Source organism: Kitasatospora sp. NPDC057595 (assembly GCF_042800875.1).
Lineage (GTDB): Bacteria > Actinomycetota > Actinomycetes > Streptomycetales > Streptomycetaceae > Kitasatospora.
Genome location: NZ_JBHVGL010000032.1, coordinates 1 through 56,210, shown reverse-complemented (window position 1 = coordinate 56,210; position 56,210 = coordinate 1). Strand labels below are relative to the sequence as shown.

The 56,210-nt window shown below is 74.8% G+C and carries 50 protein-coding genes (1 of these 50 running past the window's edge); 28 read left to right on the top strand and 22 right to left on the bottom strand.

The features are described 5' to 3' along the window. From ACFU9E_RS32860 to ACFU9E_RS32845, 4 genes are all read left to right on the top strand, one after another. Positions 1–382: the 3' portion of a thiol:disulfide interchange protein DsbA/DsbL gene (locus tag ACFU9E_RS32860; protein WP_380715565.1), read on the top strand. 302 nt of this gene lie to the left of the window's left edge; the window shows 382 of its 684 coding nt (coding positions 303–684); its start codon lies off the left edge, out of view; it ends in the stop codon at positions 380–382. Between the two features lie 239 nt (positions 383–621). Further along, positions 622–1,533 carry an ABC transporter permease gene (locus ACFU9E_RS32855; protein ID WP_380715563.1) on the top strand — a complete coding sequence of 304 codons (912 nt, stop codon included), beginning with the start codon at positions 622–624 and terminating at the stop codon, positions 1,531–1,533. Next, positions 1,523–2,722: a polysaccharide ABC transporter ATP-binding protein gene (locus ACFU9E_RS32850; protein ID WP_380684068.1), complete on the top strand. Its 1,200-nt coding sequence runs from the start codon at positions 1,523–1,525 to the stop codon at positions 2,720–2,722. The genes ACFU9E_RS32855 and ACFU9E_RS32850 overlap by 11 nt, the downstream gene beginning before the upstream one ends. Positions 2,723–2,725: 3 nt before the next feature. Further along, a complete protein-coding gene (locus tag ACFU9E_RS32845; protein WP_380684069.1) occupies positions 2,726–3,925 on the top strand; it encodes a glycosyltransferase family 4 protein in 1,200 nt (399 codons plus the stop codon). A gap of 64 nt (positions 3,926–3,989) precedes the next feature. Here the strand turns inward: ACFU9E_RS32845 and ACFU9E_RS32840 are convergent, their stop codons facing one another. Next, positions 3,990–5,120 carry a glycosyltransferase gene (locus tag ACFU9E_RS32840; RefSeq protein WP_380684082.1) on the bottom strand — a complete coding sequence of 377 codons (1,131 nt, stop codon included), beginning with the start codon at positions 5,118–5,120 and terminating at the stop codon, positions 3,990–3,992. 66 nt (positions 5,121–5,186) lie between these two features. Between ACFU9E_RS32840 and ACFU9E_RS32835 the strand changes: the two genes are divergently transcribed. Further along, on the top strand, positions 5,187–5,957 hold the full coding sequence (locus ACFU9E_RS32835) for a glutamate racemase (RefSeq protein WP_380684070.1): 771 nt from the start codon (positions 5,187–5,189) through the stop codon (positions 5,955–5,957). Between the two features lie 622 nt (positions 5,958–6,579). Here the strand turns inward: ACFU9E_RS32835 and ACFU9E_RS32830 are convergent. Next, complete coding sequence (locus tag ACFU9E_RS32830; RefSeq protein WP_380684071.1) at positions 6,580–7,776, bottom strand: polysaccharide deacetylase family protein; 1,197 nt, start codon at positions 7,774–7,776, stop codon at positions 6,580–6,582. 428 nt (positions 7,777–8,204) lie between these two features. Here ACFU9E_RS32830 and ACFU9E_RS32825 point away from each other — a divergent pair, with 428 nt between their 5' ends. From ACFU9E_RS32825 to ACFU9E_RS32800, 6 genes are all read left to right on the top strand, one after another. Beyond that, positions 8,205–8,474: a hypothetical protein gene (locus ACFU9E_RS32825; RefSeq protein WP_380684073.1), complete on the top strand. Its 270-nt coding sequence runs from the start codon at positions 8,205–8,207 to the stop codon at positions 8,472–8,474. 248 nt (positions 8,475–8,722) lie between these two features. After that, the gene (locus ACFU9E_RS32820; RefSeq protein ID WP_380684074.1) at positions 8,723–9,565 is read left to right on the top strand and encodes a polysaccharide deacetylase family protein; all 843 of its coding nucleotides are present in this window, start codon (positions 8,723–8,725) and stop codon (positions 9,563–9,565) included. Beyond that, positions 9,558–10,742, top strand: a complete 1,185-nt coding sequence (locus ACFU9E_RS32815; protein ID WP_380684075.1) for a glycosyltransferase family 4 protein — start codon at positions 9,558–9,560, stop codon at positions 10,740–10,742. The genes ACFU9E_RS32820 and ACFU9E_RS32815 overlap by 8 nt, the downstream gene beginning before the upstream one ends. A 42-nt stretch (positions 10,743–10,784) precedes the next feature. Then, complete coding sequence (locus ACFU9E_RS32810) at positions 10,785–11,579, top strand: sugar transferase (RefSeq protein WP_380684076.1); 795 nt, start codon at positions 10,785–10,787, stop codon at positions 11,577–11,579. Between the two features lie 26 nt (positions 11,580–11,605). Further along, a complete protein-coding gene (locus tag ACFU9E_RS32805) occupies positions 11,606–12,232 on the top strand; it encodes an acetyltransferase (protein WP_380684077.1) in 627 nt (208 codons plus the stop codon). Positions 12,233–12,261: 29 nt separating this feature from the next. Then, the gene (locus tag ACFU9E_RS32800; protein WP_380684078.1) at positions 12,262–12,750 is read left to right on the top strand and encodes an NUDIX domain-containing protein; all 489 of its coding nucleotides are present in this window, start codon (positions 12,262–12,264) and stop codon (positions 12,748–12,750) included. 26 nt (positions 12,751–12,776) lie between these two features. On the opposite strand, the gene ACFU9E_RS32795 is transcribed toward ACFU9E_RS32800, so the two are convergent. Beyond that, a complete protein-coding gene (locus ACFU9E_RS32795; protein ID WP_380684079.1) occupies positions 12,777–13,706 on the bottom strand; it encodes an NAD-dependent epimerase/dehydratase family protein in 930 nt (309 codons plus the stop codon). A gap of 145 nt (positions 13,707–13,851) precedes the next feature. After that, a complete protein-coding gene (locus ACFU9E_RS32790; RefSeq protein WP_380684081.1) occupies positions 13,852–14,391 on the bottom strand; it encodes a PTS-dependent dihydroxyacetone kinase phosphotransferase subunit DhaM in 540 nt (179 codons plus the stop codon). Between the two features lie 296 nt (positions 14,392–14,687). Here ACFU9E_RS32790 and ACFU9E_RS32785 point away from each other — a divergent pair, with 296 nt between their 5' ends. The 3 genes from ACFU9E_RS32785 to ACFU9E_RS32775 all read left to right on the top strand — a co-directional run bounded on the left by ACFU9E_RS32785 (position 14,688) and on the right by ACFU9E_RS32775 (position 17,848). Beyond that, the gene (locus ACFU9E_RS32785) at positions 14,688–14,945 is read left to right on the top strand and encodes a DUF397 domain-containing protein (RefSeq protein WP_380715569.1); all 258 of its coding nucleotides are present in this window, start codon (positions 14,688–14,690) and stop codon (positions 14,943–14,945) included. Positions 14,946–15,682: 737 nt separating this feature from the next. Continuing rightward, positions 15,683–16,177 carry a hypothetical protein gene (locus tag ACFU9E_RS32780; protein WP_355369788.1) on the top strand — a complete coding sequence of 165 codons (495 nt, stop codon included), beginning with the start codon at positions 15,683–15,685 and terminating at the stop codon, positions 16,175–16,177. A gap of 414 nt (positions 16,178–16,591) precedes the next feature. Next, positions 16,592–17,848 (top strand): acyl-CoA dehydrogenase family protein, encoded by a 1,257-nt coding sequence (locus ACFU9E_RS32775; RefSeq protein ID WP_380689030.1) that lies wholly within the window; start codon positions 16,592–16,594, stop codon positions 17,846–17,848. A gap of 24 nt (positions 17,849–17,872) precedes the next feature. Here ACFU9E_RS32775 and ACFU9E_RS32770 read toward each other — a convergent pair whose 3' ends face one another. Beyond that, positions 17,873–19,111, bottom strand: a complete 1,239-nt coding sequence (locus ACFU9E_RS32770; protein ID WP_380689032.1) for a phosphotransferase — start codon at positions 19,109–19,111, stop codon at positions 17,873–17,875. Between the two features lie 476 nt (positions 19,112–19,587). On the opposite strand from ACFU9E_RS32770, the gene ACFU9E_RS32765 reads away from it, so the two are divergent. After that, a complete protein-coding gene (locus ACFU9E_RS32765) occupies positions 19,588–21,072 on the top strand; it encodes a hypothetical protein (RefSeq protein WP_380689264.1) in 1,485 nt (494 codons plus the stop codon). A gap of 57 nt (positions 21,073–21,129) precedes the next feature. On the opposite strand, the gene ACFU9E_RS32760 is transcribed toward ACFU9E_RS32765, so the two are convergent. Beyond that, positions 21,130–21,477 carry a PAS domain-containing protein gene (locus ACFU9E_RS32760; RefSeq protein ID WP_380689262.1) on the bottom strand — a complete coding sequence of 116 codons (348 nt, stop codon included), beginning with the start codon at positions 21,475–21,477 and terminating at the stop codon, positions 21,130–21,132. A 286-nt stretch (positions 21,478–21,763) separates the two neighbouring features. Between ACFU9E_RS32760 and ACFU9E_RS32755 the strand changes: the two genes are divergently transcribed. After that, positions 21,764–23,278 (top strand): HEAT repeat domain-containing protein, encoded by a 1,515-nt coding sequence (locus tag ACFU9E_RS32755; RefSeq protein ID WP_380689261.1) that lies wholly within the window; start codon positions 21,764–21,766, stop codon positions 23,276–23,278. Positions 23,279–23,377: 99 nt separating this feature from the next. Here the strand turns inward: ACFU9E_RS32755 and ACFU9E_RS32750 are convergent, their stop codons facing one another. Together ACFU9E_RS32750 and ACFU9E_RS32745 are read right to left on the bottom strand one after the other, a co-directional pair. Further along, a complete protein-coding gene (locus tag ACFU9E_RS32750; RefSeq protein ID WP_380689928.1) occupies positions 23,378–24,223 on the bottom strand; it encodes an undecaprenyl-diphosphate phosphatase in 846 nt (281 codons plus the stop codon). Between the two features lie 255 nt (positions 24,224–24,478). Beyond that, the gene (locus ACFU9E_RS32745; protein ID WP_380689926.1) at positions 24,479–25,192 is read right to left on the bottom strand and encodes a class I SAM-dependent methyltransferase; all 714 of its coding nucleotides are present in this window, start codon (positions 25,190–25,192) and stop codon (positions 24,479–24,481) included. 137 nt (positions 25,193–25,329) lie between these two features. Between ACFU9E_RS32745 and ACFU9E_RS32740 the strand changes: the two genes are divergently transcribed. Next, on the top strand, positions 25,330–25,905 hold the full coding sequence (locus tag ACFU9E_RS32740; protein WP_380689924.1) for a DUF4396 domain-containing protein: 576 nt from the start codon (positions 25,330–25,332) through the stop codon (positions 25,903–25,905). A 91-nt stretch (positions 25,906–25,996) separates the two neighbouring features. On the opposite strand, the gene ACFU9E_RS32735 is transcribed toward ACFU9E_RS32740, so the two are convergent. Further along, positions 25,997–26,530, bottom strand: a complete 534-nt coding sequence (locus ACFU9E_RS32735) for a PadR family transcriptional regulator (protein ID WP_380683459.1) — start codon at positions 26,528–26,530, stop codon at positions 25,997–25,999. Positions 26,531–26,658: 128 nt separating this feature from the next. Between ACFU9E_RS32735 and ACFU9E_RS32730 the strand changes: the two genes are divergently transcribed. Then, positions 26,659–27,420 carry an alpha/beta fold hydrolase gene (locus tag ACFU9E_RS32730; protein WP_380683458.1) on the top strand — a complete coding sequence of 254 codons (762 nt, stop codon included), beginning with the start codon at positions 26,659–26,661 and terminating at the stop codon, positions 27,418–27,420. Between the two features lie 42 nt (positions 27,421–27,462). Further along, the gene (locus ACFU9E_RS32725) at positions 27,463–28,392 is read left to right on the top strand and encodes an aminoglycoside phosphotransferase family protein (protein WP_380683457.1); all 930 of its coding nucleotides are present in this window, start codon (positions 27,463–27,465) and stop codon (positions 28,390–28,392) included. Here ACFU9E_RS32725 and ACFU9E_RS32720 read toward each other — a convergent pair. The 4 genes from ACFU9E_RS32720 to ACFU9E_RS32705 form a co-directional block, all read right to left on the bottom strand. Continuing rightward, the gene (locus ACFU9E_RS32720) at positions 28,364–29,248 is read right to left on the bottom strand and encodes a biotin-dependent carboxyltransferase family protein (protein ID WP_380683462.1); all 885 of its coding nucleotides are present in this window, start codon (positions 29,246–29,248) and stop codon (positions 28,364–28,366) included. The genes ACFU9E_RS32725 and ACFU9E_RS32720 overlap by 29 nt on opposite strands. A gap of 373 nt (positions 29,249–29,621) precedes the next feature. Then, positions 29,622–30,263, bottom strand: a complete 642-nt coding sequence (gene pxpB, locus ACFU9E_RS32715) for a 5-oxoprolinase subunit PxpB (protein WP_380683461.1) — start codon at positions 30,261–30,263, stop codon at positions 29,622–29,624. 59 nt (positions 30,264–30,322) lie between these two features. Continuing rightward, positions 30,323–31,099: a LamB/YcsF family protein gene (locus ACFU9E_RS32710; protein WP_380683456.1), complete on the bottom strand. Its 777-nt coding sequence runs from the start codon at positions 31,097–31,099 to the stop codon at positions 30,323–30,325. Positions 31,100–31,205: 106 nt separating this feature from the next. Further along, positions 31,206–31,496: a hypothetical protein gene (locus tag ACFU9E_RS32705; RefSeq protein WP_380683455.1), complete on the bottom strand. Its 291-nt coding sequence runs from the start codon at positions 31,494–31,496 to the stop codon at positions 31,206–31,208. 148 nt (positions 31,497–31,644) lie between these two features. Between ACFU9E_RS32705 and ACFU9E_RS32700 the strand changes: the two genes are divergently transcribed. The 4 genes from ACFU9E_RS32700 to ACFU9E_RS32685 all read left to right on the top strand — a co-directional run bounded on the left by ACFU9E_RS32700 (position 31,645) and on the right by ACFU9E_RS32685 (position 39,597). After that, on the top strand, positions 31,645–33,180 hold the full coding sequence (locus tag ACFU9E_RS32700) for a hypothetical protein (protein ID WP_380683460.1): 1,536 nt from the start codon (positions 31,645–31,647) through the stop codon (positions 33,178–33,180). A 79-nt stretch (positions 33,181–33,259) separates the two neighbouring features. Continuing rightward, a complete protein-coding gene (locus ACFU9E_RS32695) occupies positions 33,260–34,135 on the top strand; it encodes a hypothetical protein (protein ID WP_350791373.1) in 876 nt (291 codons plus the stop codon). Between the two features lie 115 nt (positions 34,136–34,250). Continuing rightward, positions 34,251–38,813 carry a hypothetical protein gene (locus ACFU9E_RS32690; protein ID WP_380683454.1) on the top strand — a complete coding sequence of 1,521 codons (4,563 nt, stop codon included), beginning with the start codon at positions 34,251–34,253 and terminating at the stop codon, positions 38,811–38,813. Between the two features lie 19 nt (positions 38,814–38,832). Then, positions 38,833–39,597 carry a metallophosphoesterase gene (locus tag ACFU9E_RS32685; protein ID WP_380683453.1) on the top strand — a complete coding sequence of 255 codons (765 nt, stop codon included), beginning with the start codon at positions 38,833–38,835 and terminating at the stop codon, positions 39,595–39,597. Here ACFU9E_RS32685 and ACFU9E_RS32680 read toward each other — a convergent pair. Next, entirely contained in the window at positions 39,573–40,034 is a 462-nt protein-coding gene (locus ACFU9E_RS32680; protein WP_380683452.1) for a hypothetical protein, read from the bottom strand. The genes ACFU9E_RS32685 and ACFU9E_RS32680 overlap by 25 nt on opposite strands. Before the next feature lie 204 nt (positions 40,035–40,238). After that, positions 40,239–40,934: a FadR/GntR family transcriptional regulator gene (locus ACFU9E_RS32675; RefSeq protein WP_380683451.1), complete on the bottom strand. Its 696-nt coding sequence runs from the start codon at positions 40,932–40,934 to the stop codon at positions 40,239–40,241. 155 nt (positions 40,935–41,089) lie between these two features. Between ACFU9E_RS32675 and ACFU9E_RS32670 the strand changes: the two genes are divergently transcribed. Both ACFU9E_RS32670 and ACFU9E_RS32665 read left to right on the top strand, forming a co-directional pair. Next, the gene (locus tag ACFU9E_RS32670; protein WP_380683450.1) at positions 41,090–41,644 is read left to right on the top strand and encodes a gluconokinase; all 555 of its coding nucleotides are present in this window, start codon (positions 41,090–41,092) and stop codon (positions 41,642–41,644) included. Beyond that, positions 41,641–43,041: a GntP family permease gene (locus tag ACFU9E_RS32665; RefSeq protein ID WP_380683449.1), complete on the top strand. Its 1,401-nt coding sequence runs from the start codon at positions 41,641–41,643 to the stop codon at positions 43,039–43,041. The genes ACFU9E_RS32670 and ACFU9E_RS32665 overlap by 4 nt, the downstream gene beginning before the upstream one ends. Before the next feature lie 133 nt (positions 43,042–43,174). Here ACFU9E_RS32665 and ACFU9E_RS32660 read toward each other — a convergent pair whose 3' ends face one another. From ACFU9E_RS32660 to mmuM, 5 genes are all read right to left on the bottom strand, one after another. Beyond that, complete coding sequence (locus tag ACFU9E_RS32660) at positions 43,175–44,770, bottom strand: glycerol-3-phosphate dehydrogenase/oxidase (protein ID WP_355369745.1); 1,596 nt, start codon at positions 44,768–44,770, stop codon at positions 43,175–43,177. Between the two features lie 149 nt (positions 44,771–44,919). Next, positions 44,920–46,440, bottom strand: a complete 1,521-nt coding sequence (glpK, locus tag ACFU9E_RS32655) for a glycerol kinase GlpK (RefSeq protein WP_380689008.1) — start codon at positions 46,438–46,440, stop codon at positions 44,920–44,922. Positions 46,441–46,532: 92 nt separating this feature from the next. Beyond that, positions 46,533–47,270: an MIP/aquaporin family protein gene (locus ACFU9E_RS32650; protein ID WP_380689006.1), complete on the bottom strand. Its 738-nt coding sequence runs from the start codon at positions 47,268–47,270 to the stop codon at positions 46,533–46,535. 308 nt (positions 47,271–47,578) lie between these two features. Continuing rightward, positions 47,579–48,343, bottom strand: a complete 765-nt coding sequence (locus tag ACFU9E_RS32645; protein ID WP_380690414.1) for an IclR family transcriptional regulator — start codon at positions 48,341–48,343, stop codon at positions 47,579–47,581. 139 nt (positions 48,344–48,482) lie between these two features. Further along, positions 48,483–49,490 carry a homocysteine S-methyltransferase gene (gene mmuM / locus ACFU9E_RS32640; protein WP_380686871.1) on the bottom strand — a complete coding sequence of 336 codons (1,008 nt, stop codon included), beginning with the start codon at positions 49,488–49,490 and terminating at the stop codon, positions 48,483–48,485. Positions 49,491–49,657: 167 nt separating this feature from the next. Between mmuM and ACFU9E_RS32635 the strand changes: the two genes are divergently transcribed. The 3 genes from ACFU9E_RS32635 (at position 49,658) to ACFU9E_RS32625 (ending at position 53,372) form a co-directional block, all read left to right on the top strand. Then, complete coding sequence (locus tag ACFU9E_RS32635; RefSeq protein ID WP_380686869.1) at positions 49,658–50,581, top strand: NUDIX domain-containing protein; 924 nt, start codon at positions 49,658–49,660, stop codon at positions 50,579–50,581. 66 nt (positions 50,582–50,647) lie between these two features. Beyond that, positions 50,648–51,196: an NUDIX domain-containing protein gene (locus tag ACFU9E_RS32630; RefSeq protein WP_380686867.1), complete on the top strand. Its 549-nt coding sequence runs from the start codon at positions 50,648–50,650 to the stop codon at positions 51,194–51,196. Positions 51,197–51,254: 58 nt separating this feature from the next. After that, a complete protein-coding gene (locus ACFU9E_RS32625) occupies positions 51,255–53,372 on the top strand; it encodes an acetoacetate--CoA ligase (RefSeq protein WP_380686865.1) in 2,118 nt (705 codons plus the stop codon). A gap of 113 nt (positions 53,373–53,485) precedes the next feature. Here ACFU9E_RS32625 and ptsP read toward each other — a convergent pair whose 3' ends face one another. Both ptsP and ACFU9E_RS32615 read right to left on the bottom strand, forming a co-directional pair. Further along, entirely contained in the window at positions 53,486–55,156 is a 1,671-nt protein-coding gene (ptsP, locus tag ACFU9E_RS32620; protein ID WP_380686863.1) for a phosphoenolpyruvate--protein phosphotransferase, read from the bottom strand. Between the two features lie 105 nt (positions 55,157–55,261). Continuing rightward, entirely contained in the window at positions 55,262–55,711 is a 450-nt protein-coding gene (locus ACFU9E_RS32615) for a PTS glucose transporter subunit IIA (protein WP_380686861.1), read from the bottom strand. Between the last annotated feature and the right edge of the window lie 499 nt (positions 55,712–56,210).

Genomic DNA, 56,210 nt, shown 5'->3' with positions numbered 1-56,210 from the left:
CCAGCGCGGCCACGCCCGGCTGTACTACACGCTGGAGCGCCTCGGCGAGGTCGACCGCCTGCAGACCGCCACCTTCCGGGCCGTCCACACCGAACGGCGGGACCTCACCAGCGAGGACACCGCCGCCGCCTGGGCGCAGGGCCAGGGCGTCGACCAGCAGCGCTTCCGCGCCGCCTACCGCTCGACCGAGGTGGACCGCGCGGTCGACGAGGCCGCCCGGCTGTTCGTCCGCCACGGCATCAACGAGCTGCCCACCGTGATCGTGCAGGGCGAGTACCGCACCTCGCCGACCAACGCCGGCGGTGTCGAGGCGATGCCCGAGGTGATGGACCACCTCGTCGCCCAGGACCAGCAGCGCCACCCGGCCCACACCCTGCACTGACCCTCCGTCACCACCCCTGACCGCCCCGGCGGGCCGGCCGCACCACGGCCGGCCCGCCTTCTCGCTGCCGGCCGGCCGCTTCGTCGCCCTTCCTCGGCCGGCGGGGCGGATCACCTTCACCGAACCGCCCCCCGGCGGCCACACTCTGTGCCAGAGTGGGGCCGGGCCGCGCCGCCGACGGCGTCAGGAGCCGCCGTGACGGGCCCACTTCTCGATACCGCCGGTACCGGAGAGGGCAGGTGTCCGTGGGGGGACAACGCGCGCCGCTCGTCGACGAGCGCGACAGCAAGACAACGCGGGCCCCGGGGCGCCCGCCGGCCGCCGAGGGGCCGCCGCCGGAGCTGATCTTCAAACGCCGGCTCCGCCCGGGCCGGGTGGCCCGCGAGCTGTGGGGAGCCCGCGAACTCGTCCGCGCGCTCGCCGAACGCGATCTGCGCGCCCGCTACAAGCAGGCCGTGCTCGGCTTCGCCTGGGCGGTGCTCACCCCGCTCGCGCTGTGCGCCATCTTCACCCTGGTGTTCCGCCGGGCCGTGCACGTCGACACCGCGGGCGCCGCGTATCCGCTGTTCGCCTACGTCGGCCTGATCGTCTGGCAGTTCTTCAGCAACACCATGAACCAGGGCGCGCTGAGCCTGGCCAACAACCTCAGCCTGCTCAACAAGGTGTACTGCCCGCGCGAGGTCTTCCCGCTCGCCACCATGCTGGTCGCCACCGTCGACATGCTGATCGGCACCGCCGTGCTCGGTCTGCTGTTCCTGGTCTTCTGGACGGCCCCCGCCGCGACCTTCCTGTGGGTGGTGCCGCTGCTGGGCATCCAGTTCGCCTTCACCTACGGCATCGCCCTGGTCCTGTCGGTGGCCGTGGTGTACCTGCGCGACGTGCGCCACCTGCTGCCGATCATCACCCAGATGGGCGTGTTCGCCACCCCCGTCGCCTATCCGCTGGCCCAGATCCCGGAGCGCCTCCAGGAGGTCTACGTCGGCCTCAACCCGCTCGGCGCCGTGATCGAGGGCTACCGCAACGCCCTGCTGTACGGCCAGGCGCCCGACGCCACGCTCACCACGATCGCCGCGGTCTCCTCGGTGGTGTTCCTGGTCGGCGGTTACCTGCTGTTCAAGAAGCTGGAGACGGGGATCGCCGATGTCGCCTAGCCGGACCCTCCCGCTCGGGACCATCCGCACCGACCAGGTGTGGAAGCGCTTCAAGGCCGACCAGCAGCGGATGCTGCTGCGCGACAAGGTCGAGTCCATGGCCCGCCGGCTGCGCGGCGAGAAGGGCGAGGACTGGCGCTGGGCGCTGCGCGACATCTCGATGCACATCGAGCCGGGCGAGTCGGTCGGCCTGATCGGCTCCAACGGCTCCGGCAAGTCCACCCTGCTCAAGATGCTGACCCGGGTGATGTACCCGTACGGCGGGGTGATCGACGTGCGCGGCCGGATCGGCGCGCTGATCGAGATCCGGGCCGGCATCCACCCCGACCTGACCGGCCGGGAGAACATCTACCTGTTCGGCGCGCTGCTCGGCCTGCGGCGGCGCGAGGTGGCCACCCGCTTCGACGACATCGTGGAGTTCGCCCGGCTCGGCGGGGCCATCGACCGGCAGGTGAAGTTCTACTCCTCGGGCATGCAGATGCGCCTGGGCTTCGCCGTCGCCGCCTACCTGGAGCCGCACGTCCTGCTGGTCGACGAGGTGCTGGCGGTCGGCGACGCGGTGTTCCAGCAGCGCTGCCTGGACCGCATGCGCGAGGTCGCCGAGCAGGGCACCACCATCGTCTTCGTCTCGCACGACCTGCCCGCCGTGGAGTCCATCTGCCGGCGCGGCATCTGGCTGGAGCAGGGCTCGATCCGGGTGGACGCCGGGATCAAGGACGCGATGGCCGGCTACCGCGACTCGATCGAGGCACAGTCCGAGGCCGGCGGCCGCACCGGCGAGCCGGTCCAGCTGCTCAAGCACGAGGTGCGCGGCGCGGACCGGGAGAGCCTCACCACCGACGAGCCGATGACCGTCGAGCTCACCCTCGGCGGCGACTACCGCGGCGACGCGACCCTGCACCTGGGCGTCAGTGAGGGCACCTCCAGCCCGATCTTCCAGATCAGCCACGAGATCCGGCTGGCCGGCGGGGACCACGAGGTGACCTGCGTGATCCCCCGGCTGCCGCTGCCGCGCGGCCGGTACACGCTGTGGACCGGCGTCTACAGCATCGGCAGGACCGACGGCGGCACGCTGATGAGCTGGCACTCGGCCGGCCAGTTCGACGTCTTCGGCCCGATGCTGGACTCCCCGCCGCGCGCCGTCGTGCTGGCCGCGCCGGTCTTCGTCCCGCACCACTGGGAGGAGTGAGGCGTGCGACCGGTCCGGCTGCTCGTCCATCTCAACAACCTGGCCCTGGGCGGCGCCCAGCTCAACGCGGTCGACATCGCCCGCACCCTGCGCGACCGCGGCCACGACCCGGTGCTGTTCGCCCAGGGCGTCGCCGGCCCGGCGCCGCTGGTCGACGTCGCCGCCGGGCACGGCCTGGACGTGGTGGTGGCGGGCGGTCCCGACACCCCGCACGCCGACGTCCGGCGCCGGCTGGGCCGGCTGGCCGCCGAGCACGGCAGCCAACTGCTGCACGCCTGGGAGGTCCGGGCGGCCCGCAACTCCTACTTCGGGCCCGGGCGTTACGGCCGGCTGCCGGTGGTCACCACCTTCTACGGCATCCGGATGCTGCGCGGCCTGCCCCGGCACCAGCCGCTGGTGCTGGGCCTGGGCGCGCTGATGGGCGACGGCCGGGCCTTCGGCCACCGGGACGTCAGCCTCATCGAGCCGCCGGTGAACACCGCCACGGACGCCCCCGGGCTGGTCGACGGGGCGGCGTTCCGGCGCGAACACGGCATCGGCGACGAGGAGTTGCTGCTGGTCATCGTCACCCGGCTGGTCCCCGCGCTGGAGAAGGACGCCGGCGCGGAGCTCACCGTGGACGCCGTCCGGCAGCTGGACGACCCGCGCGTGCGGCTGGTGATCGTCGGCGCCGGGCCCAGCCTGGAGCCGCTGCGCGCCCGGGCGGCCGCCGTCAACGCGGCACTCGGCCGCCGGGCGGTGCTGGTCCCCGGGCAGCTGGCCGACCCGCGCCCGGCCTACCAGGCCGCCGACGTCGTCCTCGGCATGGGCGGGTCGGCGCTGCGCGGCCTCGCCTTCGGCAAGCCGGTGGTGGTGCACGGCGCGGCCGGCTACACCGCGGTGCACGAGCCGGGCCAGCGGGTCGAGCCGCACGCCTCGCGCTGCATGTACGGCTTCGGCGACGGCTCGCGCGACCCCGGGGCACTGGCCGGACAGCTGCGCGGGCTGCTGGACGACCCGGCGCGCCGGGCCGAACTGGGCGACTGGGGGCGGCAGTGGGTGGTCGGCCGGTTCTCGCTGGAGAGCGTGACCAGTTCCTTCGAGGACCTCTACGCCCGGGTGCTGGCCCGGCCGGGCCGGGCGGTGGGCTGGCTGAAAGACCTGGAGCAGATGACCCGGTACGAGTTCACCAAGCCGGCCGCGCTGCGGCTGCTGGGGCGGTGACGCGGGCGACGTCGCGCGACCGGCGGGTGCCCGGGCCTCCTCGTCCGGCGCGGCCCGCCCCGGTTCAGTACGTCCGGCCTTTCCAGGCCGCGCCCCGGCCCCGCCAGTGCTGCACCGCCGAGTCGACCGTCATCAGCAGGTAGAGCGAGGCGGTGAACGGCAGCAGCAGCGCGGCCACCGGCGGCTGCCCGTAGTAGCGCAGCATCGGTACGAAGGTCCCCGCCATCAGGGCCCAGGCCGCCGCGCCCGCCGCCGCCACCGGCCACGCGCCCCCCGCGAGCCCCGCCACCGTCGCCACCGGCGGCACCAGGTAGACCAGCGCCAGCCCCAGCACCGTCCCCAGCAGCAGCACCGGCGAGTGCCGCAGCTGGGCGTACGCGCTGCGCGACACCATCCGCCACAGCAGGGCGAGGCGCGGGTACGGCCGCACGCTGTCCACCTGCTCCGCGAGCCCCAGCCAGGTCCGGCCCCCGGTGGCCTTCACCGCCCGGGCCAGCGACACGTCGTCGATCACCGCGCCCCGGATCGCCGCCACCCCGCCCGCCCGCTCCAGGGCCTCCCGCCGCACCAGCGAGCAGCCGCCCGCCGCCGCGGCCGTCCGTCCACCGGGCCGGTTGCTCCACCGGAACGGGTACAGCTGGGCGAAGAAGTACACGAAGGCCGGTACGATCAGCCGCTCCCAGCCGGTCTCCACCCGCAGCCGGGCCATCTGCGACACCAGGTCCAGCCGGTTCTCCTGCGCGGCGGCCACCAGCTCGGCCAGCGAGTCCGGTCCGTGCGCGATGTCCGCGTCCGTCAGCAGCAGGTACTCGGCGTCCGGACCGGCCAGCTCCACCCCGTGCCGCAGCGCCCACAGCTTGCCCGTCCACCCCGGCGGCAGCGGGGGAGGTGTGGTCACCGTCAGCTCCAGGCCGCCGGGGGCGGCGAGCGAACGCGCCAGCGCGCCCGTCCCGTCCGTGCTGTGGTCGTCCACCAGCACCACCCGGGCCCGTCCCGGGTACTTCTGAGCCAGCAGGCCCGGCAGCGACAGCGGTAGCACCTCGGCCTCGTCCCGGGCCGGCACCACCACCGCCACCTGCGGCCAGCGCTCCGGCGGCCGGCGCGGCGGCAATCGGACATCGGTGCGCCAGAACAACCCGTGGCAGCCCGCCAGCCAGAGCCAGACCAGCAGGGAGAGCGCGGCGATCCACAGCAGGACGGTCACCCGGGCAGTCTGCCGCACGCGGGGCCCGGCGCGGGCCATCGACTAAAGTCTTGACCCGTGAAGATCGCACTGATGGACTCGGGAATCGGCCTGCTGGCCGCCGCCGCCGCACTCCGGGCGCTGCGTCCGGACGTCGATCTGGTGCTCTCCTCCAACCCCGCCTCGATGCCCTGGGGGCCGCGCACGCCCGAGGAGGTCACCGAGCTCGCCCTCGGCTGCGCCCGGGCCGCCGCCGCGCACCGGCCGGACGCGCTGATCGTCGCCTGCAACACCGCCTCGGTGCACGCGCTCGCCGCCCTGCGCGCCGAACTGGAGCCCGCGCTGCCGGTCATCGGCACCGTCCCGGCGATCAAGCCGGCCGCCGCCCTCGGCGGCCCGGTCGCCATCTGGGCCACCCCCGCCACCACCGGCAGCGCCTACCAGCGCGGGCTGATCCGCGACTTCGCCGGAACGGCCGACGTCACCGAGGTCGCCTGCCCCGGGCTCGCCGACGCCGTCGAGCACGGCGACGACGCGGCCATCGAGGCGGCCATCGCCGCCGCGGCCGCCCGCACCCCGGCCGGCACGGCGGCCGTCGTCCTCGGCTGCACCCACTACGAACTGGTCGCCGACCGCATCCGCGCCGCCGTCGCCCCGACCTCCCTGCCCTCGCTCACCCTGCACGGCTCCGCCGACCCGGTCGCCGCCCAGGCCCTGCGCCGCGTCCTCGACCCCACCCGCGAGGGCACCGGCACCCTCACCGTCCTCCACGCCGGCACCCCCGCCACCCTCCCCCCGGCCGCCCTCGCCTACCCCCAGACCCTCCCCCTCACCGCCCCCACCGCCTGACCCACCCGCCCGGCGCCCCCGGCCCGCGCCGCCGCGGCCGACTTCGTCGAGCCGGCAGGCGCTGCGCGTTCGGGCCCGTCGCGCCGCAGAGGCTTCCCCACCTCTGCCGATGAGGCCGCTTCACGTCGCCCGATGAGGGCTCCCGGCCGGAGCCGGAGCATGCCGGCACACCCACGCCATGCCGCCGGGACCCCCATGGGGAGCCGTCGGGCCGCGCCGACTTTTGCTGCGGTGGCTGGCGAGTGCTTGGTGGGTCTGGTGGGTGGCGGCCTTCCCCCGACGGCGGATGCGCCGCCGTGCGGGGTGGGTAGCCGGGTGACCTGAGGGGGCGGGCAGCAGCAGCTGCCCATGGCCGCTTGGTGGCGCGCGCCGACCCGGGCTGGCTGTGGTGGTGTGGAAAGTCGGCGGGGTCGACTTTCTGTGCGGCGGAGTTGGCCGGCCTGACTTCTGGCGGTGGTCGTGGTGTTGCCGGTGGCAGCCGCCTGCGCCGGTTCGCCGGCGGGGGAAGTCGACGGGGCCGACTTCTGGTGCGGTGGCGGGCGAGAGCCCTGGTGGGGCCGACTTCTCCGGGTGGGCGCAGGAAGTCGGTGGGGCGACTTCCTGCGCGGGGTGAGGGGGAGGGTCAGGCGGCGTGGCCGCGCCAGCGGCGGTAGGCGGGTTCGAGGCCCGAGAGGATGGTGTCGAACCGGCGGGTGCTGGTGGTGGAGTCCACCTGGAGGCGGCTGATCTGGAGGGGGTGGGTGGGGAGCCGGGGGCCGAGGCGGTGGTCGGAGAGGAAGCCCAGCCGGTAGCCGAGTTCCTGCAGGACGGTCTCGGCCCGGACGTCGTGGCCGCCGTCGGGGTAGGCGAAGGCGATCGGGGGTTCGCCGAGCCAGCGGGTGAGGGCCTCGTGGGCGCCGGTGATCTCCGTCCGGACGGTGGCGTCGTCGCAGCGGCCCAGGCACGGGTGCCCCTGGGTGTGGTTGCCGATGGCGACGCCGCCCTCGCGCAGGGCGAGCAGGTCGGCGGGGGTGAGCTGTTCCTGGCCGGGCGGGCGCCGGTCGGCGCTGACCCGTAGCTCGTGGAGGCTGCGCCGGCGGTCCGGGTCGGGCATCGCCTTGAGCCGGCGGAGCAGCTGCGAGGGGTGGCCGCAGTCGAGTGAGCGGGCGCGGCCGCCGTGCCGGGCGAGGAAGTCGGCCTCGTGCCACCAGAACGGTTTTTCGGTGCCGATCAGTTCGGAGATGACGAAGGCGGCGGCCGGGATGCCGCGTTCGATCAGTGCGGGCAGCGCGTGGGTGAGGACGCTGCGGTCGGCGTCGTCGAAGGTCACCAGCACGCTGCGGGCGGGCAGCGGGCGCCGTTCGGCGACGGCCTGCTGCACGGCGGCCAGCGAGACGGGGGTCGCGAGTCTTCGCAGCCGGTCCAGCTGGGCGCCGAACGAGCGGGGGTCGGTCACCCCGTGGTAGGCGAGGACGGCGAGCCGCTGCGCCGCCCGGGCGCGGAACAGCGGCTGGACGGGGGCGAACCGCAGCCACTCGCCGCGCGCGTCGGCCGAGTGGCCGGCCGGATGGTCGACCCGCTCGGGCTCGGCCGGCCGGTGGGCGGGCGGGGCGCAGGTGCGGGTGGCGGTGGAGCGCAGGGCCCGGCCGCCCGGCGGGAGGACGGCGGGCGGCCGCGCGGCCGGCGGTGTGGCGATCGGCTGCCCGTCGATCGTCACGGTGTCGGGTCCGGGCGGTGCTGCGGTGGTCGGCGGGGGCCGCAGATCCGACAGGGCGGTCACCACGGCCCTGGTGCGGGCCGTGGGGCCGGAGGTCGACGTCGTGGAATGGGACTGCGGCACGGTTCCCCCTCGGTCGCCGATGCGGCGTGGCGGTACCGCCGGAGGACGGAGCCCGGCCTCCGACTCCAGGGCACGGCGGCTCCGCCCCCTGGGTATGTCCGGTCCACGGCGGGGACTCCCAACCCGCACCGCGGACGGCTCCTGGATCGCTCAATGTAAGGGAGACAGCTACGCCCCGTTGATGGTTGTACCGGACGGGCAAGGTTTTTTCGCACACCGGGAACCATTCCGGGACCAGCTCGAGACGAGCCCGGGACACCTCCCGGGCACCTCCGGAAGTCCTTCAAAAGTCCTCCGGAACTCCTCCGGAAGGCCTTCGCAACACCTCCTCGAACACCCGCCTCTCCGTCCGCGATCGTCACTCGGGGTGTCCGCCCGATCGCGCCCAGCATGCTGCCGGTGCGGCGGTGCCGGGGTACCTTGGGCTCATGGCAGATGCGGAACGTGATCACTTCCCGCCGCACGGCGCGACCCGGATGGCCCGGTACTGTCACGGTGGCCCGCTGGTCACCCACCAGGTGCCGCTCGCGCTGGTGGGCCTGGCCTGCCTCGCGCTGGGGATCGTGGTGGCGGTCGTGGTTCCGGACAGTGACGGTCCGGCGTGGGCGATGGCGGTGGCGGGCTGCCTGGCGGCCGGGGTGCTGCTGCTCGGCCGGATCGGTTTCGCGCTGTTCCGCCGCCGCCGCGCGGCGGCCTGAGAGCGGAGCGCCGACCGGCCGGATCCGGGCCCGCGTTCGGAATCACTCGAACATCGCTCACCCGATCGAGTTCAACCGGTCAGATCGGCAGGTTTTCAGCCCATCTGCCAACTCCTTCTCGCTTCTTTCACAATTCCAGGGCACCAGCCCCACAGTTCCCCCTACTGTGATGTCCGTCCGGGGCGCCAACCGCCCCGGATGCGAGGCCACTTGCCGGCGCCGGGGAGGGTGCCGCAGAGGGGGGAACGATGAGCGGCACCGCCGCGCCCGGAACGGCCCCGGTCGGCGGGGGCATCCGGGCCCAGGTGAAACGCCAGCTGGCACGCCGGGCCGGAACCAGCCCCGGCGAGGGCGCCACGGTGCTGATCTACCACCGGGTGGGCGGCGGCAGCCCGGACGAGCTGGACGTGTCCGCCGCCGACTTCGCCGCCCAGGCCGACCTGCTCGCCGCGCTGCCGCCCGGGCGGGTGGTCTCCCTCGACGAGGCCACCGACCGGATCGAGGCCGGCCGCAGCACCCCGAGCGTCGTCCTCACCTTCGACGACGGCTTCGCGGACGTCTACGACAACGCCTGGCCGCTGCTGCGCGAGCGCGGCCTGCCGTTCACCGTCTACCTGGCCAGCGGCCACGTCGGCGGCGAGATGCGCTGGGAGGGCTCCACCGCCAAGGCGACCGGCGCCCCCGCGCTCAGCTGGGCGCAGCTGCGCGAGATGACCGCCTCCGGCCTGTGCACGGTCGCCAACCACACCCGCACCCACGCCCGCCCCGAACTGCTCTCCACCGCCGAGCTGGACGCCTGCGGCGACGACGTCGAGGAGCACCTGGGCGTGCGCCCCAGCCACTACGCCTACACCTGGGGCGTGCCGGTCCCGCACATGGAACCGGCCCTGCGGGCCCGCTTCCGGACGGCCGCGACCGGCGAGGTCGGCCGCAACACCCCCGGCATGGACCCGGTCCGGCTGCGCCGGGTGCCGGTGCGCCGCACCGACCCGATCGACTTCTTCCGCGCCAAGCTCCACGGCCGCCTGCTCCCCGAGCTCGCCTACGCCCGGATCGTCGCCACCGCGAAGGCGGTGGGCGCCCGTGCCTGAGAGCCGGATCCCGCCGCGGCTGCGCGGCCCCGGCGGCCGCCCGCTGCGGGTCGCCCACCTCACCACCGTCGACATGAGCCTGCAACTGCTGCTCGCCACCGAGCTGAAGGTCGACCTGGAGGCCGGTTTCCAGACCTACGGGATCAGCGCGCCCGGCCCGTACGTCCCCGAGCTGGAGGCGATCGGGGTGCGTCACGAGCCGCTGCACGCGCTGACCCGGGCCTGGGAGCCGCGCGCCGACGCCGCCGCCGCCCGCGAACTGCTCGCCGTGCTCGACCGGATCCGCCCGGACGTGCTGCACACCCACAACCCGAAGACCGGCGTGCTCGGCCGGGTGCTCGGCCGGCTCGCCCGCGTGCCGGTCGTCGTCAACACCTGCCACGGTCTCTGGGCGCAGGCCCACGACCCGCTCGCCAAACGGGCGTTCGTGCTGGGCGCGGAGGCCTTCGCCGCCCGCTTCTCGCACGCCGAGCTGTACCAGAACGGCGAGGACCGCCGCACCCTGGCCCGCGCCGTCCCGGCCCGCCGCTCGCGGGTGGTCGGCAACGGCGTGGACCTCACCCGCTTCGCCACCGACCCGGGCGAACACGCCCGCATCCGCGCCGGGCTGCGTGCCGAACTCGGCGTCGGGCCGGACGAGCTGCTGGTCGGCGGGGTCGGCCGGCGGGTCGCCGAGAAGGGCATCCGGGAGTACGCGCAGGCGGCCCGGGCGCTGGCCGGCAAGGCCCGGTTCGTCTGGATCGGCCCGGAGGACCCGGACAAGCCGGATGCCCACGGGGCCGAGTCGGGCGTCTCCTTCCTCGGCCCGCGCGGCGACATGCCCGCCGTCTACGCGGCCCTCGACGTCTTCGTGCTCCCCTCCTACCGGGAGGGGTTCTCCCGCTCCGCCATGGAGGCCGCCGCCGGCGGCCTGCCGATGGTGCTCAGCGACATCCGCGGCTGCCGCGAGATCGGCACCCACGACGAGCACCTGCTCCTCGCCCCGCCCGGCGACGCCCGGGCCCTCACCACCGCGCTGGACCGGCTTCTCACCGAGCCCGGTCTGCGCGAGCGCCTCGGTACGGCGGCCCGCCGCCGCGCCACGGCGCAGTTCGACCAGCGGGCGGTCGCCGCCGTCTCGCTGGCGACCTACGCGGCCGTCGCCCGCGCCAAGGGACTGCCCTGGACGGTCGGCTGAGCCCATCCACGACCCACACCACCGCATCAGGGGGGAAGGACCATGAAGCGAGGGGGGGACCTCGTGATCACCGTCCTGGCCGGGATCGTCGCGATTCCGCTGGGACTGCTGATCGCCCTGCTGATCCGCTGCACGATGGGCGGACCGGTGCTCTTCCGGCAGACCCGGACGGGGCTGCACGGCAAGGAGTTCGAGATCCTCAAGTTCCGCACCATGCGGGACAGGCGTTTCCCCGAGGAGCCGGACGCTCCCCGGATCACCCGGCTCGGTGAGCTGCTGCGCCGCACCAGCCTGGACGAGCTGCCGCAGCTGTGGAACGTCGCGCGCGGCGAGATGGGCGTGATCGGGCCCCGGCCCACCCTGCCCGAGCAGGTCGTCCACTACTCCACCCGGCAGCGCGGGCGGCTCGACGTCCGGCCCGGCCTGACCGGCTGGGCGCAGGTGCGCGGCCGCAACTCCATCACCTGGCCCGAGCGGATCGAGCTCGACCTCTGGTACGTGGGCAACCGTTCGCTCGGGCTCGACCTGCGGATCCTGCTGCTGACCGTCAAGGTGCTGCTGCGCCCGGCCGGGATCACCGCGGCCGGCGGCGTCAACCCGGGCTTCCCGGCGCCCACCGAGCCCGCCGACACCGGCGCCCCGGCACCGACGGCCCCGGACCACCGGGCGCCCGCCCTCGAACGGGCACCCGCCTTCGAACGTGCCGCCGCCGTCGAACGCGCTCCCGCCGTGATCGGCCTGCCCCGGCAGAGCACGGCGCCCCGGCCGGTCGCGCCGGCGCGCACGGTCCCGTCCCGGCCGTCGCCCCTGCACGCGGCCGTCGAGGAGGCGTCCTGACCACCGGAACGGGCAGGATGGCCCCCGTGCTCCCCGAAACCGCCCCCGACGGGCTCTGGATCGCCGGCGCCGGGGGCGTCGGCCGCGAGGCGCTGGACACCGCGCTCGCGGCCGGCGTCCCGGTCGCGGGCTTCCTCGACGACCACCGGCACGGCGCCACCGTCCGCGGCCTGCCGGTCCGCAGGCCCGCCGAACTCGCACCCGGCGACCGCTACCTGGTCGGGATCGCCGACCCGGCCGTCCGGCGGCGACTCACCGCCCTGCTGGACGGCCTCGGCGCCGCACCGGTCACCCTGGTCCACCCCCGGGCGCTGATCGCCCCGGACACCGTGCTCGGCCCGGGCTGCCTGGTGATGGGCGGCGCGTACGTGTCCAGCAGCGTGCGGCTCGGTGCGCACAGCCAGGTCCACTACAACGCGACGGTCGGGCACGACGCCGTGCTCGGCGAGCGGGTGACGGTCTACCCGGGGGGGAACGTCTCGGGCGCCGTGCTGCTGGCGGACGGCGCCACCGTCGGCTCCAACGCCGTGGTCCTGCAGGGCCGCAAGGTCGGCGAGGACGCCTTCGTGGGCGCGGCGGCCGTGGTCACCAGGGACGTGCCGCCCGGTGAGGTGGTGGTGGGCTCCCCGGCCCGCCCGTTGCGCCGGGACTGACCCGGCGGCGCCCGGATAGGGTGCGGACCATGGCCATTCCCGAGTTCCTCGCCGACCTCCGCGCCGTGGTCGGCCCCCGCATGCTCTGGCTCAGCGCCGTCGTCGCGGTCGTCCTGGACGACGACGGCCGGGTGCTGCTCGTCCAGCGCGCCGACGACGGCAGCTGGACGCCGCCCGGCGGCATCCTCGACCCGGGCGAGCAGCCCGCCGACGGCGCGGTCCGCGAGTGCCTGGAGGAGAGCGGGGTGATCGCCGCTCCGGAGCGGCTGGTGGCGGTCACCGTCTCGCCGGAGATCACCTATCCCAACGGTGACATGACGCGGTACCTGGAGCTCGTCTTCCACTGCCGCCCGACGGGCGGCGAGGTCCGGCTGGACGAGGACGAGACCCTGGCGGTCGGCTGGTACGCCCTGGACGCGCTGCCGCCGATGGGCGAGAAGGAACTCGCCTGGATCCACCGGGCGGTGGCCGGCCACGCCGAGGCGGGCTTCGAGTGGAACGGCCTGCCGCGCCCCTGACCGGAGGCTCGCGGCCCGGACACGCCCTACAGCCCGCGGAACCAGTCCGCCGTCCGCTCCAGCCCCTCGCGCAGCGGCACCGGCCGGACGTCCGGGAACAGCTCGCGCAGCCGCGCGTTGTCGGCCTGCGAGTCCCGGACGTCGCCGGGCCGCGGGTCGACGTGCGCCACCTCGACGGGGTGGCCGAGCACCGACTCCAGCTCGCCGATCAGCTCCAGCAGCGAGGTGCGGGTGCCGAAGGCCAGGTTGACCGGGTCGGCGTGCACCACCCGGCGCAGCACCGCCTCGGTGATCACCTGGGTGACGGTGCCGACGAAGGTGAAGTCCCGGCTCTGCCCGCCGTCCCCGTGCACGGTCAGCGGCCGCCCGGCCAGCGCGGCGTCCAGGAAGGCCGGGACGACGGCGGCGTAGGCGTGCCCGGCGGGCTGCAGCGGGCCGAAGACGTTGAAGAACCGCAGCGGGAGCACCCCGAGCCCGTAGCAGTGGTGGTAGGCCGCCAGGTAGGACTCGGTCGCGAGCTTGCTGACCGCGTACGGGCTCATCGGCGCGGTGCGCATGGTCTCCCGCTTGGGCAGCTCGCGGTTGGCGCCGTAGACGGAGGAGGAGGACGCGGCGGCCACGTAGAGGCCCCCGGCGCGGCGGGCCGCCTCCAGCACCTCCAGGGTGCCGGTGGCGTTGGCGTGGTGGCTGGCCAGCGGGTCGGCCACCGAGCGGGGCACGGACGGCAGCGCGGCGAGGTGGACGACGGCGTCGGCGCCGGCGAAGGCCTCGTCCAGCAGCGCCGGGTCGAGGACGGAGCCCTCGTGGAGCACGGCGCCGGTGCCGTCCAGGTTGGTCTTGTGCCCGGTGGAGAGGTCGTCCACGACGCGGACCTGGTCCACCTCGGGCCGGGCCAGCAGCGCCCGGACCAGGTTGGCCCCGATGAATCCGGCTCCGCCGGTGACGACCACGCGCATGGCTGAGGTTCCCCCCTCACGACCGGCCGGCCCCGCGGCCGGTCCTGCGCCGATGGTAGCCGCGCGGTCACCCGCCGTGGGCCGGATCCCGGAGAACGGCCGGAAGCGGACACGGCGGGCCCGGGGCGCGGCGGGGCGGGGGGTTTCAGCCCTTGGGCTGGCGGTAGGCCTCCTCGGCGGCGTCCAGCACCGCCGCGAGGTCGCCGCCGGCCGTGGCGGTGGCCACCGCGGCCACCGCGCCCTCGACGAACGGGGCGTTGGCGAACCGGACCGGGAACGGCAGGCCGTGCTCGTCGGCGTCGGCGAGCAGCCTGCGGACGGTGGTCACCGCGCCGCCGAGATCGGCCAGCACGACCACGCCGTGGCCCTGGTCGACCCGGCGGGTGGCGGCGGCGACCAGGACGGCGCTGATGCCGGGGCCGGCCACCAGGTCCCCGCCGCTCGCGGCCACCGGGGCGGGGGAGCCGTCGTCGGTCAGGGCGAGGGCGAGGGTGCGCACGGCGTCGGCGAGTTCCTGGCTGTGCGAGACGAGGACGACGCCGACCCGGCCGTGCGTGGGGGGCCGACCCGGGGCCGGCCGGGGCTGCGGGGCCGGGGCGGGCGGGGTGCGGGGCGCCGGAGGGTGGGCCGAGGGGGCGTCGGAGATGGGGATGACATCGGCGCGGGTGCCGTCCCGGCGGCTCATCGGCTGCTCCTCGGGCGCTCGGTGGGGGCTGGGTGGGGGCTGGGCGGTGGGGTGCCCGGGCGGGGCGCTCGGGCGGTGGGGCTCGGTGGGGGCTCCCCACACTCTGGCAGTTCGCCCGCCGCCCGCCCGCGCGGGACACGCCTCCGGCGGCGGGCAGGGCCCGCTGACGGTCCGTCGGCCCCGGCCGGGGGAGTCCTGCCGATCCCGCTGACCGGGGGCCGCGCGGATGACTAGGCTGGGGCCGTTCAGGCCGTCGGGAGGAGAGACCAGCAGTGGCAGCCAACAGCGGGACCGGGGTGGAGTCGGCCGGGGTCGGAACGGAGTCGGCCGGAGCGGCGGAGCTCGGCGCGAACGGGAAGCCGAAGGTGGACTTCACCGGGGCGACCTGGCTGTGCAGCAGCCAGGGCGTGGGCGACGTCCAGATCGCCTTCGTGGACGGCTACATCGGCATGCGGGACGGCCGTCAGGAGGACGGTCCGGTCCTGGTGTTCACGCCCGGGGAGTGGCGGGCCTTCGTGCTCGGCGCGCGGGACGGCGAGTTCGACCTCACCTGACCGGATCCGGCCGGACGCCCCCGCGGGCGCGTCCGGCCGGGCCGGACGCGGTGTGTCGAAGGTCTCGGTGCCGAAGATCGCCCCGAAGGTCTCCGGGGCTCATCGTTCCGATCACATTTGAGCGTGCCCCGTCATAATTTCTGTTGACTGCTGGACAAACGCAGCTCAGAGTATGAGCACAGGCAGACGCCGTGCCCACCGCCCCCACGCGGCCAGACACGGCGCCTGCTGTGCAACCCGACAGCGCTGCCGGGTTTCCTCCCAGTCATCCCCTGCGCACCGGGGTGCGTCGGCCGTTCCCGGCCCACGAGGGGCCGGCAGTCGCCGGGAGGATGGCGCCGGATCCGAGAGCGACTCGGAGGCCGGTGCCGGTGCCCGGGACCCGCACGCCCCCACGCGGCGGCGTCCCGAGCAGATCCGCGGGAGCGACGGGCCGGGGCCCCGCGGACCTTGCTTGTGGTGCATGGAACTGTTGGCTTGTGTGCTGTGCTGTGTGCCACCTCGAAGCTGGGTGCTCGGCGGATCGACACGACGGTGTGCACAGTGAGGGAAACGCGGGTAGGGCCGCGTTGCGACAGGCCGTCCCCCCGAAGGGTGAAACCCAGAACGGCTGTCGTGCTGAACCGAACGTAGCCCGGACGGTTGCTCAGAGTCAACATTGGTCTCTGAGCGTGGATCTCCGTCCAGCGTCCCACCCACCCCGCGAGCGTGGTGTGCCGGGCACGTACGATGTTCCCATGTCTTTTCTCCGCCGTCGCTCCGGTCAGCCCACCGGCCCGGACTTCGACGTGCTCGCCATGGACCCGGGCGACTGGCCCGGCGACTTCGGTGCGGCCATGATGACCGGCCCGGACGGCTCCTGCCAGGGGATTTTCCTGCGCTACGACCTGTTCGGCGGCAGAGGCCCGGCGATGTTCATCGGCAACCTCCCCGAGGGTTCGCCGGCCCGGGACACCGGCGACAGCGTGCCCTTCGAGGTGCGCCAGCTGCTCGCCGCCCTCGGTGACGAGGAACCGGTCGACTTCGTCTCGGCGGAGGACTTCCCGGTCATGCTCGGGGACGACCTGCTGATCGTGAAGAAGGTCAAGGTCAGCGAGGGCCGGGTCTTCTGTGCCCAGTTCGGCCGGAGTGACGGCGTGCAGGTCACCATCGCCTCCTGGGACCGACCGATTTCGGACGACCTCTACCAGTTGCTCAAGCCGCTGCCCGCGGACATGTTCCAGCAGGGCTGACGGGGTACCGGAACCGTGCCCCGGAGGGCAGGGTTCCGGCGCCCGGTCCGGCACTCGTCGCACTCCCGTCACCCCGCTCGTTCCGGGCCTCGGGCGCTGCTTGACGGCCTCGATCACGGCTTCGTAAAGTCGCGGACATGTCGTGCCGTCCCCTGCTGCTGACCCGTCGCAGCTACCTCGACCTGCGGCGCACCGCCAGCGCGGCGTGTCCGGGCCACTGAGGGGGATTCGTCCCCGAGGCGGCGGGCGGCCGGCCGAACGGCCGGCGCCGGTCCGGGGGCGGGTGTTCCGCCGAGCCCGGGTTCCGGGGGCGGGAGTTCCGCCGACCTCCGGGGTCGCCTACCGGTACCGCGCGCCCGATGCGGGTGTGTCGAGGAGTCAGAGCCCACGCTGCCGCCCGGAGGCACCAGCCCCATGAGCACCATCGCTGCCGATCAGTCGCCCGCCGTTCCGTCGCCCGTCGCCTCCGCCCTCGCGGGGCTGCCCCGGGTCGTCGACCTGCTGGCCGCCCGGGCCGAGGAGCACGACCGCGACGCGACCTTCCCCTACCAGGGCATCGAGGCCGTGCACGAGGCCGGACTGCTCACCCTGACCGTCGACCGGCGGTACGGCGGACCCGGCGGCACGCTCGCCGACACCGTCCAGGTGCTGTCCCAACTCGGGCGCGGGGACGCCTCGGTGGCCGTGGTCACCGCCTTCACCCTGCTCCAGCACGCCGAACAGGCGCGGACCGCCGGCTGGCCGGTGGCCGGCTACCGGCGGCTGCTCACCGAGTCCCGGCGCGGACCGGCCCTGGTCAACACCCTGCACGCGGAGCCCGGCGCCCGCGCCGGCGAGCCGCCGGCCACGGTGGCCCGCTGGGACGGCACGGGCTGGCTGCTCACCGGCCGCAAGACGTACTGCGCCGGTGCCGAGGCGCTCGCCTGGATGGCGGTGACCGCCCGGACCGACGAACCGGAGCCCAGGACCGGCACCTTCCTGGTGCGCGGCGAGAGCGAGGGGCTGGAGGTCGATCCGACCTGGGACCAGCTGGGCCTGCGGGCCAGTGCCAGCCATGACGTGGTGCTGGACGAGGTGCGGGTGCCCGCCGAGCTCGCGCTCGGCCTGAACCCGCCGAAGGGCGCCGCCGGAAGGGGCGTGACCGGTTCTGCCGCGCGCCCCGCTTCTGCCTCGACCGCCACCGGGGACGCGCCCCGGGCCGTCCCGGCGGCCGAACTCGCCCGCGCCTGGCACGATCTGGCGCTCTCCGCGGTGGCCGTCGGGGTGGCCCGCTCGGCCCAGGACTGGCTGGTCCGCTTCCTGCACCAGCGAACTCCGGCCAATCTCACCGAACCGCTCGGCAGCCTGCCCCGCTACCGCAGCGCGCTGGGCGAGATCGAGGCCCAGCTGATCGGCGCCGAGGAACTGGTCCACGGGCTGGCCACCCGGGTGGACCGGGCCGAGCCGGAGGCCGTCGCCCGGACCGGCCCGGCCCACCTGCTGGCCACCCGGGCCGCGATATCCGCTGTCCAGCAGGCCGTCTCGCTCACCGGCAACCCGGGCCTGAGCCGCCGTCACCCGCTGGAGCGCTACCTGCGGGACGCGCTCAGCAGCCGGGTCCACCTGGCCCCCGACGAGGCCGTCCTGGAGGCCGCGGGCCGGGCCGCCCTGGAACGCGGCGCCCGGCCCTGACCGGACGCCGGCGGCCGGCCGGCGTCACCTCGTCCCGACGGCGGCCCGGACCGCGCGGCGGGCCAGCGCGGCGTCGTCGTACAGCCGGCGGATCATGATCCGCTGCTCCTCGCCGGCGCCCGGCACGTCGTACAGCCGGATCTCGCGCATCAGCACCAGCACCAGGTTCACCAGGAACGCGTCCCGGGCCAGCGTGCCGCCGCTCTGGGCGAGTTGGCTGATCTGCCGGCGTGCCGCGGTGTCCCCGGACAGCACGCTCCAGAGCACCGCCAGGTCGTAGCCGGGCAGGTACCAGCCGGCCTGCTCCCAGTCGACCAGCACCGGACCGGACGGCGCCAGCAGCATGTTGCTGAGCAGCGCGTCACCGTGGCAGAGCTGGAGCGGGGCGTGCCCGAGGCCGTGCAGCAGGCCGCGCAGGTCCCCGGCGTCCCGGTCGGTGAGCTGGCCCACCGAGTGGTAGCGGGCGATCTCCAACTGGTAGTCCAGCCGGGGCTGGAACACGTCGGTCGGCGGCCGCCACAGGTTGAGCGTGCGCACGGCGGTGAGCAGCGCCCGCACCTCGCCCGGCGTGGGCGCGTTGGCCGGGTGGCGCTCCCGGGCGGCCGGGCGGCCGGGCACGCGCTCCATGACGAGCACGCAGCGGTCGTGGTCGGCCGCCACCAGCCGGGGCAGCCGCACCGGCGGGCGGTGCCGGACGAAGGCCCGGTAGACCGCCACCTCGTGGTGGAAGTCGGCCACCAGCTGCTCGAAGTACGCACTCCGCACGGCTTGCGGGGAGAGGCACTTGGCCACCACCGGAGCCCGGCCGATGGTGCCCGCCACCAGGATGTGGCGGCTTCCCTCGCGCAGCACCTGGCGCGGGGTGAACGCGGGACATATCCGCGAGACGCCGGCGAGCGCGGCCCGGACGGACGGCGTCTGCAGCGCCGAGGGGTCGATCCGCTCCTGTGCCGCGGGCTGGCCCGGCCGGACCGGCGGGCGCAGCAGCCCCGGCCGGCCGTCGCCGGGTCGGGCGGCGGGGATCCGGGCCCCGGGGACGCGGGGCCCGGCCGGGGCGGCGGTCTCGGGCGAGCGGAGCCCCAGCGCGGCCCGGGCGGCCTGGACCCGGGGGTCCGCGGGCCGGCCGTCGACGGCGCCGCGCGGGGCGGCCGGCCGGGACGGCGGCGGGACCTGCTTCGGGCCGGGACGGCCGGCGGCTGCGGTGGGGGGGCGCAGCGCGGTCCGGGGCGCGGTCGGCGTCGGGGAGGTCGCTGAGGAGTACATGGGGTGAGGGAGATCCCTTCCTGGTCCGTCTCGGATGAGCCCGCGGGGGCGGGGAGGGCCGTGCCGCCGGGTTCCTGGTCCGGCGGCGGGCCCCTGTGCGGTCCGGTGGGTGGTGCGCGGGCGCCGGGCACGGACGCCGGGGCCGGAACCCCGTGCTGCGGCGGTGGACCGGCCGTCCGCACCCTGGGGAATGCGGTCGGCCGGTTCTGCCGCGGCCGTGCCCGGCGCCCCCGCGCCACCCGGCCGCGCCACCCCCTCGGGTGAGGACCGGGAGCGCCCCGGAACCCGCACGGGGGAACCCCCCGGACCGGTCTGGGACGCCGCCCGACCCGGAGGCGAGGTGACGCACCTCTACATCACACCCGGGCGACGGTGGTTGGTAATGTGGCGGACCCTGGCGAAGCCTGGCGAATGCTCGCCGGGTACCTGACGGAGCCTCTAGCCTCGGACCAGCCGAGGAATCCTGGGGGCTTCACTTGAGCAGGGGACCCAACACCCGACTCGCCGATCTGTTCGTCCTGACCGGATGGTCGAAGGGCGAGCTGGCCCGGCTGGTCAACAGGCGGGGTGCCGCGATGGGACAGCAGCAGCTGTCCACCGACACCTCGCGGGTGCGGCGGTGGATCGAGCAGGGGGAGATCCCGCGCGATCCGGTGCCGAGGGTACTGGCAGCCGTGTTCACGGAGCGGCTCGGCCGTGTCGTCACCACTGAGGACCTCGGTCTGGAGCGACACCGGCCCACCAGGACCGGAGCGGGGCAGTCCGCCACCACGTCGACATGGGAGCCGGATCGGACGGCCGCGGTCCTCACCGAGTTCACGGGAATGGACCTCATGCTGAACCGACGTGGATTGGTGGGTGCGGGCGCCGCGCTCACGGCCGGGGTGGTCATCGCCGACTCGCTGAAGGGCTGGCTGGGCGGGGACGCGGTCGCGTACGCGGCCTCGGCGCCCGGTCCGCGCCAGGTGGTCACCCAGGGCGGTGTCCGGCCGGTGGTGGACCTGTACGACGCGGGCCCGGTGGGGTCCGAGGAGGTGCAGGCGCTGGAGCGCTCGGTGCAGGTGTTCCGGGCCTGGGACGCGGCCCGCGGCGGCGGCCTGCAGCGCAAGGCGGTGGTCGGTCAACTCAACGAGGTGGGCGGGCTGCTGACGCACCGCCACAGCGCCGCCGTGGAGCGGCGGTTGTGGCTGGTCGCGGCCAACCTCGCGGTGCTGGCGGGCTGGATGTCGCACGACGTGGGGCTGGAGCCGACCGCGCAGAAGTACTTCACGCTGGCCGCCGAGTCGGCGAAGGAGGCCGACGACCGGCCGCGGGCGGGGGAGGCGCTCTCCCGGGCGGCGCGCCAGATGGTGCACCTCGGGCGGGCCGACGACGCGATCGACCTGATGGCCGCGGCGCGGGCGAGCGGCGGCCGGATGCTGCCGAGCACCCGGGCGATGCTGAACACCGTGGAGGCGTGGGCGCACGCGTCGATCGGGCAGTCGCAGGCGACCTGGCGGCTGCTGGGGGAGGCGGAGGACCTCTTCGCGGAGGACCCGGACGGTCCGCCGCCGTCCTGGATGCAGGTCTTCGACGAGGCGGAGCTGCGCGGGATGCAGGCGCTGGTGCTGCGCACGCTCGCCGAGCACGACGTCTCGGCCGCCGGTGAGGCGCGCCGGCACGCGGAGCGGGTGATCCGGCTGCGGGAGGGGACCGGTCAGCTGCGCTCGGCGCTGTTCGACCGGATCACGCTGGCCTCGGTGCACTGGCTCACCGGGGAGCCGGAGGCGGCGGACGCGCAGGTCAGGGAGGCGCTGCGGCTGATCGGCCAGAACTCCTCGCACCGGACGTGGGACCGGCTGCGCGAGATGTACCGGCTGACCGCGCACTACCGGGGCGTGCCGGCGGTGGACGAGCTGCGGGGCGAGCTGGGGCAGGAGCTGCGGGTGGCGGCGGCGAAGAACCGGTCCCGGTTCGCCTGATCCCGGCCGGGCCCGGCGGCGGGGCCGGGGCCTCGGGGTGTTCGGGGGCCGGGGCGGTCAGCAGGCGCGGGCCGGGCGCAGCAGCATGCGCAGGGCGGTGACCGTGCCGTCGCTGCCGAGCACGGGCTCGCCGGCGCACTCGACCATGCCGTGTCCGCCACCGGGGTGGCGGACCTGGAGGGTGCCGACGGCGGACCGGCCGTGCACCAGCGCGTCGGTCATCATCCGGCGCAGCTGCGGCCGGTCCGCCTCGCTCAGCCGGTCGGGCAGCCGGTCGAGGCTGAGCGGGCCGTGGCCGGGGTCGCAGCCGAGCAGTCGGTAGGCCTCGGCGGACCAGCGCACGTCGTCGGTGCGCAGGTCCCATTCGGCGGCGGCGACCGTGTCGCGGCCGGGCGTCGGTGTCATGGGCATGGTGTGTCCAGTCATCCGTGCGCGGCGGTCGGCCGGCGATGGTGGGAACGACTGTCGCACAGCGGTCCGACGTCCGTGGGCGATTTGGACAGAACGCCGCCAAAGTTCCCCCGGCATATGCCAGTGCGCACAATGGCCCGGTCGCCCTGTGTGCGACGGGCTGTCCGAAGCGGTAACCTTCGGTGATTCCGGCGCCCGGGCGCCCACCGCAGTACCGACCAGAGACCCCGGCGACGGAAATCCCGTTGCCACTACGACCGCCGCAACGGATGCTGACCTCATGTTCGAGCCAGTGATAGCACCCAGTGCCAGCCTCCTCGGCCTCCTGCAGCGAGGTCGCGGTGACGGGCAGCTCCATGCGCTGGCCGCCGACCGCACCGAGGCCATCACCGCGTTGGAGGAGTGCGTCACCAGGGACCCGCGAGCCGACTGGCAGGTCGAGAACCGCTCCCTCTACTACGCCCGCCTCTACATGGAGCTGGAGGCGTCGCTCGACGGCATCGAGGACCACCTCCACTCCCCGGAGGACCTCCTCGACGAGGACGAGGCCCGCACCGGCCTCGCGCTGTCCGTCCTGGGCCACCTCGCCGCGTACGGCCGCCGGGACGCCCTCCTCATGCTCCGCGAGTACGCCGCCACCGGCACCAACTGGGCCTGGGCCCTGGACGAGCTGGCGCTGCGCGACGACGACCGCGGCCTGCTGCTGCTCGGGACCGCCGTGCTGGACCGCTTCGCGCCGGGCCCCGAGGGGGACGCCGAGCTGCGCGAGACCATCCGGGGCGCCTACGAGCCCAGGCCCTGGCGGCTCTGGGCCGCCTACCACCCCAGAGTGGCCGCGGCCAGTGAGCAGTCACCCTTCGACCTGTGGCAGCGCCAGCTGAACCGCAGCGGCGTCACCCCCGGCTGGTCCACCTCCGACGTGCTGGCCTGGGCCGACCAGGGCGAGCTCGGCGGCCTCGGCGCCGCCGCCTTCGCGGGCGGCCCGGTCCGCCCCGAGGCGCCCCGTGACGCCGGCTCCCCGGCCCGCCCCGACGCGGTGGACCGCCGCGCCGCCGCGGCCGCCCGGTGCCTGGCCGCCGTGGTGCGGCCCGAGGACCTCGGCGCCGTCCTGGAGGCGGCCCGCAGCGGTCTGCCCGGCGCCCGCCGGGCGGCCCTGCGCTACCTCGTCGACCAGTGCGACCCGGCCGCGGCCGGCCTGATCGAGGCGGCCGCCGCCGACGTGGACGACCGGATGGTCCGGTTCGCCCTGGAACTGCTCGGCCGGATGCGCGGCCCGGAGGCGCTGGCCCAGGCCCGCCGCTGGGCCGACCCGGCCACCGGCGGCGCCGACAGCGCCCTCGGCGAGGCCGCCGTGCGGCTGCTGGCCGACGCGGGGGAGCCCGTGGACGGGCCCCTGGTGGTGGGCGGGCTGCGCCGCTGGGTCTCGGTCCACGGGGTGTCCGGGGCCGACGCCGGGCTCGGGACGCTGGTCGACGGCGCGGGGCGGCTGGCCGCCGCCGGAGCCGTCCCGGTCCTGCGCCACATCTACGGGGAGGCCGTCTCCTCGGAACTGCGCGGTCGCGCCGCCCGGGCGCTCGCCGCGACCGACGTGCACTTCCCCGAGGGGCCGGCCGTCGAGTGCCTCTGGGACTGCGAGGAGTCCACCCGGGAGCTCGCCGCGAGACACGTCGCCACCACCGGCGACGCCCGTGTGCTGGAGCGCCTGCGCCGCCTCGCCGCCGACCCGGCCGAGGAGGCCGAGGTCCACGCCGCCGTCCGGGGCCGGCTGACGGCCGCCCGGGAACGCCGCCGCTAGCGCGCCGCCTGCGTTGGGACGACGAAACGGGCCGGTCCACCTCGACGGTGGGCCGGCCCGCTCTGCTGCTCCCGAATGGAACGCGGTTCTCGTTCGCCGCTACTTGGCGACCACGCCGGCGTCCGGGGCCAGCGTGCCCACGGAGACCAGGACGATGATCAGGACGCCGAGCGCGATGCGGTAGATCACGAACGGCATGAAGCTGTTGTTCGAGATGTACTTCAGGAACCAGGAGATCGCCGCGTAGCCGACCACGAAGGCGATCAGGGTGGCCAGGATGGTCGGGCCCCAGGCCGGAGCCGGCCCCTCGCCGATCTTGAACAGCTCCAGGACGCCGGAGGCCAGCACCGCCGGGATCGCCAGCAGGAACGAGTACCGGGCCGCCGCCTCGCGGCTGTAGCCGAGCAGCAGGCCCGCGCTGATGGTGCCGCCGGAGCGCGAGACGCCCGGGATGAGCGCGAGCGCCTGGGCCATGCCGTAGCCGGCCGCGTGCGGCAGGGTCAGGTCGGTGATCGGCTTGGCGTGCCGGATCGCCCGGGTGCGGTCGGCGACCGCCAGGATCACGCCGAACAGGATCAGCGTGCTGCCGATGATCCGCAGGTCGCGGAGGTCCTGCTCGATGGTGTCCTGGAACAGCTTGCCCAGGATGCCGATCGGCAGGGTGCCCATGATCACGAACCAGCCCATCCGCGCGTCCTGGTGCGAGCGCAGCGCGGGCTTGAACAGCGAGAGCGTCCAGGTCTTCACGATCGACGCGATGTCGCGGCGGAAGTAGATCAGCACCGCGGTCTCGGTACCGAGCTGCGTCACGGCGGTGAAGGCCGCTCCCGGATCCTTCCAGCCCAGCAGGGCGGGGAAGACCCGGAGGTGGGCGCTGGAGGAGATCGGCAGGAACTCGGTGAGCCCCTGGATCAGGCCGAGGACGGCCCCGTGGAACCACTCGATCACCGGACACCCGCCCGGGGTATCCGTCGCTCGATGCGCATGAAGCGTTCCTTGTTGGTCGGTGCGGGAACGGCCCTGCGAACCGGCCGGCGCGGTCCAGCGGCGCGGCTCGATGGCAGGCGAACCACCGGTCCCGCCCGGCGCTACGGGCCGCGCGCGGGCCCGGCGTCCGCCTGATGCTACGCCGTTCAGGTGACGGCCTGTCGCCCGCCCCCACTTTCGGGGCCGTTCCCGCGACCGGTGCCCCCGGACCGGTCAGCCGGCCACCGGCCGGGCCCGCACCCAGATCCGGTCCTCGGTCAGGTAGGAGTCGACGGCCAGCCCGGCCTCGGCGAGCGCCTGTTCGAACTCCGCCCGGTCCATCGGGCGCGACAGGAAGGTCTGGGTCCACGTGGCGTCCGGGAACTCGTACTCCACGTGCACCTGGTTCACGCCCTCGGCCACCGGCGTGGCCGAGGCCACCCGGACCAGCCCGTCCGTCCCGAGCGGACGCTCGCGCGGCACCTTCGCCCGCGTCTGCCAGTCCTCGCCCTCGCGCTGGATCAGCACGCAGCCGTCTGCGGCGACGTGCCGGCGGCAGGCGTCCAGCAGGCCCCGGCGGACGTCCAGGCTGCCGGCGTGGATCAGGAAGGAGGCGAGCAGCACGACGTCGAAGCGCTCGCCGAGGTCGAGGCGCTCGATCGGGCTGCGCACGGTGCGCGCCCCGCGGACCCGCGCCAGCATCTCGGCGGACTCGTCCACCGCCGTCACCCGGAAGCCCCGCTCCAGCAGCGGATGGGTCATCCGGCCCACGCCGCAGCCGAGTTCGAGCAGGCTCGCGCCGGGCGGGACGGCGCCCGCGATCAGGTCGGGCTCGTCGTTGACGGGCAGCCGTGCGTACATGTCGACCGCGCAGCCGTCCGGGGTGATCGCGCCCGGGCCGGTGCCGCGGTAGCCCTCGCGGTGCTGGGGGTGTCGTTCGTCAGCCATGCGAACCATCCGAGCACGGTGGGCGCCGGGTGGGAAGAGGGCGTGCTGATCAATGCTTGGCATATACCCCAGGGGGGTATAGAGTCATCGACGAGCCGGGCAGCACGGCCACAGGGAACGAGCACGCGGAGGACGACATGGCGCACCCCGCCCAGCACGACCACCGGCAGCACGCCGGCCACGAGCACGAGCACCACGAACACCGCGGCCACGAGGGTCATGAGGGCCACCACGGGCACGCACACCACGAGGGCCACGGGCACGGTGGCGGGGCCACCACCTGGGCGGCCGCGGCGCAGGCGACCCTGCACTGCCTCACCGGCTGCGCCATCGGCGAGATCCTCGGCATGGTGCTCGGCACCGCCTTCGGGCTGCACAACGGCGCCACCGTGGTGCTCTCGATCCTGCTGGCCTTCGTCTTCGGCTACGCGCTGACCATGCGCGGCGTGCTCAAGGCCGGCCTGGACGTCCGCACCGCCGCCAAGGTCGCGCTGGCCGCCGACACCGTCTCGATCATCGTCATGGAGATCATCGACAACACCGTGATGATGACCGTCCCCGGCGCCATGGACGCCGGCCTCGGCGATCTGCTGTTCTGGCTGGCGCTGGCCGGCTCGCTGCTCCTGGCCTTCGTCCTGACCGTCCCGGTCAACAAGTGGATGATCGGCAAGGGCCGCGGCCACGCCGTGGTGCACGCCTACCACCGGCACTGACCGCTCACCCGCGCTGCCCGGACCGAACGCCGCGGCCCGCGCCCGCCCCTCCGCAGGGGCAGGCGCGGGCCGCGGCGTTGTGCGGGTGCGCTCAGGCCGCCCGGTCGAGATCCGCGAGGGTGGCGCGCAGCCAGTCCAGTTCCGCGGTGGTGGTCGCGCGGGCGATCAGCAGCATCCCGCGGCGGAACGGATCGGCCACCTCCTCGGCGCCCATCGGCCGGCTGCCGTCGTAGAAGAAACTGGCCGGCTCGCTGAGGAAGGCGAGGCGGCGCCGGAGCACGGCGGCCTGCGCGGCCGGTTCGCCGTCGAGGTGGCGCAGGAAGGCGAGCACGGTGAACCAGCGGTTCTCGTCGCTGACGTCCAGCTCCTCCGGGGCGCGCAGCCGCTCCAGCAGGGCGGCCCGGCCGGCGTCGGTGAGCCGCAGGGTGTGCCGGGGAGCCGCCGCCGCGCCGGGTTCGGTGGCGCGCACCAGCAGGCCGTCCGCCTCCAGCCGCTTGATCGCCGGGTAGAGCGTGCCGTCGCTGATCGGCCGCACGTGCCCGGTGAGCGCGGCGAGGTGGCGCCGCAGTTCGTAGCCGTGCAGGGGTCGGTCGTGGAGGAACCCGAGGATCGCGAGCTTCAGCATGGGCCCACTCTCTCAGATCCGACCGCCGATATATCGGTGTTGATATACCTCGGATTCGAGGTATGGTCTCTCCGGCGCCCCGGAGGACCCGCGGCGCCGCCCCGACGAACCGCAGGAGGAGTACGACCGTGCGCGACGCCACCGTCACCCCGAACGGCGACCGGATCCGCTGGGTGGAGATCCCCGGCCGGGAGCCCGTCCGCCTCTATCTGCACGGCCTCGGCGCCAGCTCGCCCGTCTACTACGCCGCGGCCGCCGCCCACCCGCTGCTCGCCGGTCACCGCTCGCTGCTGCTCGACCTGCTCGGCTTCGGCATCAGCGACCGGCCCGCCGACTTCCCCTACACACTGGAGGCGCACGCCGACGCCGTCGCCGCGGCCGTCCGCGCGGCGGGGGCGGAGCGCGTCGAGGTGATCGGCCACAGCCTGGGTGGCGCGGTCGCGATCGCGCTGGCCCACCGGCACCCCGGGCTGGTCGCCGGGCTGGTGCTGGTCGACTCCGTCATCGACCCGGTCGCCCCCGCCCGAGGCCCGGGCAGCAGTGGCATCGCCGCGTTCACCGAGGAGGAGTTCCTGGCCGGCGGCCGGGAGGAGGTCGAGCAGTGGGCGGGCCCGTTCTGGTGGGCGACCATGCGGCTCGCGGGCGCCGAGGCGCTCCACCGCAGCGCCGTCCACCGCTGCCGGGCGACCGTGCCGTCCCTGCGTGAGCAGCTGTACGGCCTGGATCTGCCGCGCACCTTCCTGCACCCCGCGGCCGACGGCGAGCCGGCCGGCGCGGAGGGGCTCCGGGCGGCGGGCGTGGTGCTCGACGCGGTGCCGGACTGCGGGCACAACATCATGATCGACAATCCGGAGGGCTTCGCCAGGGCCGTCGCCGCCGCGGTGGCGTAGCGTCGGTGCCGTCCTGTCGTTGTGCTTGATCCGCTGTGAGGAGTGTGCGTGCCGATCCAGGTGCCCGAGGCATTGGCGGCCTCCCTCGTCCGGTTCCTCGGGGCGGAGGGGCGCGCCTGGGTCGACCGACTGCCCGCGCTCGCCCGGGAGTTGGCGGACCGCTGGGAGCTGCGGCCCGACGGTGCGCCCGCGCACGGCGTGGTCGGTCTCGTCCTGCCCGTCCGACGGGCCGACGGCACCGGCGCCGTGCTCAAGCTCCAGCCCGTGGACGAGGAGACGGCCGGCGAACCGCTCGCCCTGCGCGCCTGGGGCGGCCGGGGCGCCGTCCGGCTGCTCGACCACGACCCGGCCACCGGCTCGATGCTGCTGGAGCGCCTCGACCCCGGGCGCTCCCTGCTCGACGTCCCCGACGACCTGGCCGCCACCGCCGTCATCGCCGAGCTGCTGGCGCAACTGACCGGGTATCAAGCTCCGTCAGGGGTGCGGAAGTTGTCGGATGTCGCGGACGCCATGCTGGCCGGTGTCCCGGAGGCGCGCGGCAGGCTGGCCGAGGAGGCCGACCGCCGACTGCTCGCCGACCTCGCGGCCGCCCTGCACGAGGTCCGGCCCGAGCCGGGCGACCGGCTGCTGCACTGGGACCTGCACTACGGCAACGTGCTCGCCCCGCTCGCTCCCGGTGTCCGCGCCGGCTGGCTCGCCATCGACCCCAAGCCCCTGGCCGGTGATCCGGGGTTCGAACTCCTCCCCGCGCTGGGCAACCGCTGGTCCGACCTCACCGCCACCGGCGACCTGCCGCGCGCCCTGCGCCGCCGCTTCGACCTGATGACCGATCGCCTCGCCCTGGACCGCGACCGGGCCGTCCGCTGGACCCTCGCCCGCGTCCTGCAGAACGTCCTCTGGGGCGTCGAGGGCGGCGATTCGGTCGTCGACGACCGTCAACGCGTCATTGCCTCGGCCCTGTTGGGACGCTAGCCGGACGTCCGGGGAGGACGGCGAAGCGCAGCGGGGTGCCCGGGCGGGCCTGCGCGGCGGCGGCGAGGTCGGCGGGCGGCACGACACCGACCACCGGGTAGCCGCCGGTGGTCGGGTGGTCGGCCAGGAAGACCACCGGCAGTCCGTCCGGCGGGACTTGAACGGCTCCCAGCACCATGCCCTCGCTGGGCAGTTCGCCCTCCCGGGCGCGGGCCAGCGGAGGGCCCTCGGTGCGCAGCGCGATCCGGTTGCTCGCCGGGGCGACCCGAAAGGTCGCGCGGGACAGCCGGTCCGCGACGTCCGGGGTGAACCAGTCGGCGCGCGGCCCGAGCCGAAGTCGCAGCGCCAGCAAGGCCGGTGGAGCGGGCAGCGGCACCAGCTCCGGCAGCGGCCCGAACGGTGGACGCGGGCCGACGGGCAGCTCGTCGCCGACGGCCAGTGGGGCCGGGCCGAGGCCCGAGAGCAGATCGGCCGAGCGGCTGCCGAGCACCGGCTCGACGGCGACCCCGCCCGCCACCGCCAGGTACGCGCGCACCCCGGAGGTCGCGGCACCGACGTCCAGCACCGCCCTGGTGGGCACCGCCACCGGCGCGCCCCAGGCGGCGGGCCGCCCGTCCACCCGCACCGGCGAGGGCGCGCCGGTCACCGCGACCGTCAGTGGCCGCAGCGCCCGCACCGCGATCCCGCCCAGCGTGGTCTCCAGGGCCGCCGCCCCGGGCGCGTTGCCCACCAGCCGGTTGGCCGCCCGCAGCGCCGGCTCGTCCAGCGCCCCCGCCCGCGGCACCCCGAGATGCGCCACCCCGCGCCGCCCCAGGTCCTGCACGGTGGTCAACGGCCCCGGGCGCACCACCACCATCGCACCCGTCACGCCGACCCTCCAGGGAGCTGCGGCGCTTGGGCGCGGGGTATGGGTGGAGTGCTGGTGGAGGCGGTCACGCTGTTCCTTCCGGGCGTCGTGGTGCCTGGGCGCGGGGTCCGGGTGGCGCGTCGGTGGAGGCGGTCACGTCGTTCCGTGCGGGCGGTGTCCTGCTGGAGTGACTTGCTGGAGTGGCCACTCGGGCTGGGTCGGCGGATGGGGGGCGCGTTGCCCGCGCCCTGCCGCCGGGCCTCCCCGCAGGGCGTGCGGCCGTCTCGTGCGTTGGTCTCGCCGTCCGGCCGCTCGCCGAGGGCGCCGTCGCCCTGTGCTCCCGGAGATGCGTCGGCCGGTGGCGTGCCGTCGGCCTCGCCCGTCATGGGGTGTCGCCCCGGAGCGGGGTGAAGCGGACGCGGGTGCCCGGGGCGAGGAGGGCGGGTGGGGTACGGGCGGCGTTCCAGAGGGGGAGGGCGGTGCGGCCGAGGAGTTGCCAGCCGCCGGGGGAGGGGTGCGGGTAGACGCCGGTGTAGCGGCCGGCCAGGGCGACCGAGCCCGCCGGGACGCTGGTGCGCGGGGTGGCGTGGCGTGGCACCTCGTACCGCGCGGGCAGGCCGGTGAGGTAGCCGAAGCCGGCGGCGAATCCGCAGAACGCCACCACGTACTCGGGCTCCGTGTGGATCCGGACGGCCGCCTCGGGGGAGACGCCCCACCGGCGGGCGACCTCGTCGAGGTCCGCGCCGTCGTAGACGGTGGGCACCTCGACGAGCGGCCCGGCGGTCGCCGACGCCGCGCCGGGGCGCGCCGTGCGCAGCAGCCGGGTCAGCGCGCCGACGTCCGCCACGCCGTCCAGCAGGACGGTCCGGGCCGCGGGCACGATCTCCTCGACCGGCGGCAGGTCGCCGGCCGCCCGGCGCTCGCGCAGCCAGCCGTACCAGGCGGTGACCTCTGCGGCGTCCGCGAGCTCCACGAGCAGCGCGTGCTCGCCCACCGGCCGGACGACCGGCCCGACGGCCGCAATCGGGTCGGCCGCTTCCGGGCCGGCCGGGTCGGCGGGGTCGGGCTCCCCGGCGCGGTCGGTCACGCGAACGCCTCCACCCGCACGCCCGCCGAGGCGAGGGCGCCGCGGATGCGCCAGGCGAGCTGCGCCGCGCCGGGGGTGTCGCCGTGAACGCAGAGCGAGCGCGCCTCTACCGCGATCGGTTCGCCGCCGACGGCCTCCACGGTGCCGTCCCGGGCGATGCCGACCGCGCGGGTGATGACCTTCTCGGGGTCGTGGATCACGGCGTCGGGTTCGCGGCGCGGGACGAGGGTGCCGGCCCAGGTGTAGGCGCGGTCGGCGAACGCCTCGGTGACCACCGGCAGTCCGGCGCCCTCGGCGACCGCCAGCAGCCGGGAGCCCGGCAGGCCGAGCACCGGCAGCGGGCCGTCGCCGGCCGCCCCGGAGCACAGGATCCCGGCGACCACGGCCTCCGCCTGGTCGGCGTCGGCGACCACCCGGTTGTAGAGGGCGCCGTGCGGCTTGACGTAGGAGACCCGGGAGCCGGCGGCGCGGGCGAAGACCTGCAGGGCGCCGATCTGGTAGGCGATCTCGTCGGCCAGTTCGTCGGGCGGCACGTCCATCGCCCGGCGGCCGAAGCCCGCGAGGTCCCGGTAGGACACCTGGGCGCCGATCCGGACGCCGCGTTCGGCGGCCAGCGCGCAGACCCGGCGCATGGTGGAGGGGTCCCCGGCGTGGAAGCCGCAGGCGACGTTGGCGCTGGTGACGACGGAGAGCAGGGCCTCGTCGTCGGTCAGCGTCCAGCGTCCGAACCCCTCGCCGAGGTCCGCATTGAGATCGATCACCGCATCGGCCACGCCCGTCCGCCTTCCAGCAGCTGTTGAGGCAGATGGTAGGGCCTGCGCCGGGGCGCGCCGCGCGCCGCTCTTCCGCCCGGCTGCGCGGGCCGGTCGGGCGGGCCGGTCAGGCCGGCCGGGGGTGTCCGGCCGCCTCCGCCCGCTCGACCAGCGGCCGCAGCGCGCGCAGGACGAGGAGCAGCGGGACGGCGCCCACGATCCCGAACGACATGTCGACAAACCGCCAGTAGAGCGGAATGCCCCGCAGTGGTCCGCAGATCAGTGTCAGCGGGATGATCCCGGCGCAGGCGAGCACCGCCCAGCGGATCACCCAGACGTTGCGCACCGGGTCCCGGAGGGGTCCCCAGAACGCCGCCACGATCACCAGATGGGCGAAGGCGAGATTGAACGCGTTCAACCCATCCTTCGGGGTCGCCGCACCTCGTCGCCCGCCCCGCCCCCGGTCCTGCCCCGACCCCGCCCCCGGTCCCGCCCGGGTGGCTGTCCGAAAGGTCCGTTTCGGTCGATGTCGGCCCCTGCCTCTAGTCTTGTCCCCCGTGACCGTCATCGCCGACCAGCCCACCGAGCACGGCCCCCGGCCGCCCGCCGGGTCCGCCGTCGCCGCCGCGCGGCCCGCGCAGGGCCCCGCCGCCGACGAGGGCCTGGCCCGCCGGCTCAAGGCGCTGGCCTGCACCGCCCCGCTGCACGACCTGGACAGCCGCAAGGTGATGCTGGCCGGCGAGTACGGCGGCTACGCGATGGCCGAGGTCGGGCTCGCCGCGATCGACCTGGTCACCCTCAACATGGACTTCGACACCGGCGCCGACCGCGAGCTGGTGCTCGCCCGGCTGCTGCCCAGGGTCGCCGCCCAGGCGCCCGGCCGCCCCACCGCCGAGCACCAGCGGGTCGGCCGCTGGGTGCTGGAGTCGCTGATCAACGTCGGCAGCGTCGACCGCGGCTTCCGCGCCGTCTACGGCACCTTCAGCGCCGAGGGCGAGTACGTCCGCCGCGACTACGACTTCAAGCTGATCGAGGAGGTCCCGGGCCCCGACGGCGGCGTCTACCTGCGCACCACCGACGAGGCGGTCAACGTCCTGGTCGGCGCTCTGGACACCGACGTCACCTCCGCCCAGATCGCCGCCGAGGTCAAGCTGGAGGTGCTGATCCGGCGCGGCCGCCTGGCCGACGCCCAGCTCGCCGCCGAGCAGGCCCGCTACCGCACCGTCCAGTACGCCGAGACGCTGCGCCGCGCGCTGGAGGCCACCCGGCGCAACGTCCGCGCCGTCGACTGGATGCGGGCGATCCCGGACCTCATCGACGAGGCGCTGGACCACATCGCCGACCGCTACCGGCACGAGAACGCGATCCTCACCAACATCCGCAAGGCCCGCGACGAGGCCGAGGAGCCGGAGCACAAGCGCCGGGCCGCCGAGCTGGTCGACATCGTCAAGGACTGCATCCGCCGCCACACCCAGCTGCAGACCAGGCTCCTGGAGGCCGGCCCGCTGTTCCGCGCCGAGCAGGACCGGCAGGCCTTCGCCACCCCCGGCGCCCGCAGCGGCATCGACCTCTACGGCCAGCTGCTCGCCCCGGTGCTCCGGCTGCCGATAGCCCAGGCGGTCCGCCCCACCGGCGCGTTCTTCGCCCGCGGCACCGGCCTGCGCACGCCCGTCTCGGTGCGTGTCGCCGACCTGGTCGACCTGCTGCTCACCCCGCCGGTCGAGCGCGAGCACCTCGGCGCCGAGCTGCCCGACCCGGACCTCGTCGCCACCCCGGACGACAGCCGGTTCTCCGAGGCCCAGCTGGAAGCCGCCCTCGACCTGCTGGACCTGCCCGCCGACGCGCCCCGCCGGCTCTCCGGTCTGCTCGCCGAGGCCCGCGCGCAGGACCCGGAGCTCCCGTACCTGGTCGCCCTGCTGGCCGTGCACGCGGCCAGCCCGCCGGTCGGCACCGCCTACCGGCAGGGCGAGGAGCGGCTGCTCTTCGCCGTCGACGACGGCACTCCGCTGCACGACCGGGAGTTCGGCGGCGCCGACCTCATCGTCGGCAGCGCCCTGCTCGACGCCGTCGGGATGGCCGCCGACCGCAAGGACGCCGGCTGACCCCCGTCCGGGCCGACGCCGACCAACCCGCCCGCACCCACCCACCCGCACCCCCGCAACGCCCCGAGGAGCACCGCCCGTGACGACCCACCACGACACGTCCTGGGCGCCCGAGACCGAACCGGCCGCCCCCGCGCCGATCACCCCGGCCGACGTCGCCGACGCCGCCCGCCTGGTCTCCTTCGGCCTCCAGGCCAAGCTGCTCCCCGCCCGCGACGCCGAGTACGCCGAACTGGTCCGCCGCCACCGCGAGGACCCGCCCTTCGCCCGTCTCGCCGACGCCGTCGCCACCGGCATGGGCCTGGTCGTGCTGGAGGTCTCCCCGCGCGCCGGCATGGCCGTCGCCGCCGCCGAGGACTCCCTCTTCGCCGTCCGGATGGGCGACTACTCGCGCCGCGCCGCCTCCGAGTCCACCGACCGCTTCCTGCACGGCCTCGCCCACCTGGCCGTCGCCGCCATGGCCTTCCCGCGCCCCGAGGACCTCGCCGACGACGGCTACCTCGGCCGGATCACCGTCAACGGCATCGACTCCTTCGTCCGCCAGGCCTGCCGCCGCCTGGAGGAGCAGGCCGCCGCCGACGGCGACAACACCGACCCGCAGAGCGACGCCCCCGGCCTGGAGGCCGCCTGGCGGGTCTGGGCCCGGCGCACCGCCACCGGCGCCACCAAGGACGCCCGCCGGCTCTCCGGCTCCACCATCGGCATCGTCGCCAAGGCCGTGCTGTTCCTGGTCGACTCCGGGTTCCTGCAGAAGGTCTCCGACGACGCCGGCGGCACCTACCGCACCACCGCCCGCTACCAGCTCCAGGTCCGCGACCTGGCCGGCACCGCCGCCATGGCCGAACTGCTCGACCTCGGCGTGGTCCCGGTCTCCGACGGCACCGCCTCCCTGCTGCCCCCGGACACCGGGGACGACCTGGTCGCCGACGCCGGCCTGCCGTTCCACTCGCTCTAGCCCCGGGCCGCACCGCGACCCTCCCCGGGCCGCACCGCGACCCCGCCGGCACCCCCGCCCCCACGCCGGCACCTCCGATCCTCCGACCCATCCGCCTCCTGGAGAACCGCCGCACATGTACGAGCTCAACCGGGTCCGCCTCTACTCGATCGGACCGGCCGGCGCCCGCTACGCCGACACGGTGCTCGACCTCCGCGGCGTCGGCGAGCCCGTCACCGATCCGGCTCCCCAGCAGATCGGCCTGTTCGGCGAGGACACCGAGGGCCCGGTCCGCCGCCCCGCCCCGGCCGGCGTGCTCTTCCTGGAGAACGGCGGCGGCAAGTCCGTCCTGCTCAAGCTGATCTTCTCGGTCATGCTCCCCGGCCACCGCAACACCCTCGGCGGCGCCAGTTCCGGCGTGCTCCGCAAGTTCCTGCTCGCCGACGACTGCGGCCACGTCGCCCTGGAGTGGCAGCACACCGTCACCGGCGAGCTGATCGTGGTCGGCAAGGTCAGCGAGTGGCGCGGCCGCCAGGTCTCCTCCGACCCGCGCAAGTTCGCCGAGACCTGGTACTCCTTCCGCCCCGGCGCCGGCCTCACCCTCGACTCCCTGCCGGTCGCCGAGCGGGTCAGCCTGGCCGGCGACCAGAAGGCCCGCGGCCGCCGTCGCACCATGAAGGGCTTCCGCGACGCCCTCACCGAGGCCGGCAAGGCCCACCCCCACCTCGACCTGGTCTTCGAGGACGGCCACGACCGCTGGACCGAACACCTCGGCGAGCTCGGCCTCGACCCCGAACTCTTCCGCTACCAGCGCGAGATGAACGCCGACGAGGGCGAGGCGGCCGGCCTCTTCGCGGTCAAGCAGGACAAGGACTTCACCGACCTGCTGCTGCGCGCCGTCACCGACACCCGGGACACCGACGGCCTCGCCGACCTCGTCCACGGCTTCGCCGCCAAGCTCGGCCTGCGCTCCGAGCTCACCGCCGAACGCGACTTCACCGCCGGCTCCCTGGAACTGCTGGAGCGGATCGCCGAGTCCACCACCGCCCGCGAGACCGTCCGCGAGGCGCACCGCACCGCCGAACGCCGCACCCGCCGGCTCGCCCACGCCCTCGCCTCCCGCGCCGCCGCCGAACGCGACCGCGCCGAGGACCTCGCGGTCGAGGTCGCCGCCGCTGCGGGCGCCGTCACCGCCGCCGAGAGCGACCGCACCCGGCACACCCTGATCGCCGCCGAACTCACCCACCGGCACGCCTCGCTGGCCCTGGCCGCCGCCACCTCCGAGGCCGCCGCGCTGCGCCGCGAACTCACCGACGCCCGCACCCTGCACTCCGCCTGGCAGGCCGCCGAGGCCGTGCTGCGCCACCGCGCCGCCGCCGACCGGGTGAGCCGGGTCGCCGCCGCGATCCGCGAAGCCGAGCTGGACGCCGCCCCCGCGCTCGCCGCCCGGGCCCGCGCCGCCACCGCCCTGGCCCGCGCCCTGGAGGGCGCCGCCGCGGCGGCCGAGGATCGCGCCGACACCGAGGAGCAGCGCGCCGCCGAACTCCAGGCCGACGGCTCCAAGGCCCAGACCGACGCCACCGAGGCCGCCACCGCCGCCCAGAAGGCCCGCAGCGAGGCCGAGCACCTGCGCCAGCGCCTCGCCGAGGTCGAGCAGGAGACCGCCGCCGCCGTCGAGGCCGGCTTCATCGACACCGACGGGGACGTCGACCCGGCCCGCGCCGCCCTGCACGCCGCCGACGTCGAGAAGTCCGCCGCCGCCGCCCTCGCCCAGGCCCGCACCGCCGCCGAGTCCGCGTCGACCCGGCTGCGCGAGACCGCCGCCGCCACCGGCCGCGCCGAGCTCGCCGCCGCCCGCGCCACCGACGCCCGCAAGGCCGCCGCCCAGGCGCTCGCCACCGAGCAGCGCACCGCCGCCCTGCTCGCCACCGAGCCCCGGCTCGCCGACCTGCTCTCGCTCACCCCCTACCAGGACGGCGCCGAGGAGGACGCCGGCTTCCTCACCCCCGCCGTCCTCGACCGCAACGCCGAGTACCTGCGCGAACTGCTCGACGAGGCCATCGCCACCGCCGAACGCACCCTGTTCGACCTGCGCACCGCCGCCGCCGACGACTCCCGGATCCTCGCCGCGCTCGGCGACGGCGGCCTGCTGCCGCCCGGCCCGGACGTGCTCGCCACCGTCGAGTACCTCGCCGAGCACGGAATCCCCGCACTGCCCGGCTGGCGCTACCTCGCCCAGTCCGTCGACCCGGCCGACCACGAGGCGATCCTCGCCGCCCGCCCCGAACTGGTCGACGGCGTCGTCGTCACCGACCCCAACTCCCTGGACCGGGCCCGCGAGGCGCTGCGCTCCGCGGCCCTGCTGCCCCGCTCCACCGTCGCCGTCGGCGCCGCCGCCTCGCTGATCGCCCCGATCACCGACGAGCCCGCGTTCTTCCTGGTGCCGCCGAACCCGGCCATGCACGACGAGTCCGCCGCCGACGACGAGCGCCGCGAACTGCGCGCCCGCGCCACCGCCCGCGAGGAGCACATCCGCGAACTCGCCGCCCGCCTTGGCGGCGACCGCGCGCTCGCCGCCCGCCTCGCCTCCTGGCACGCCAGCTGCCCGCCCGGCACCCTCGCCGAACTCGCCGGCGCCGCCGAGGCCGCCCGCGAGCACGCCGAGCAGGCCGCCGCCGCCCTCGCCACCCTGCGCGCCGAGCACGACGAGGCCGAGACCGACCACGCCGCCGCGGCCGTCGCCCACGAGGAGCACCGGGAGGTCGCCCAGCGCGCCCGCCGCCGCGCCGACGCCCTCTCCGGCCTCGCCTTCCGGCTGCGCGAGCGCGCCAACTGGAGCCGCCGACAGCGCGAACTCGCCGAGGACGCCGCCGAGTGCGACCGCCGTCAGGCCGTCTGCGCCGAACGCGCCCGCACCTGCGACGAGGACCGCCGCGCCGTTCAGCGTGCCGCCGACGACGCCCGCCGCACCGGGCGCGCGCTGCGGGCCGAACGGGCCGAGATCTCCGCCGCCGAGCAGTCCGACGAGCCCGCCGAGACGGCCCCCGCCGCGCTGCCCGAGCTGCGCGAGGCCTACCGTTCCGCCGCCCAGCTCTACGAGAAGGTCGGCGTCGGCGCCGACCTGCGCGCCGAACAGGCCCGCGCCGAGGGCGACGAGGCCGCCGCCGCGACCGAGCTCGACCGCCTCACCAACAAGGTCCGCAGCCGCGCCGAGGAACTGCTCAACAGCCCCGACGGCGCCGACGGCCCGGCCCGCCAGGCCGCCGCCGCCCGCGCCGAGGAACTCGTCGCCACCATCGAGGCCCGCGCCGCCGCCGCCAGCGAGCAGCTCGGCCGGCTGCGCGGCGAGGCCGAACGCTCCGCCCCCGCCGACGGCGAGGCGCACACCGAGCTGCCCGAGGACCTCGTCCCCACCGACCCCGAGCACGCCCAGACCCTGCTGCGCAGCGCCACCAGCCGGCTCGCCGAACGCCGTGAGGCCGTCGACACCGCCCGCACCGCGCACGCCGACCTCCAGCGCACCCTCGACGCAGCCCAGACCGGCGCCGCCGACTTCGACGAGCACGCCGGCCAGCTCCGCGACGGCCTGCGCGAGCAGCAGGACGACTCCGAGACCCTGGTCGAGCCCTACCTCGGCCCGCTCGCCGACGCCCGCACCGCCGCCGCCGAGGCCCGCCGAGCCCTGCGCACCGCCGCCGGCGAGCTGTCCTCCGCCGAACTCGCCGTCCGCGACGCCTCGGACGCCCTGGTCCGGCACGCCAACGCCGCCCGCTACGAGGCCGTGCGCACCCCCGCCCGCCAGCAGATCCGCGAACTGCCCGCCTCCGCGTTGCCCGACCACGCCGCCAACTGGGCCGCCGCCTTCGCCCCCCGGCTGCGCGTGCTCACCGACGAACTCGCCCAGCTGGAACGCAACCGCGGCTCGATCGTCGACCGGCTGCGCGGCCTGGTCGAGTCCTCGCTGGCCACCCTGCGCGCCGCCCAGCGGCTCTCCCGGCTGCCCGAGGGCCTGGGGGAGTGGTCCGGTCAGGAGTTCCTGCGGATCCGCTTCGAGGACCCGGACCACGCGAGCCTGGTCGAGCGCCTCGGCGAGGTCATCGACGAGGCCACCCGCGCCGCCGTCCGCAAGAACAGCGACCTGCGCCGCGACGGCATGTCCCTGCTGCTGCGCGGCGTCGCCGCCGCGATCGGCCCCAAGGGCGTGGCCGTCGAGATCCTCAAGCCGGACGCGGTGCTGCGCGCCGAGCGGGTGAGCGTCGGCCAGATGTCCGACGTGTTCTCCGGCGGCCAGCTGCTCACCGCGGCCATCGCGCTGTACTGCACGATGGCGGCGCTGCGTGCCAACGACCGCGGCCAGTCCCAGCTGCGGCACGCGGGCACGCTGTTCCTCGACAACCCGATCGGCCGCGCCAACGCCACCTACCTGCTGGAGCTCCAGCGCGCGGTGGCCGACGCCCTCGGCGTCCAGCTGATCTACACCACCGGCCTGTTCGACACCACCGCGCTCGCCGAGTTCCCGCTGGTCATCCGGCTGCGCAACGACGCCGACCTGCGGGCCGGCCTCAAGTACATCTCGGTGGAGGAGCACCTCCGGCCGGGCCTGCCCGCCCCGCAGGACCCGGACGGCCCGGCCATCCACGGCGAGATCACCGCCACCCGGATGTTCAAGCGCCCGGCGGAGGTTCCGGCCTCGTCGTGACGGTCGTAGCGTGGGGGCCATGCTGACGATCGCTCACTTCAGTGACATCCACCTGGGCCAGGAGCACCGCGGCGACGCGGGGGAGCGCGCCCGGCGGCGGGCCGAGCAGGTGGTGGCGTACCTCGACGCGCTGCCCGGCCCGCTGGACGCCGTGCTGGTCACCGGAGACCTCGCCGACCACGGGCTGGCCGCCGAGTACCGGGAGGTCGCGAAGGTGCTGACCTCCCGGTACCCGGTGCTGATCTGCCCGGGGAACCACGACGTCCGCGAGCCCTACCGGGAGGTGCTGCTCGGCGAGGCGCCGTCCGGCGGCCCGGTCAACCGGCTGCACGCGCTGCCCGGGGTGGACGTGCTGATGCTCGACTCCTCGATCCCCGGCCGGCACGACGGCCTGCTGGACGACGCCACGCTCGACTGGCTGGACGGCGAACTCGCTTCCGGGCGGACCGGGTTGCCCGCCCTGGTGGCCTTCCACCACCCGCCGGTCACCCTGCACCTGCCGTACGTGGACCCGATCCGGCAGTTCGGCGAGGAGCGGCTGGCCGAGGTACTGGGGCGCCACCCCCGGGTGCGGGCGCTGCTCTGCGGCCACGCGCACACCGCGGCGGCCACCGTCTTCGCGGGGCTGCCGGTACTGGTCGCGCCGGGCGTGGTCTCCACCGTGACGATGCCCTGCGAGGGCGGCGCGGGCATCGCCTTCGACCAGCCGCCGATGCTCGCCTTCCACCTGCTGGACGACGACGGCCGGCTCACCACCCACTACCGGGTGGTGAGCCCCGCCTGACGCGGCGCCGGGCCGCCCGGGTACGGCGGCCCGGCCGGTGGCTGGTGGGGCGGCTGCGGCTGGCGGGGGCGCTGCGGGTGCTGCTGGTACGGCGGGTACGGCTGCTGCTGGGGCCGCGGTTGCGCAGGGCGCGGCGGCGACTGCTGCGGGTACCCCGCCGGGGCGCGGCTGCCGGCCATCGGGGAGGCGGAGTTCGGCGCGCGCATCCGCTGGGCGGCGACCTGGCGGGAGATCAGGATCTCCAGCAGGCACCACATCGTTCCGAACACCCCCACCCCCATCGCCATCAGGGCCGGCGTCATCAGCCAGCTGTCGGCGTACGAGGACAGCGTCGCCACCACGATGCCCACCATGGTGAAGGACAGGCAGAGCACCGCTCGGACGACGGCCCTGCGGACCTCGTCGGGAAGACGGCGGCGACGGCGGGCGGTTGGCATCGGGCGACCCCCAGGCGCGGACGGGTGGCGGACACGAGCGCGGCGGGCGCCGAGTCTACGCCCCCCGCGCTCCACTCTGCCCCGTCGTACCCGGACTATGCGCGCGAATCCCCCGAACCGACATCAAATCGTTCGATCCGGCCCGGAAGGTGTCGAACAGTCCACCGGATCCCGGGCCACCCGCCCCGCCGGTGGAGCCGTCCGTCAGTCGAGTTGCTCGTTCAGCTCGGCCAGCGCGCCCTCGACGATGGTCCGCATCGCCCGCTCCGCGTGCTCGGCGTCCCCCGCGCAGACCGCCTCGGCGACCTCGCGGTGCAGCCGGATCGCGTACGGCTCGGGCTGATGGGGCATCAGATGGTACTCGGTCCGGCCGGTCAGCACCGCACCGACGGTCTCCCGGAGGTGGGCGAACATCTCGTTGCGCGAGGCCTGCAGCACGGTGGCGTGGAAGTCGATGTCGTGCTGGAGGAAGGTGGGCAGGTCGGCGGCGCGCGCGGTCATCGTCAACTCGACCGCCAGCGCGCCGAGGCGGCGCCGTTCGTCGTCGGTGGCGTGCCGGGCCGCGAGCGCGGCCGCGGCCGGCTCCACCGCGAGCCGCAGTGAGCCGAGCGAGCGCAGCTGGGCGGGCCGGTCGGCGCCGGCCAGCCGCCAGCGGATCACCAGCGGATCGAAGACGTCCCAGTCCGACTTGGGCTGCACGGTGATGCCGACCCGGCGGCGGGAGGCCACCAGGTGCATCCCCTCCAGGATCCGGACCGCCTCGCGGACCACCGTCCGGGAGACCCCGAACCGTTCCTCCAGCTCCTCGGCGCGCAGCACCGCGCCCTCGGGGAGCTCCCCGGACGCGATGGCCGGCCCCAGTTCGGCGAGCAGTCGGCCGGGCAGCCCCTGGATCTCCATCCCGCCAGCCTAGACCTCGGCCGTTCGCCCGAGGCCGCCGCCCCCGGCCGTCGAACCGGCGGGATTAAAAGTATGACGATTTGGTTTCTGCTACTTGAATACGTCATATCTTTGAGGCGATAGTGGCGGCCAGGCAACGAAGGAGCACCACCCACATGGCTCTCAGCGTCGAGAACCACGACACCCCCAGTGCGCCCCTCACCATCGTGGTGATGGGCGTCTCCGGTGTCGGCAAGACCACCCTGGCCCGCCTGCTGGCCGACCGCCTCGGGCTCCCCTTCGCCGAGGCGGACGACTTCCACCCGCCCGCCAACATCGCCAAGATGTCGGCCGGCATCCCGCTGGACGACCAGGACCGCGACCCCTGGCTGCGCGCCATCGGCGCCTGGCTGAAGGAGCGCACCGAGGCCGGCACCGGCGGCGTGGTCACCTGCTCGGCGCTCAAGCACGGCTACCGCGACCTGCTGCGCGCGGCCTGCCCGGACGCCTGGTTCCTGCACCTGAGCGGCCGGACCGAGCTGGTCGAGGACCGGCTCTCCCACCGCACCGGCCACTTCATGCCGCCGGCGCTGCTCGGCTCCCAGTACGCCGCCCTGGAACCCCTCGGCCCGGACGAGCGCGGCGCCGTCCTGGACGTCGGGCCGACCCCCGAAGAACTCGTCGAGAAGGCCGTAGCCCTGCTGCGGCCCGTCAATGGAGACCTCGCGTGACCCCGTCCCCCACCCTCGCGGTGCTCGCGGCCGCCCCACCGGCCCTCCCGCACACCAGCAGCGACAGTCAGCTGCTGATCGCGGTCCTGCTCAGCATCGGCGCCATCGTGCTGCTGATCACCAAGCTGAAGCTGCACCCGTTCCTGGCCCTGACCCTCGGCTCGGGCCTGCTGGCCGCCGTCGCGGGCGCGCCGTTCGACAAGCTGCTCACCAGCTTCTCCACCGGCTTCGGCTCCACCGTCGCCGGCGTCGGTCTGCTGATCGGCCTGGGCGCGATGCTCGGCAAGCTGCTCGCCGACTCCGGCGGCGCGAACATCATCGCCGACACCGTGCTGTCCCGCTCCGGACCCAAGGCGCTGCCCTGGGCGATGGCGCTGATCGCCGCCGTGCTCGGCCTGCCGCTGTTCTTCGAGGTCGGCGTGGTGCTGCTGATCCCGATCGTGCTGCTGGTGGCCCGCCGTGGCAACGTCCCGCTGATGCGGATCGGCATCCCGGCGCTGGCCGGCCTGTCCGTGCTGCACGGCCTGGTGCCCCCGCACCCCGGTCCGCTGGTCGCCGTCGACGCGCTCAAGGCCGATCTGGGCATCACCCTGGCGCTCGGCCTGCTGATCGCCGTCCCGACGCTGATCATCGCCGGTCCGCTGTTCGCCCGCGTCGCCGAGCGCTGGGTCGGCCCGCTGGAGATCCCGCAGCCCGCCACCCCGGTGGAGACGACCGAGCGCGAGCACACCCCGTCCTTCGGCGCCGTGCTGGCGACCATCCTGCTGCCGGTCGTGCTGATGCTCGGCAAGGCGCTGGCGGACGTCGTGATCGACGACCCCAAGGCGCTTCCGCAGCGGGTCCTCGACTTCGTCGGCTCCCCGCTGATCGCCCTGCTCGCGGCGACCCTTCTCGGCATGGTGACCCTGGGCAAGGCCGCCGGCTTCGACAGGGCCCGGATCTCCGACACCGTCGGCAAGTCGCTCGGCCCGATCGCCGGCATCGTCTTCATCGTCGGCGCCGGCGGCGGCTTCAAGCAGACCCTGATCGACGTGGGCGTCGGCAACGCGGTCAGCGAGTGGTCGTCCAAGTGGCACATCTCGGCGCTGCTGCTCGGCTGGCTGATCGCGGTGCTGATCCGCCTCGCCACCGGCTCGGCGACGGTCGCCACCATCACCGCGGCCGGCATCGTGGCCCCGCTGGCGGCGGACATGTCCTCCACCCACGCGGCCCTGCTGGTGCTGGCCATCGGCGCCGGCTCGCTGTTCCTGTCGCACGTCAACGACGCCGGCTTCTGGCTGGTGAAGGAGTACTTCGGCATGAGCGTCGGCCAGACGCTGAAGTCCTGGTCGGCGATGGAGACGGTGATCTCGGTGGTCGCGATCGCCCTGATCATGCCGCTCAGCCTGGTCATCTAGCGGGTCGTCCCGCAGCACGCCGAACGGGCGGGCGCTCCCTCGTGGAGCGCCCGCCCGTTCGTCCGTCCACGCCGACGGGCGGGCACCCCCAGCCCTGGGGTGCCCGCCCGTCGAGTCCGGAACGTGCCCGTGCCTACTTGGCTCCGCGCTTCGCGAGGAAGGCCTCGACCTCGGCGCGGACCTCCGGGGTGTCCAGGCCGCGGACGGTCATCGTGGTGCGGCGGCGCAGCACGTCGTCCGCCGTGTACGCCCACTCGTGGTCGGCCGCGTAGGCGACCTGCGCCCAGACGTCCGGGCCGTCCTCGTGGATCGGCCGGCCGAGCTCCGGGTTCTCGTCGATCATCCGGGCGATGTCGAAGGACAGCGTGCCGTAGTGGCCGGCCAGGTGCTTGGCGACCAGCGGCTCCATCCGCGAGCCCGGCTCACGGTCGATCAGCAGGCGGTGCGCCACGGCGTTCGGCGCGCCGACGCCCGGCAGCGGCACGGTCGGGGCGATCGGGGAGATGTCCTCGCCGAGCGAGGTGCCGGGCACGTGGGCCAGCTTCTCCAGCACGGTGCGGCCGATGTGGCGGTAGGTGGTCCACTTGCCGCCGGCGACCGACAGCATGCCGCCCTTGCCCTCGGTGACGACCGTCTCGCGCTTGGCGGCGGCGGTGTCGCCCGGGCCGCCGGGCAGCACCCGCAGACCGGCGAAGGTGTAGGTGATCAGGTCGCGGTCGAGGTGCTCGTCGCGGATCGCGTGTCCGGCCTCGCCGAGGATCTGGTCGACGTCCGCCTCGGTGGCCCGGACGTCCTTCGGGTCGCCGGTGTACTCCTCGTCGGTGGTGCCGAGCAGGACGTGGTCCTCCCACGGGATGGCGAAGGAGACGCGGTACTTGTCGATCGGGATGGTCAGCGCGGCGCGCCACGGGGAGCGGCGCTTGACCACCACGTGGGCGCCCTTGGACAGCCGGATCGACGGCGCGGCGCCGGCGTCCTCCATCCGGCGCAGGTGGTCGACCCAGGGGCCGGTGGCGTTGAGCACCAGACGGGCGTCGACGCCGAACTCGGTGCCGTCCATGCGGTCCTTGAGCTCGGCCCCGGTGACCCGGCCGCCGGTGAAGCGCAGGCCGGTGACCTCGGCGTGGTTGAGCACGACCGCGCCTGCCTCGACGGCGGCGCGCACGGTCATCACCGCGACGCGCGAGTCGTTCATCTGGTGGTCGCCGTAGACGGCCACCGAGCGCAGGCCCTCGGTGCGCAGCGCGGGCACCTGCTGGGCGGCGTGCGCGGCGGTGGAGACCCGGCCCATGCCGTCGCGGAAGGCGGAGAGCGCCGAGTACAGGAACACGCCGGCGCCGAGCTTGGGCGCGCTGTGCGGGCCGCCCTTGTAGACCGGCACGAAGAAGGTCAGCGGGTTGACCAGGTGCGGGGCGACGTCGGTGGAGAGCGCGCGGCGCTCCTTGTGGTTCTCGGCGACCAGCTTGACCGCGCCGGTCTGCAGGTAGCGCAGACCGCCGTGGACCAGCTTCGAGGAGGCGCTGGAGGTGGCGCCGGCGAAGTCGCCGGCGTCGACCATGGCGACCTTCAGGCCGGCCTGGGACGCGGTCCAGGCGACGGCGGTGCCGAGGATGCCGCCCCCGATCACCAGCAGGTCGTAGGTGGCCTTGCCGAGCAGTTCGCGGGTCTCGGCGCGGGAGGCGGTGCGGCCGGCGGTCAGCTCGGCGCCCAGGGTCGGAATGGTTGCCATGGTGTGTGTACGGCGCGCGGGTCGGGCGGCGCCGTTACTCCTCTCGGTGTGCGTACGGCCCCTGCGGAGAGGCCGGTCGGCCCGGTGCGGCGGGCCGGTGTGAAACGGGAGCGGGCCGGCCGGGGCAGGCGCCCCGACCGGCGTCGCGATCAGTCGGTCTCTTCCTCCTCCACCCAGCCCATGGTGCGCTCGACGGCCTTGAGCCACTTCTTGTACTCGCGCTCCCGGGTGGCCCCGTCCATCCGCGGGGTCCACTCGGCGGCGCGGTGCCAGTTGGCCCGCAGGGTGTCGAGGTCGCTCCAGAAGCCGACCGCCAGGCCGGCCGCGTAGGCGGCGCCCAGCGCGGTGGTCTCGGCCACGTACGGGCGCTCGACCGGGACGTCCAGGACGTCGGCGATGTTCTGCATGAGCAGGTTGTTGCTGGTCATGCCGCCGTCGACCTTGAGGGCGGTGAGCTCGACCCCGGAGTCCTTCTGCATGGCGTCGACGACCTCGCGGGTCTGCCAGGCGGTGGCCTCCAGGACGGCCCGGGCCAGGTGGCCCTTGGTGACGTACCGGGTCAGTCCGGCGATCACGCCGCGGGCGTCGGAGCGCCAGTACGGGGCGAACAGGCCGGAGAAGGCCGGGACGAAGTAGGCGCCGCCGTTGTCCTCGACCGTGTTGGCCAGGGTCTCGATCTCGGCGGCGGTGGAGATGATGCCGAGCTGGTCGCGCAGCCACTGGACGAGCGAGCCGGTGACGGCGATCGAGCCCTCCAGCGCGTAGACCGGCTTCTGGTCGCCGATCCGGTAGCCGACCGTGGTCAGCAGGCCGTGGTAGGAGTTGACGACCTTCTCGCCGGTGTTGAGCAGCAGGAAGGTGCCGGTGCCGTAGGTGGACTTGGCCTCGCCCTCGTCGAAGCAGGTCTGGCCGAACAGCGCGGCCTGCTGGTCGCCGAGCGCGGAGGCGACCGGCACGCCCGCCAGGTCGCCGACGGCCTCGCCGTACACCTCGGCGGAGGAGCGGATCTCCGGCAGGACGGCCATCGGCACGCCCATCGACTCGGCGATCTTCTCGTCCCACTGCAGGGTGTGCAGGTTCATCAGCATGGTGCGGCTGGCGTTGGTGACGTCCGTGACGTGCTTGCCGCCGTCGACACCGCCGGTGAGGTTCCAGATGACCCAGGTGTCCATGGTGCCGAAGAGGATGTCGCCGGCCTCGGCGCGCTCGCGCAGGCCCTCGACGTTGTCCAGCAGCCAGCGGATCTTGGGGCCGGCGAAGTAGCTGGCCAGCGGGAGGCCGGTCTCGCGGCGGAAGCGGTCCTGGCCGACGTTGCGGCCCAGCTCGCGGCAGAGCCCCTCGGTGCGGGTGTCCTGCCACACCAGCGCGTTGTGCACCGGCTCGCCGGTGTGCCGGTCCCACAGGACGGTGGTCTCGCGCTGGTTGGTGATGCCGATGGCGCGGATGTCGTCCTTGGTCAGGCCGGCCTTCTCCAGCGCGCCGCGGACGACCGACTGCACCCGGGTCCAGATCTCGGTGGCGTCGTGCTCGACGTAGCCGGGCTGGGGGAAGATCTGCCGGTGCTCCTGCTGGTCGACGGAGACGATCCGGCCGTCGGCACCGAAGATGATGCAGCGGCTGGAGGTGGTGCCCTGGTCGATCGCGGCGATGTAGTTGCCCGTGGGGGTCATGAGGGTCCTCGGCTCGGGTCTCTGGGGGTTTGCGGGGTGGGTGGGCCTGACTCCGTGGTCAGTCCCCGTGCGCGGCGGGTTCGAACCCGGCCTCAGAACATGGCGTTGTACAGGCCGCCGGCCAGCAGGCCGCCGATGATCGGGCCGACCACCGGGACCCAGGCGTAGGACCAGTCGGAGCCGCCCTTGTTCGGGATCGGCAGCAGCGAGTGCGCGATGCGCGGGCCGAGGTCGCGGGCCGGGTTGATCGCGTAGCCGGTCGGGCCGCCCAGCGAGAGGCCGATGCCGACCACGGTGAAGGCGACCATCAGCGTGCCCGTGCCGGACTGCGAGAGCCCGTTGTTGGTGCCGATGGTGAGGATCGCGAAGCAGAGCACGAAGGTGCCGATGACCTCGGTGAGGACGTTCTGGAACGGGTTCCGGACCTCGGGCCCGGTCGAGAAGATGCCGAGGGTCGGCTCCTGGTTGGCCTGGAACTGGCCGAGGTAGGTGGCCCAGACGAGCACGGCGCCGATGATCGCGCCGAGCAGCTGGGAGCCGAGGTAGAGCGGCACCTGGCTCCACTCGCCGCTCTTCACGGCGAGCGCGACGGTGACGGCCGGGTTGAGGTGGGCGCCGGACTTCGGAGCCGACATGTAGGCGGCGATCAGGACCGCGAAGCCCCAGCCGAAGGTGATCGCCAGCCAGCCGGCGTTGAGGGCCTTCGACTTCTTGAGCGTCACGGCGGCGCAGACGCCGCCGCCGAGGAGTATCAGCGCGGCGGTGCCGAGGGTTTCGCCGACAAAAACGTCGCCGTTGGAGAACGCGGACACAAAGACTCCCTTGTCCATATGGCCCGGAGATGAGGGTGGGGGCAGGGGCCGGGCGGACCGTCGGGCGGGTGAGCGCCCCGTGGGTGCGATTCGCGCGGCCATCGTTCGACAATGTCGACCGCCATGCGGAAGCTTCCTCCCCGGGTCGCCCTCTCGTCAAGGCCGGGTTACGCAGCTGTGACCCTTGGCTCGTCGCGCTACCCCGCGTTACCGGATGGACCAATGGAATTCCGGACAAAACGGTAAGGCGCGGACGGGCATTTCGCCCGTCCGCGCCTCTGCGTGAACGTTTCTCCGGGGTTCCGGCAGGCTCCGCGGGCCGCCGCTCAGAACCGCCCGGCGCCCAGGTCCCGGGAGATCGCGCGGGCCGCGCTGCGCACCGACGCGACCAGCGAGGGCTTGACGAAGCCGTCCTCGCAGACCCGCTCGACCGCGCCGCTGATGCAGACCGCGCCCACCGGGTTGCGCCGCCGGTCCTGGATCAGCGCGCCGATCGAGGCCACGCCCTCCCAGGTCTCCTCCACCGAGTCCGCCCATCCGCGCTCGCGGATCAGCGCCGCCTCGGCGTCCACGTCCGCCGACTCGGTCAGCGTCCGCGCGGTGTACGACTCGAACGGGCCGTCGCCCAGCTCGCCGCGTGCCACCGGGTCGTAGGCCAGCAGCACCTTGCCCAGCGCGGTGGAGTGCAGCGGCTGCATCGAGCCGACCTCCAGCACCTGCCGGGTGTCGTCCGGCCGGAACACGTGGTGCACGATCAGCACCCCGCGCTGGTGCAGCACCCCGAGGTAGACGGTCTCGCCGGCCGCCCGGGCCAGGTCGTCGGCCCACACCAGGGCCCGCGCCCGCAGCTCGTGCACGTCCAGGTAGCTCTGCCCGAGCCGCAGCAGCTCGGCGCCCAGCTGGTACTTGCCGCTCTCCGGGTCCTGCTCCACGAACCCCTCCTGCTGGAGGGTGCGCAGGATGCCGTGCGCGGTGCCCTTGGCCAGGTCCAGCGCCGTCGCGACCTCCGACAGGCCCAGGCGGCGCTCGCCGCCGGCCAGCAGGCGCATGATCGCGGCGGCCCGGGAGAGCGACTGGATCGGGCCGGGCATGGGAACCTCCGCGCTGACAGGCGGTCGACATTGTCGACCGCAGTGGTGACGGCACGAGTCTGCCAGGCCGTCCCCGGTCCGTGCACCTTCCCCCTCGGTAACCCCGCCCCGGGCGGCCCGTGCGCCCGGTGGCGGGGGATCAGTGCGGCCGTCCGCCGGCCCGGGCCGGCGCGGCCCGCGTCGCCACCCCCGCGGCCACCGCCGTCGCCACCTCCGCCGCCACCGCCCGGATCCCCGGCGGCCCGACCCGGCAGCAGCCGCCCACCAGCCGGGCCCCGGCCGCCAGCCACCCGGCCACCCGGTCCGCCGAGAAGGTCGGCGCGCCGCACCACGCCCCGGCCGCCGCGTCCCAGCCCTCGCCGCTGTTCGGATAGACCACCACCGGCTTGCCGGACACCCGCGCCGCCAGGCCCACCGCCCGGTCCGCGTCCTCGGGCGTGCAGCAGTTCACCCCCACCGCCACCACCTCGTCCACCTCCGCCGCCAGCGCGAACGCCTCCGCCAGCGGCTGCCCGGCCCGGGTCAGCCCGCCCGCCGCGCCGAACGACAGCCAGGCCGGCACCCCCAGTCCGCGCACCGCCCGCAGCAGCACCCGCGCCTCCTCGACGTCCGGCACCGTCTCCAGCGCCAGCACGTCCGGGCCGGCCGCCGCCAGCACCTCCAGCCGCGGCCGGTGGAAGGCCTCCAGCTCGGCCGCCGTCAGCCCGTACCGGCCCCGGTACTCCGACCCGTCCGCCAGCACCGCCCCGTACGGCCCGACCGACGCCGCCACCCACCGGCGCGGCCCCGGCAGCCCGCGCGCCGCCTCCCGTGCCAGCTCCACGCTGCGCGCCAGCAGCCGGGCCGCCCCGGCACGGCCGATCCCGCGCCGGGCGAAGCCCGCGAAGCTCGCCTGGTAGCTCGCGGTGATCGCGACCCGCGCGCCCGCCGCGAAGTACGCCCGGTGCGCCGCCCGGACCGCCTCCGGCGCGTCCGCCAGCAGCCGCGCCGACCACAGCGCGTCCGCCAGGTCGTACCCGCCCGCCGCCAGCTGCTCGGAGAGCCCGCCGTCCAGGACCAGCGGCCCGGCCGCCAGCGCGGCGGCGAAGCCCGGTGCGGCGGGTGTGCCGGGTGTGCCGGGGGCGCTCGGTGCGTCCGGTGCGTCCATCGCGGCCTCCTCCGGCGAACGTCCTGCTCACAGCCTAGGAGCCGGTGCGCGGGGGAGTGCGGGGGAGTCGGCCGGAAAATGATTTGCCGCGGAGTCAACGGGTCGCTACGTTGTGCTCAGTCCGAGAAGGACGCCCGACCGGCCGTACCGGCGAGAGGAGCGCGCACATGGACACCACCGAGCAGGAGTGGCTCGCCGCCTACGACCCGCGCGCCTACGCCCCGGTCGCCGTCACGGTCGACGTGGTCGCCCTCACCCTGCGCCACGGCCGCCTGCACGTCCTGCTCGTCGAGCGCGCCCTCCCGCCCTACCAGGGCCGCTGGGCGCTGCCCGGTGGCTTCCTGCGGGCCGGCGAGGAGAGCCTCGACGAGGCCGCCGCCCGCGAGTTCGCCGAGGAGACCGGCCTGCACGGCACCGTCGGCGCCGAGGCCGCCCTCAGCCGCATCCACCTCGAACAGCTCGGCAGCTACGGCACCCCCGAGCGTGACCCGCGGATGCACGTGGTCTCCGTCGCCTACCTCGCCTTCGCCCCGGACCTGCCCGACCCTCAGGCCGGCACCGACGCGGCGCACGCCGCCTGGCACCCCGTCACCGCCCTCGACCTCCGGCTCCCGGGCCGGTCCGAGACCGCCGGTGCGCCCGCCGACACCCACGGGGGTGGCGTCGGCGGGCGCACCGGCTCCGCCGAGTCCCCGGCGCCGTCCGAGCCCGCCGGACCAGCGGACCTCACCCCGATCGAGCTCGCCTTCGACCACGCCCGGATACTCGCCGACGGCCTCGACCGCGCCCGCGCCAAGATCGAGTACAGCCCGCTGGCCACCGCCTTCCTCCACCACGACTTCACCATCCCCGAGCTGCGGGCCGTCTACGAGGCCGTCTGGGACGAGAAGCTCCACCCCGGCAACTTCCACCGCAAGGTGCTCTCCGTCCCCGGCTTCGTCGAGGGCACCGGCACCACCACCGACCGCGGCGGCGCCCGCGGCGGCCCCCGCGCCCGCACCTACCACGCCGGCGACGCCCGCCTGCTCCACCCCGCCCTGCTCCGCCCCACCCGCAGCGACCCCGACGGCGGTCCCCGCGGCGATGGCTGACGGGGATCCCCGGCCGCGGTCGCCGACCGCCGCCCCTGCGCCGCCCACCCGCACTACCATCCGGCCATGACGACTTACGAGGCCGGCACGGTGCGCCACCAAGCCAACTCCCACTGCCACTTCTGCGGCACCCCCTACCCGCCCGGCACCTCCGCCTGGCCCCGGACGTGCCCCCGCTGCACCGAGATCAGCTACCGCAACCCGCTGCCCGTCGTCGTCACTCTCCTCCCGGTCACTGCCGCCGACGCCGCCCCGAGCCTGGTGGTGATCCGCCGCACCATCGAACCCGGCTACGGCGAACTCGCCCTCCCCGGCGGCTACATCGACTACGGCGAGAGCTGGCAGCAGGCCTGCGTGCGCGAACTGCGCGAGGAGACCGGCATCCTCGCCGAGGCCGCGGAGGTCACCCTGGTCGCCACCGACTCCGACACCCACGGCGGCTTCCTCTGCCTCTTCGGCCTGCTCCCCGCCCGCCCGCTCACCCTCCTCCCGCCCTCCGTCCCCACCGACGAGACCGACGGCTGGCAGCTCGCCACCCCCGAGACCCCGCTCGCCTTCCCCTTCCACACCCGTGTCTCCCGCTCCTGGTTCAACGGCGATTTCGCCCGCCTCTGACCAGGCAACCCGGTCGCCGCCCGACCACCGGGAAGACCCTGGCGCACCGGCCGATCACATGGCAGGGTCTGCACCAACAGCCCCCAACCGGACGCGGGCCCTGCCACAAGCATCCCCGTCCGCCCTCATCACCGGCCGGGAGACCACCACCGTGAGCACCCCACCCCAGGACCAGCCGCTCTGGCGCCCCAGCCCCGCTCGTGCCGCCGGCACCGGGATCGTGGCCTTCCAGGCCTGGGCCGCCGAGCACCACGGCGCCCCGGCCGCGCCGCTCGCGCCCGCCGACGACGACGAGCAGGCCGCCGCCCGCTACGCCGCCCTGCACGCCTGGTCGGTCGAGGACCTCGACCGCTTCTGGACCGCCGTCACCCAGTGGTACGACGTCCGCTTCACCGAGGCACCCGACGCCGTCCTCGCCGACCCCGCGATGCCCGGCGCCCGCTGGTTCCCCGGCGCCCGCCTCAACTACGCCGAACACGCCCTGCGCGCCGGCGAGGACGCCGCGAAGGCCGACCGCCCCGCGATCCTCCACCTCGACGAGACCACCGACGAGCCCGTCGTCCTCACCTGGGCCGAGCTCCGCCGCCAGGTCGGCTCCCTCGCCGCCGCCCTCCGGGCACGCGGCGTGCGCCCCGGCGACCGGGTCGGCGCCTACCTGCCCAACATCCCGCAGGCCGCCGTCGCCCTCCTCGCCACCGCCGCCGTCGGCGCCGTCTGGACCAGCTGCGCCCCCGACTTCGGAGCCCGCAGCGTCCTCGACCGCCTCCAGCAGATCGAGCCCGTCGTCCTCTTCGCCGTCGACGGCTACCACTACGGCGGAAAGGACCACGACCGTACCGGAGTGGTCGCCGAACTCCGCCGCGAACTCCCCTCGCTGCGCACCGTCGTGCACGTCCCCCTGCTCGGCGGCCCCGCCCCCGAGGGAGCGCTGACCTGGGACGACCTGATCGCCGACCAGACCGAGCCGGTGTTCGAGCCGGTCCCCTTCGACCACCCGCTCTGGGTCCTCTACTCCTCCGGCACCACCGGCCTGCCCAAGGCCATCGTGCAGAGCCAGGGCGGCATCCTCGTCGAGCACCTCAAGCAGGCCGGCCTCCACCTCGACCTCGGCCCCGACGACCGCTTCCTCTGGTACACCTCCACCGGCTGGATGATGTGGAACTTCCTCATCGCCGGCCTCCTCGTCGGATCCACGATCGTCACCTACGACGGCAGCCCCGGCCACCCCGACACCGGCGCCCTCTGGTCCGTCGCCGCCCGCACCGGCGCCACCGTCCTCGGCACCTCCGCCGCCTACGTCATCGCCAGCCGCAAGGCCGACCTGCACCCCGGCCGCGACCTCGACCTCTCCGCCGTCCGCTGCATCGGCACCACCGGCTCCCCGCTCCCGCCCGACGGCTTCCGCTGGATCTACGACGAGGTGAAGGAGGACGTCTGGCTCGCCTCCGTCAGCGGCGGTACCGACGTGTGCTCCTGCTTCGTCGGCGGCGTCCCCACCCTCCCCGTCCACCTCGGCGAGATCCAGGCCCCCTGCCTCGGTGCCGCCGTGGAGTCCTGGGACGTCAACGGCCGGCCGCTCACCGACGAGGTCGGCGAACTCGTCGTCACCAAGCCCATCCCGTCGATGCCCACCGGCTTCTGGAACGACCCCGAGGGAACGCGGTACCACGACAGCTACTTCGACATGTACCCCGGCGTCTGGCGCCACGGCGACTGGATCACCGTCACCTCCCGCGGCACCGTCGTCATCCACGGCCGCTCCGACTCCACCCTCAACCGCCAGGGCGTCCGGATGGGCTCCTCGGACATCTACGAGGTCGTCGAACGCCTCCCCGAGATCGCCGAGTCCCTCGTCATCGGCCTCGAAGAGCCCGACGGCGGCTACTGGATGCCGCTGTTCGTCGTCCTCACCCCCGGCGCCGAACTCGACGACGACCTCATCGGCCGCATCCGCACCTCGCTGCGCACCGAACTCTCCCCGCGCCACGTACCGGACGAGGTCATCGCCGTCCGCGGCCTTCCGCACACCCTGACCGGCAAGCGCATCGAGGTCCCGGTGAAGCGCCTGCTCTCCGGCACCCCGCTCGACCAGGCCGTCAACCCCGGTTCCGTCGACAACCTCGACCACCTGCGCTGGTTCGAGCAGCTGCGCCGCGACCGCGCCGGCGCCGAGTAGCCGCCGCCACACCGCACGGACAGACCGGAGGGGCCCTTCCACAGCCACAGTGGAAGGGCCCCTCGGGACGTTCTCCGTCTTCTCCGTCTTCCCCGACAGAGGGTGTCAGTCGGTCACTCGCCGGACAGCACCTGCTGCGCCGCGGCCCGCGCCTCCTCGGCGCTGTCCGCCGCCCGCGCCGCCTCGGCGGCCCGGCGGCACTGCGCCAGCGTGTACTTGGCCAGCGCGGTCCGCACATAGGGGATCGACGCCGCGCCCATCGACAGGCTGGTGACACCGAGACCGGTCAGCACCACGGCCAGCAGCGGGTCCGAAGCGGCCTCGCCGCAGACGCCGCAGCTCTTGCCCTCGGCCTGCGCGGCCTCGGCGGCGGCCGCGATCAGGTCGAGCAGCGCCGGCTGCCACGGGTCCTGCAGCCGGGCCAGCGCACCGACCTGCCGGTCGGCGGCGAAGGTGTACTGGGCGAGGTCGTTGGTGCCCAGCGACAGGAACTCGACCTCCCGGAGGATCGAGCGCGCCCGCAGCGCGGCCGACGGGATCTCCACCATCGCGCCGAACTTGGCGCTCAGCCCCGCCTCGCGACACGCCGCGGCGAACTCCTTGGCGTCCTTGCGGTCGGCCACCATCGGGGCCATCACCTCAAGGTGCACCGGCAGGCCCTCGGCGGCCTTCGCCAGCGCCCGCAGCTGGGTGCGCAGCACCTCCGGGTGCTCCAGCAGGGTGCGCAGACCGCGCACGCCCAGCGCCGGGTTGGGCTCGTCGGCCGGGGTCAGGAAGTCCAGCGGCTTGTCCGCGCCCGCGTCGAGCACCCGGACGACGACCCGGTTCTCCGGGAAGGCCTCCAGCACCTTGCGGTACGCCTCGACCTGCTTCTCCTCGCTCGGCGCCTTCGCCGAGTCGTCGAGGAAGAGGAACTCGGTGCGGAACAGCCCGACACCCTCGGCGCCCGCCTCCAGGGCGGCCGGCAGATCGGCCGGACCTCCGATGTTGGCCAGCAGCGGCACCTCGTGCCCGTCGGAGGTCGCACCCGGGCCGGAGGAGGCGGCGAGCGCGGCCTTGCGCTCGGCGGCAATCCGGCGCAGCTCCTCCTTCTTCTCCTCGCTCGGCTCGACCAGCACGTCACCGGAGCTGCCGTCCACGGCGACGACCGTGCCCTCGGCGACATCGGTCGCCCCCGGCAGCGCGACCACGGCCGGCACGCCCATGGCCCGCGCCAGGATGGCGCTGTGGCTGGTCGGCCCGCCCTCCTCGGTCACGAAGCCGAGCACCAGCGTCGGGTCCAGCAGCGCGGTGTCGGCCGGCGCGAGGTCCCGGGCGAACAGCACGTACGGCTCGTCGCTGTCCGGTACACCCGGCATCGGCACACCCAGCAGCCGGGCGACGATGCGGTTGCGCACATCGTCGAGGTCGGCCACCCGGCCCGCCAGGTACTCCCCGGCGGAGGCGAGCAGCGCCCGGTAGGCGGCGAACGCGTCGTAGACGCCGCGCTCGGCGCTGCTGCCGACCGCGATCCGGCGGGAGACGTCGGCCATCAGCTCCGGGTCCTGCGCCATCAGCGCCTGGGCCTCCAGCACGGCCTGGGCCTCGCCACCGGCCAGGTTGCCGCGGGCGATCAGGTCCGCGGCCACCGCCTCGACGGCCGCCTGGGCACGGGCCTGCTCACGCGGAGCGTCCTCGGTCGGGATCTGGGTGGCCGGGGGCTCCAGCACCGCCGTCCCCATGTGCCGCACCTGGCCGATCGCGACCCCGTGGCTGACACCCACGCCGCGCAGCGTCTTCTGCATGCCTGCTCTCCGTAGAAGAAGCGGCCCCGCCGGGTACCGCTGTGTGCCGGGCCGCCCCGACCGGAGCGGTGGGGCGGATGTGTCGGGTAAAGAAGAGGGGAGGGGTCAGCTCCAGCTGAACAGGGCCTCGCCGACGGCGACCTCCCCGCTCTCCAGAACCTCGCCCAGCGCGTCGGCCGAGGCCTCCAGGGCGACGATCGGGGAGATCGGCGACTTGCCGGCGGCCTCGACGGCGGCCGGGTCCCACTTGATGACGGCCTGGCCGCGGGTGACGGTGTCGCCCTTGCTGACGAGCAGTTCGAAGCCCTCACCGTTCAGCTGAACGGTGTCGATGCCGAGGTGGGTCAGGACGCCGTGCCCGTCCGCGTCGACGACGACGAACGCGTGCGGGTGCATGGACACGACCACGCCGTCGACCGGGGCAACGGCCTCGGTCTGCTCACGCACGGGGTCGATCGCGGTGCCCGGGCCGACCATCGCACCCGAGAAGACGGGGTCCGGCACGCCGGCGAGCCCGACGACCTTGCCGGTCAGCGGCGACGTCACAGTGGTCATGGTTGAGCCTCCCAAGTGCGCAGTACAGACGAGCGGCCGCGAACGCGGCTGGGCGATCGACTGAAGCCTAAATCATGTCAACTTCGGACATCCGTTGACATTCCCGGGCGTTCGGCAGTGCCGCCGCCCTCCCCGGCCGGCCATCTCGCCGACCGCTACTGGTCTAGTCCTCTTGGCCGATGCGCCGCACTCTACAGGCATCTTGGCGAATCGGGACCATTGCTGTATATGCTCGCGAGAGCAACAAATCACGCGTCCGGGCGGGTGACGCCCGGCGTGGCTCGATTCGCGCTCCGGCCGGGGACCCGCTATGGTTGGTCGAGTCGCCGCGAGTCGGCGGTTAACACCAGATTTCGGATGCGAAAAGCACCGGTTAATAACCGGGAAACGGATCTGGTAAGCTCGAAACACGAAAGAACGAAGCGCCCGGAGGGCCGGTGTGAAAGCCGCCTGAAGGAAGCGTCCGTTCCTTGAGAACTCAACAGCGTGCCAAAAGTCA

What these genes read in the sequence shown, in the direction of transcription:
- ACFU9E_RS32660 (WP_355369745.1), bottom strand. Translation starts at nt 44,770, where the DNA reads ATGGCAACCATTCCGACCCTGGGCGCCGAGCTGACCGCCGGCCGCACC.
- ACFU9E_RS32820 (WP_380684074.1), top strand. Translation starts at nt 8,723, where the DNA reads ATGAGCGGCACCGCCGCGCCCGGAACGGCCCCGGTCGGCGGGGGCATC.
- ACFU9E_RS32625 (WP_380686865.1), top strand. Translation starts at nt 51,255, where the DNA reads ATGGCAGGGTCTGCACCAACAGCCCCCAACCGGACGCGGGCCCTGCCA.
- ACFU9E_RS32740 (WP_380689924.1), top strand. Translation starts at nt 25,330, where the DNA reads ATGGCGCACCCCGCCCAGCACGACCACCGGCAGCACGCCGGCCACGAG.
- ACFU9E_RS32630 (WP_380686867.1), top strand. Translation starts at nt 50,648, where the DNA reads ATGACGACTTACGAGGCCGGCACGGTGCGCCACCAAGCCAACTCCCAC.
- ACFU9E_RS32810 (WP_380684076.1), top strand. Translation starts at nt 10,785, where the DNA reads ATGAAGCGAGGGGGGGACCTCGTGATCACCGTCCTGGCCGGGATCGTC.
- ACFU9E_RS32850 (WP_380684068.1), top strand. Translation starts at nt 1,523, where the DNA reads ATGTCGCCTAGCCGGACCCTCCCGCTCGGGACCATCCGCACCGACCAG.
- ptsP (WP_380686863.1), bottom strand. Translation starts at nt 55,156, where the DNA reads ATGCAGAAGACGCTGCGCGGCGTGGGTGTCAGCCACGGGGTCGCGATC.
- ACFU9E_RS32735 (WP_380683459.1), bottom strand. Translation starts at nt 26,530, where the DNA reads ATGCTGAAGCTCGCGATCCTCGGGTTCCTCCACGACCGACCCCTGCAC.
- ACFU9E_RS32680 (WP_380683452.1), bottom strand. Translation starts at nt 40,034, where the DNA reads ATGCCAACCGCCCGCCGTCGCCGCCGTCTTCCCGACGAGGTCCGCAGG.
- ACFU9E_RS32755 (WP_380689261.1), top strand. Translation starts at nt 21,764, where the DNA reads ATGTTCGAGCCAGTGATAGCACCCAGTGCCAGCCTCCTCGGCCTCCTG.
- ACFU9E_RS32650 (WP_380689006.1), bottom strand. Translation starts at nt 47,270, where the DNA reads ATGGACAAGGGAGTCTTTGTGTCCGCGTTCTCCAACGGCGACGTTTTT.
- ACFU9E_RS32825 (WP_380684073.1), top strand. Translation starts at nt 8,205, where the DNA reads ATGGCAGATGCGGAACGTGATCACTTCCCGCCGCACGGCGCGACCCGG.
- ACFU9E_RS32770 (WP_380689032.1), bottom strand. Translation starts at nt 19,111, where the DNA reads ATGTACTCCTCAGCGACCTCCCCGACGCCGACCGCGCCCCGGACCGCG.
- ACFU9E_RS32685 (WP_380683453.1), top strand. Translation starts at nt 38,833, where the DNA reads ATGCTGACGATCGCTCACTTCAGTGACATCCACCTGGGCCAGGAGCAC.
- ACFU9E_RS32675 (WP_380683451.1), bottom strand. Translation starts at nt 40,934, where the DNA reads ATGGAGATCCAGGGGCTGCCCGGCCGACTGCTCGCCGAACTGGGGCCG.
- ACFU9E_RS32615 (WP_380686861.1), bottom strand. Translation starts at nt 55,711, where the DNA reads ATGACCACTGTGACGTCGCCGCTGACCGGCAAGGTCGTCGGGCTCGCC.
- ACFU9E_RS32670 (WP_380683450.1), top strand. Translation starts at nt 41,090, where the DNA reads ATGGCTCTCAGCGTCGAGAACCACGACACCCCCAGTGCGCCCCTCACC.
- ACFU9E_RS32690 (WP_380683454.1), top strand. Translation starts at nt 34,251, where the DNA reads ATGTACGAGCTCAACCGGGTCCGCCTCTACTCGATCGGACCGGCCGGC.
- ACFU9E_RS32790 (WP_380684081.1), bottom strand. Translation starts at nt 14,391, where the DNA reads ATGAGCCGCCGGGACGGCACCCGCGCCGATGTCATCCCCATCTCCGAC.
- ACFU9E_RS32795 (WP_380684079.1), bottom strand. Translation starts at nt 13,706, where the DNA reads ATGCGCGTGGTCGTCACCGGCGGAGCCGGATTCATCGGGGCCAACCTG.
- ACFU9E_RS32645 (WP_380690414.1), bottom strand. Translation starts at nt 48,343, where the DNA reads ATGCCCGGCCCGATCCAGTCGCTCTCCCGGGCCGCCGCGATCATGCGC.
- ACFU9E_RS32635 (WP_380686869.1), top strand. Translation starts at nt 49,658, where the DNA reads ATGGACACCACCGAGCAGGAGTGGCTCGCCGCCTACGACCCGCGCGCC.
- mmuM (WP_380686871.1), bottom strand. Translation starts at nt 49,490, where the DNA reads ATGGACGCACCGGACGCACCGAGCGCCCCCGGCACACCCGGCACACCC.
- glpK (WP_380689008.1), bottom strand. Translation starts at nt 46,440, where the DNA reads ATGACCCCCACGGGCAACTACATCGCCGCGATCGACCAGGGCACCACC.
- ACFU9E_RS32745 (WP_380689926.1), bottom strand. Translation starts at nt 25,192, where the DNA reads ATGGCTGACGAACGACACCCCCAGCACCGCGAGGGCTACCGCGGCACC.
- ACFU9E_RS32800 (WP_380684078.1), top strand. Translation starts at nt 12,262, where the DNA reads ATGGCCATTCCCGAGTTCCTCGCCGACCTCCGCGCCGTGGTCGGCCCC.
- ACFU9E_RS32720 (WP_380683462.1), bottom strand. Translation starts at nt 29,248, where the DNA reads ATGGTGGTGGTGCGCCCGGGGCCGTTGACCACCGTGCAGGACCTGGGG.
- ACFU9E_RS32760 (WP_380689262.1), bottom strand. Translation starts at nt 21,477, where the DNA reads ATGACACCGACGCCCGGCCGCGACACGGTCGCCGCCGCCGAATGGGAC.
- ACFU9E_RS32775 (WP_380689030.1), top strand. Translation starts at nt 16,592, where the DNA reads ATGAGCACCATCGCTGCCGATCAGTCGCCCGCCGTTCCGTCGCCCGTC.
- ACFU9E_RS32780 (WP_355369788.1), top strand. Translation starts at nt 15,683, where the DNA reads ATGTCTTTTCTCCGCCGTCGCTCCGGTCAGCCCACCGGCCCGGACTTC.